This window comes from Xanthobacter agilis (genome assembly GCF_021730435.1).
GTDB lineage: Bacteria > Pseudomonadota > Alphaproteobacteria > Rhizobiales > Xanthobacteraceae > Xanthobacter > Xanthobacter agilis.
In genome coordinates, this window is record NZ_JABWGX010000006.1 from 1 (window position 1) to 56225 (window position 56225).

The 56225-nt window shown below is 69.7% G+C and carries 50 protein-coding genes and 1 pseudogene (1 of these 51 running past the window's edge); 31 read left to right on the top strand and 20 right to left on the bottom strand.

The genetic code is table 11. The features are described from left to right. Positions 1–490: 490 nt before the first annotated feature. The 3 genes from HUW53_RS05595 to HUW53_RS05605 all read left to right on the top strand — a co-directional run bounded on the left by HUW53_RS05595 (position 491) and on the right by HUW53_RS05605 (position 4478). Positions 491–643 (top strand): DUF3309 family protein, encoded by a 153-nt coding sequence (locus HUW53_RS05595; RefSeq protein WP_237344773.1) that lies wholly within the window; start codon positions 491–493, stop codon positions 641–643. Positions 644–943: 300 nt separating this feature from the next. After that, on the top strand, positions 944–2899 hold the full coding sequence (locus HUW53_RS05600) for a tetratricopeptide repeat protein (RefSeq protein WP_237344774.1): 1956 nt from the start codon (positions 944–946) through the stop codon (positions 2897–2899). 106 nt (positions 2900–3005) lie between these two features. Beyond that, positions 3006–4478 (top strand): sigma-54-dependent transcriptional regulator, encoded by a 1473-nt coding sequence (locus HUW53_RS05605; protein ID WP_237344775.1) that lies wholly within the window; start codon positions 3006–3008, stop codon positions 4476–4478. 24 nt (positions 4479–4502) lie between these two features. On the opposite strand, the gene HUW53_RS05610 is transcribed toward HUW53_RS05605, so the two are convergent. The 4 genes from HUW53_RS05610 to HUW53_RS05625 form a co-directional block, all read right to left on the bottom strand. Beyond that, positions 4503–4868 (bottom strand): helix-turn-helix domain-containing protein, encoded by a 366-nt coding sequence (locus HUW53_RS05610; RefSeq protein ID WP_237344776.1) that lies wholly within the window; start codon positions 4866–4868, stop codon positions 4503–4505. Positions 4869–5390: 522 nt separating this feature from the next. Then, the gene (locus HUW53_RS05615) at positions 5391–6242 is read right to left on the bottom strand and encodes a DUF2076 domain-containing protein (RefSeq protein ID WP_237344777.1); all 852 of its coding nucleotides are present in this window, start codon (positions 6240–6242) and stop codon (positions 5391–5393) included. 114 nt (positions 6243–6356) lie between these two features. After that, positions 6357–7703: a flavodoxin-dependent (E)-4-hydroxy-3-methylbut-2-enyl-diphosphate synthase gene (gene ispG / locus HUW53_RS05620; RefSeq protein WP_237344778.1), complete on the bottom strand. Its 1347-nt coding sequence runs from the start codon at positions 7701–7703 to the stop codon at positions 6357–6359. 98 nt (positions 7704–7801) lie between these two features. After that, positions 7802–8350 carry a Fur family transcriptional regulator gene (locus HUW53_RS05625; RefSeq protein WP_237344779.1) on the bottom strand — a complete coding sequence of 183 codons (549 nt, stop codon included), beginning with the start codon at positions 8348–8350 and terminating at the stop codon, positions 7802–7804. Positions 8351–8582: 232 nt separating this feature from the next. Here HUW53_RS05625 and HUW53_RS05630 point away from each other — a divergent pair, with 232 nt between their 5' ends. Further along, positions 8583–9365, top strand: a complete 783-nt coding sequence (locus tag HUW53_RS05630) for a 3-hydroxybutyrate dehydrogenase (protein WP_237344780.1) — start codon at positions 8583–8585, stop codon at positions 9363–9365. Positions 9366–9438: 73 nt separating this feature from the next. Further along, entirely contained in the window at positions 9439–10485 is a 1047-nt protein-coding gene (locus HUW53_RS05635; protein WP_237344781.1) for a patatin-like phospholipase family protein, read from the top strand. 210 nt (positions 10486–10695) lie between these two features. On the opposite strand, the gene HUW53_RS05640 is transcribed toward HUW53_RS05635, so the two are convergent. Beyond that, positions 10696–11226: a hypothetical protein gene (locus HUW53_RS05640; RefSeq protein WP_237344782.1), complete on the bottom strand. Its 531-nt coding sequence runs from the start codon at positions 11224–11226 to the stop codon at positions 10696–10698. Positions 11227–11322: 96 nt separating this feature from the next. Between HUW53_RS05640 and HUW53_RS05645 the strand changes: the two genes are divergently transcribed. The 3 genes and pseudogenes from HUW53_RS05645 (at position 11323) to HUW53_RS05655 (ending at position 15540) form a co-directional block, all read left to right on the top strand. Next, positions 11323–11898, top strand: coding sequence for an O-acetyl-ADP-ribose deacetylase (locus tag HUW53_RS05645; protein WP_237344783.1), 576 nt, complete (start codon positions 11323–11325; stop codon positions 11896–11898). Continuing rightward, positions 11861–12571: pseudogene (locus tag HUW53_RS05650) on the top strand (RluA family pseudouridine synthase); the annotation flags it as partial. The gene HUW53_RS05645 and the pseudogene HUW53_RS05650, both read left to right, overlap by 38 nt. A gap of 266 nt (positions 12572–12837) precedes the next feature. Then, positions 12838–15540 (top strand): TIGR02302 family protein, encoded by a 2703-nt coding sequence (locus HUW53_RS05655; protein WP_237344784.1) that lies wholly within the window; start codon positions 12838–12840, stop codon positions 15538–15540. 775 nt (positions 15541–16315) lie between these two features. Here HUW53_RS05655 and HUW53_RS05660 read toward each other — a convergent pair. Continuing rightward, positions 16316–19270: a ligase-associated DNA damage response DEXH box helicase gene (locus tag HUW53_RS05660; protein ID WP_237344785.1), complete on the bottom strand. Its 2955-nt coding sequence runs from the start codon at positions 19268–19270 to the stop codon at positions 16316–16318. A 250-nt stretch (positions 19271–19520) separates the two neighbouring features. Here HUW53_RS05660 and ftsW point away from each other — a divergent pair, with 250 nt between their 5' ends. The 8 genes from ftsW (at position 19521) to HUW53_RS05700 (ending at position 27146) form a co-directional block, all read left to right on the top strand. After that, entirely contained in the window at positions 19521–20741 is a 1221-nt protein-coding gene (ftsW, locus tag HUW53_RS05665; protein WP_237344786.1) for a putative lipid II flippase FtsW, read from the top strand. An 86-nt stretch (positions 20742–20827) separates the two neighbouring features. Beyond that, positions 20828–21955 carry an undecaprenyldiphospho-muramoylpentapeptide beta-N-acetylglucosaminyltransferase gene (gene murG, locus HUW53_RS05670; RefSeq protein ID WP_237344787.1) on the top strand — a complete coding sequence of 376 codons (1128 nt, stop codon included), beginning with the start codon at positions 20828–20830 and terminating at the stop codon, positions 21953–21955. Further along, positions 21952–23364 carry a UDP-N-acetylmuramate--L-alanine ligase gene (gene murC / locus HUW53_RS05675; RefSeq protein WP_237344788.1) on the top strand — a complete coding sequence of 471 codons (1413 nt, stop codon included), beginning with the start codon at positions 21952–21954 and terminating at the stop codon, positions 23362–23364. The genes murG and murC overlap by 4 nt, the downstream gene beginning before the upstream one ends. 315 nt (positions 23365–23679) lie before the next feature. After that, complete coding sequence (locus tag HUW53_RS21965; RefSeq protein WP_237344789.1) at positions 23680–24876, top strand: GGDEF domain-containing protein; 1197 nt, start codon at positions 23680–23682, stop codon at positions 24874–24876. 1 nt (position 24877) lies between these two features. Then, positions 24878–25318, top strand: coding sequence for an NUDIX domain-containing protein (locus HUW53_RS05685; protein WP_237344790.1), 441 nt, complete (start codon positions 24878–24880; stop codon positions 25316–25318). Between the two features lie 155 nt (positions 25319–25473). Continuing rightward, the gene (sppA, locus tag HUW53_RS05690) at positions 25474–26442 is read left to right on the top strand and encodes a signal peptide peptidase SppA (RefSeq protein WP_237344791.1); all 969 of its coding nucleotides are present in this window, start codon (positions 25474–25476) and stop codon (positions 26440–26442) included. A gap of 101 nt (positions 26443–26543) precedes the next feature. After that, positions 26544–26828 (top strand): integration host factor subunit beta, encoded by a 285-nt coding sequence (locus HUW53_RS05695; RefSeq protein WP_234053265.1) that lies wholly within the window; start codon positions 26544–26546, stop codon positions 26826–26828. A 6-nt stretch (positions 26829–26834) separates the two neighbouring features. Continuing rightward, on the top strand, positions 26835–27146 hold the full coding sequence (locus tag HUW53_RS05700; RefSeq protein WP_237344792.1) for a lipopolysaccharide assembly protein LapA domain-containing protein: 312 nt from the start codon (positions 26835–26837) through the stop codon (positions 27144–27146). Between the two features lie 456 nt (positions 27147–27602). Here HUW53_RS05700 and cysW read toward each other — a convergent pair whose 3' ends face one another. The 3 genes from cysW to HUW53_RS05715 form a co-directional block, all read right to left on the bottom strand. Further along, positions 27603–28469, bottom strand: a complete 867-nt coding sequence (gene cysW / locus HUW53_RS05705; protein ID WP_237344793.1) for a sulfate ABC transporter permease subunit CysW — start codon at positions 28467–28469, stop codon at positions 27603–27605. Position 28470: 1 nt separating this feature from the next. Next, positions 28471–29331, bottom strand: a complete 861-nt coding sequence (cysT, locus tag HUW53_RS05710; RefSeq protein WP_237344794.1) for a sulfate ABC transporter permease subunit CysT — start codon at positions 29329–29331, stop codon at positions 28471–28473. A gap of 219 nt (positions 29332–29550) precedes the next feature. Then, the gene (locus HUW53_RS05715; RefSeq protein ID WP_237344795.1) at positions 29551–29850 is read right to left on the bottom strand and encodes a hypothetical protein; all 300 of its coding nucleotides are present in this window, start codon (positions 29848–29850) and stop codon (positions 29551–29553) included. A gap of 338 nt (positions 29851–30188) precedes the next feature. Here HUW53_RS05715 and HUW53_RS05720 point away from each other — a divergent pair, with 338 nt between their 5' ends. Both HUW53_RS05720 and HUW53_RS05725 read left to right on the top strand, forming a co-directional pair. Then, entirely contained in the window at positions 30189–31223 is a 1035-nt protein-coding gene (locus tag HUW53_RS05720; RefSeq protein WP_237344796.1) for an aspartate-semialdehyde dehydrogenase, read from the top strand. A gap of 117 nt (positions 31224–31340) precedes the next feature. After that, the gene (locus tag HUW53_RS05725; RefSeq protein WP_237344797.1) at positions 31341–31553 is read left to right on the top strand and encodes a Trm112 family protein; all 213 of its coding nucleotides are present in this window, start codon (positions 31341–31343) and stop codon (positions 31551–31553) included. Between the two features lie 236 nt (positions 31554–31789). Here HUW53_RS05725 and HUW53_RS05730 read toward each other — a convergent pair whose 3' ends face one another. From HUW53_RS05730 to HUW53_RS05755, 6 genes are all read right to left on the bottom strand, one after another. After that, complete coding sequence (locus HUW53_RS05730; RefSeq protein WP_237344798.1) at positions 31790–32842, bottom strand: hypothetical protein; 1053 nt, start codon at positions 32840–32842, stop codon at positions 31790–31792. A gap of 39 nt (positions 32843–32881) precedes the next feature. Continuing rightward, on the bottom strand, positions 32882–33634 hold the full coding sequence (locus tag HUW53_RS05735; RefSeq protein WP_237344799.1) for an NUDIX hydrolase: 753 nt from the start codon (positions 33632–33634) through the stop codon (positions 32882–32884). Further along, a complete protein-coding gene (locus HUW53_RS05740) occupies positions 33631–34728 on the bottom strand; it encodes an alkene reductase (protein ID WP_237344800.1) in 1098 nt (365 codons plus the stop codon). The genes HUW53_RS05735 and HUW53_RS05740 overlap by 4 nt, the downstream gene beginning before the upstream one ends. A gap of 221 nt (positions 34729–34949) precedes the next feature. Further along, the gene (locus HUW53_RS05745; RefSeq protein ID WP_237344801.1) at positions 34950–35852 is read right to left on the bottom strand and encodes a PhzF family phenazine biosynthesis protein; all 903 of its coding nucleotides are present in this window, start codon (positions 35850–35852) and stop codon (positions 34950–34952) included. A 108-nt stretch (positions 35853–35960) separates the two neighbouring features. Further along, positions 35961–36809, bottom strand: coding sequence for a pyridoxal kinase PdxY (gene pdxY, locus HUW53_RS05750; protein ID WP_237344802.1), 849 nt, complete (start codon positions 36807–36809; stop codon positions 35961–35963). Positions 36810–36916: 107 nt separating this feature from the next. After that, positions 36917–37717 (bottom strand): SDR family NAD(P)-dependent oxidoreductase, encoded by an 801-nt coding sequence (locus HUW53_RS05755; RefSeq protein ID WP_237344803.1) that lies wholly within the window; start codon positions 37715–37717, stop codon positions 36917–36919. A gap of 321 nt (positions 37718–38038) precedes the next feature. Between HUW53_RS05755 and HUW53_RS05760 the strand changes: the two genes are divergently transcribed. From HUW53_RS05760 to phnE (HUW53_RS05780), 5 genes are all read left to right on the top strand, one after another. Continuing rightward, positions 38039–39019, top strand: coding sequence for a polysaccharide deacetylase family protein (locus HUW53_RS05760; protein WP_237344804.1), 981 nt, complete (start codon positions 38039–38041; stop codon positions 39017–39019). Positions 39020–39510: 491 nt separating this feature from the next. Further along, positions 39511–40323, top strand: coding sequence for a phosphonate ABC transporter ATP-binding protein (gene phnC, locus HUW53_RS05765; RefSeq protein WP_237344805.1), 813 nt, complete (start codon positions 39511–39513; stop codon positions 40321–40323). A 215-nt stretch (positions 40324–40538) separates the two neighbouring features. Further along, entirely contained in the window at positions 40539–41447 is a 909-nt protein-coding gene (phnD, locus tag HUW53_RS05770) for a phosphonate ABC transporter substrate-binding protein (protein ID WP_237344806.1), read from the top strand. Between the two features lie 164 nt (positions 41448–41611). Next, positions 41612–42496, top strand: coding sequence for a phosphonate ABC transporter, permease protein PhnE (phnE, locus tag HUW53_RS05775; protein WP_237344807.1), 885 nt, complete (start codon positions 41612–41614; stop codon positions 42494–42496). Beyond that, positions 42493–43356: a phosphonate ABC transporter, permease protein PhnE gene (gene phnE, locus HUW53_RS05780; RefSeq protein WP_237344808.1), complete on the top strand. Its 864-nt coding sequence runs from the start codon at positions 42493–42495 to the stop codon at positions 43354–43356. Before phnE (HUW53_RS05775) ends, phnE (HUW53_RS05780) begins: the two co-directional genes overlap by 4 nt. A 21-nt stretch (positions 43357–43377) precedes the next feature. Here phnE (HUW53_RS05780) and HUW53_RS05785 read toward each other — a convergent pair whose 3' ends face one another. Beyond that, complete coding sequence (locus HUW53_RS05785) at positions 43378–43986, bottom strand: pyridoxamine 5'-phosphate oxidase family protein (protein ID WP_237344809.1); 609 nt, start codon at positions 43984–43986, stop codon at positions 43378–43380. 32 nt (positions 43987–44018) lie between these two features. Continuing rightward, positions 44019–44792 carry a phosphonate metabolism transcriptional regulator PhnF gene (gene phnF / locus HUW53_RS05790; protein WP_237344810.1) on the bottom strand — a complete coding sequence of 258 codons (774 nt, stop codon included), beginning with the start codon at positions 44790–44792 and terminating at the stop codon, positions 44019–44021. A gap of 162 nt (positions 44793–44954) precedes the next feature. On the opposite strand from phnF, the gene phnG reads away from it, so the two are divergent. Genes phnG through phnN form a run of 8 tightly spaced genes read left to right on the top strand, consistent with a single transcriptional unit; the run spans position 44955 to position 51567 of the window. Beyond that, positions 44955–45470: a phosphonate C-P lyase system protein PhnG gene (phnG, locus tag HUW53_RS05795; protein WP_272903809.1), complete on the top strand. Its 516-nt coding sequence runs from the start codon at positions 44955–44957 to the stop codon at positions 45468–45470. After that, complete coding sequence (gene phnH, locus HUW53_RS05800) at positions 45470–46087, top strand: phosphonate C-P lyase system protein PhnH (RefSeq protein ID WP_237344811.1); 618 nt, start codon at positions 45470–45472, stop codon at positions 46085–46087. Before phnG ends, phnH begins: the two co-directional genes overlap by 1 nt. Positions 46088–46114: 27 nt before the next feature. Continuing rightward, a complete protein-coding gene (locus HUW53_RS05805; RefSeq protein ID WP_237344812.1) occupies positions 46115–47284 on the top strand; it encodes a carbon-phosphorus lyase complex subunit in 1170 nt (389 codons plus the stop codon). Continuing rightward, on the top strand, positions 47281–48261 hold the full coding sequence (locus HUW53_RS05810; RefSeq protein ID WP_237344813.1) for an alpha-D-ribose 1-methylphosphonate 5-phosphate C-P-lyase PhnJ: 981 nt from the start codon (positions 47281–47283) through the stop codon (positions 48259–48261). Before HUW53_RS05805 ends, HUW53_RS05810 begins: the two co-directional genes overlap by 4 nt. Beyond that, positions 48258–49082, top strand: a complete 825-nt coding sequence (gene phnK / locus HUW53_RS05815) for a phosphonate C-P lyase system protein PhnK (protein WP_237344814.1) — start codon at positions 48258–48260, stop codon at positions 49080–49082. The genes HUW53_RS05810 and phnK overlap by 4 nt, the downstream gene beginning before the upstream one ends. Beyond that, positions 49079–49804: a phosphonate C-P lyase system protein PhnL gene (gene phnL / locus HUW53_RS05820; RefSeq protein ID WP_237344815.1), complete on the top strand. Its 726-nt coding sequence runs from the start codon at positions 49079–49081 to the stop codon at positions 49802–49804. Before phnK ends, phnL begins: the two co-directional genes overlap by 4 nt. 54 nt (positions 49805–49858) lie before the next feature. Further along, positions 49859–50998 carry an alpha-D-ribose 1-methylphosphonate 5-triphosphate diphosphatase gene (locus HUW53_RS05825; RefSeq protein WP_237344816.1) on the top strand — a complete coding sequence of 380 codons (1140 nt, stop codon included), beginning with the start codon at positions 49859–49861 and terminating at the stop codon, positions 50996–50998. Continuing rightward, positions 50995–51567 carry a phosphonate metabolism protein/1,5-bisphosphokinase (PRPP-forming) PhnN gene (phnN, locus tag HUW53_RS05830; RefSeq protein ID WP_237344817.1) on the top strand — a complete coding sequence of 191 codons (573 nt, stop codon included), beginning with the start codon at positions 50995–50997 and terminating at the stop codon, positions 51565–51567. The genes HUW53_RS05825 and phnN overlap by 4 nt, the downstream gene beginning before the upstream one ends. Before the next feature lie 342 nt (positions 51568–51909). On the opposite strand, the gene sciP is transcribed toward phnN, so the two are convergent. The 3 genes from sciP to glyS form a co-directional block, all read right to left on the bottom strand. After that, positions 51910–52185 (bottom strand): CtrA inhibitor SciP, encoded by a 276-nt coding sequence (gene sciP, locus HUW53_RS05835; RefSeq protein ID WP_012113328.1) that lies wholly within the window; start codon positions 52183–52185, stop codon positions 51910–51912. A 310-nt stretch (positions 52186–52495) separates the two neighbouring features. After that, positions 52496–54496: a phosphatase PAP2 family protein gene (locus tag HUW53_RS05840; protein ID WP_237344818.1), complete on the bottom strand. Its 2001-nt coding sequence runs from the start codon at positions 54494–54496 to the stop codon at positions 52496–52498. A gap of 408 nt (positions 54497–54904) precedes the next feature. Continuing rightward, on the bottom strand, positions 54905–56225 hold the 3' portion of the coding sequence (glyS, locus tag HUW53_RS05845) for a glycine--tRNA ligase subunit beta (protein ID WP_237344819.1). It continues 797 nt past the right edge of the window; 1321 of the gene's 2118 nt are visible here — the last part of the coding sequence; its start codon lies off the right edge, out of view; its stop codon occupies positions 54905–54907.

Below are 56225 nucleotides of genomic sequence, written 5' to 3' on the forward strand. Positions count from 1 at the left end.
CGAGGCCACAAAGCTGTCCATCGCCCGCGCCGTCAAGGGTGAGCCTTCCGCCAAGGAAGCAACCGAAAAGCGCGATATCGTCAAGCACCCCTTCCAGGCCTGAGCCCATCGCTCTGGTCGGTAGGATGCGATGAGAAAGCCCGGCCGTCTGGCCGGGCTTTTTTTTTCGGCTGCTGAAGGGATGGGGCTCAGGACGGCGCGAGCAGCACGATCAGAACGAGGGCGGTGCTGGCGACGAGGGAGAGCAGCGGAACCAGGGCCTCCTCATTTCGACCCTTGAGCGGCTGTCCCATGGCCCTGCCCTTCGCTGTCAGTCGTCGTGCGCGGCGCACGTTAGGGCGGAGCCGTCGGGGGTAGAATTCCACTTTCGGCGCATGCCCGCCCGCGTTCCGGAGCGTTTTCGCTTTCGCCCCGCGCAGGCCCATGGGAACATGGGGCCGCGAGGGCGGCGGGTCATGGTGACGCCTTTGGTGCCTGGAAGGAGGCTCCGATGGCGGCGGTTCTCATCATCGTGTTGGTGGTGCTGACCGTGGCGGCGCTGCCCACCTGGGGGTACAGCGAGCGCTGGGGCTACGGACCGGGCGGTGTCGCCGCGGTGCTCCTCGTCATCGTTGCCGCGCTCACCCTTGCGGGCTACATTTAGGGCGTTCTTCGCGCGCGCAGGCTCCCATCATTCCCTGTAAGATTTGGATTTCATGCGCTTTTCATGCGCATTGGAGCCGCTTTGCATGAAAATCCCGGCGCGGCGTTTCCACGCGCGGTGGCGACCGCGTGCCGCGGCGGAGAACCATCGCAAGGCGCAGCCGGCGCCCCGCCTTGCGACCGCGTCGCCTTGTTTCGGCCGCCCCGATCGGCAAGCTACGGCCGGCGCTGCGCGCGGGAAACGCCGGGCCATGGGGCCTCCCCTCTTGCACGCGCATCGGTTCTGACGGACAAAGGCTCCATGACCGAGGGGAATGCCGGCAACAGCTTACCAATCAATGATCCGTCAACGGCGGAGGCACCCGCATGCGCGGCTTGCGAGGAGAGCGCCGCGACCGTTCCGCCGGAGCCCGAGAGCGGCGCCGCCGCATCCGAAGACACGTCGGACGGCGATCCGTCTTCCGAATGGGAGAGAGAGGTTCGGGCGGCGCTCGCCCGGGTGCTGGCCTCCGCGGATCTGTGCACCTCGCCGCGTCTCGCGGCGTTCCTGCGCTATGTGGTGGAGGCCACGCTGGCCGGCCGCGCGGAGCAGATCAAGGGCTATACCATCGCGGTGGAAGCCCTCGGCCGCGCGCCCACCTTCGATCCCCAAGCCGATCCCATCGTCCGCGTCGAGGCCACCCGCCTGCGCCGCGCCTTGCAGAATTATTACAACACCATCGGTCTGGCCGATCCGCTCCTGATCCATATTCCGAAAGGCGGCTATGTCCCGCAGTTCGAGGATCGGCGGGCCAGCGCGCCGGCCGCGCCGCCGCCCGAGCCGGTTCTCCCTCCGGAGCCGCAGGCAGGGGCCGAGCCGGGCGCGGTGGAGCTTGATCCCCCGCCGCCGGTGCGGCGGAAGCTGGGCGCGGTGCGCCTTGCGGCGGCAGCGGCGGTGGCGGGCGTGCTTCTGACCGGCACGGCGTTCCGCCTGATGGACAATCTGGACCTGCCGGCGCCGGTGCAGGCGTGGCTGGGGGCGCGGCCGTCGATGGCCGATCGGGTGCGGCTGCCCATCATCGAGGTGGGCAACCTCGAGGCCAGCGACGGGCGCGGTCCGTCCCGCGGCGACCTGCACGGCATCGAGGAACGGCTGCGGGACAGCTTCGCCCAGTTCGATTTCGTGGAGGTGCGCGCCGGCAGTCCGCACGGCGATGTCGCGGCGCGCGAATGCAGCGCGCGCCGGCCGCGATCGGTATTCTCCCTCGGCGGTTTGGCCGAGGCGCGGGAGGACGGCACCTATGCGCTGCTGGTCCATCTCACCGATCGGTGCGAGGGCATCATCGTCTGGTCGCATGCCATCGAAGGGCTGAGGAGCACGACGCCCGGCGACGCCGAACAGCGGGTGGTGGGGGAAGTCGCGGCCGCGCTTCTGGAAAGTTACGGCGTGGTCTCGGTGCGGGCGCGTTCGCAGGCGCTGGCCCATGCCCCGGCGTCGGGCTTCGGCTGCATCGCGGAGGCGTTCGCGGTGCTGCGCAACGACGGTTCGGCATCGAGCGCGGTGCCCCGCGCCTGCCTGACCCAGCTTGTCAACCGCGACGGCGAGTTCGCCCTCGGCCATGCGGTGCGGGCCGCCGCCATGCTCGACGAGGGCATGGGTGATCCGGTCGCGTCGCTCCCGCCGGAACGGGTTGCGGAGATGCTGCACGAAGCCGAACTGGCGGTGGATCTCGCGCCCGCCAGCGCCTATGCGGCGCGCACGCTCGCCCTGGTGCAACTGTTCGTGGGCGAGACCGAGGCCGCCAGCGCGACCGCGGAACAGGCGCTGCGCCTCAATCCGCTCGATCACGACATTGCCGCCTCGATGGGCATGGTCTTCATCGGTGCCGGCCGGGTGGCGGAGGGCGAGACGCTGCTGCTGTCGGCCCGCACCCACGGAGCCGCCCGCTCGCCGCTGCAAGAGACCTATCTCGCCATCGCCGCCTTTCTGCGGGATGATCCGTTTTCCGCCCAGGCCCTGGTGCCGCAGCTGCGGATGCACCCCAATCCCGGCAACCGGCTGGCGCTGGCCCTCGCCCTGCATGCCCTCGATCGCGACAGCGACGAACGCGAGGCGGTGCGCAGCCTGGCCCATCTGGAGGGCGGCGGGCCCGAGGCGGTGCGCCGGATGGTGCGTCATCTGCTGCCGGCGCCGGTGGCCTCGGAGCGGGCGCTGACCGCGCTGGAAAGCGCCGGCCTCTCGCAGGAGGCCGCGACCGGCAAGCGCCCACGCGGGTGACCGTCGTTCGTTGGGCTTGCGAAAGGCCGCCCCGGCGGGGCAAAGGTTTGTTTACGGGCCGCGAGGCAATTTGGCCGCCAGCTGCCCTTCGCTCCGACGTGCCGAAATGACTGCTGTCCGACCTGTCCAGAGCACACGCGTCCTCGTCTGCGATCCCGATCCGGCCCTGCGGCGCATGATGCGCGCCGCCCTGGCGCGGCGCGGTGTGCTGAACATGATCGAGGTTGAGGGGCTCGATGCGGCCTTCACCGCGAGCGCGAACTGCGACGCCGCCCTGATCTGCGTGCCCCAGGGGGAGGAGGCGATCGTGGCGCGGCTGCGCGCGGCGGGCCTCACCGGCACCCTGGTGGTGTCGCTGGCACAGGGTTCGGTGGCGGGCGCGGTCGCCGCCATGCGGGCCGGGGCCGACGATGTGGTGCTGAAGCCGGTCAAGGCGGAGGACGTGGTGGAGCGCCTGTTGACGGCGCCCGGCGGACGGCCCGAGCGCCGGCGCGCGCTGCGCGAGGATCGCCGCCCCTCGCCCACGGCGCAGAACGGCGATTTCTACGGCTTCCTCGGCCGGTCCGCGCCCATGCTCCAGCTTTATGAGCGGATCAACCGGGTGGCGCCCTCGCGGGCCCCGGTGTTCGTGACGGGGGAGAGCGGCACCGGCAAGGAACTGGCGGCCAGCGCGGTTCATGCCCGCTCGCCGCGGCATACGGCGCCGTTCCATGCCCTCAATTGCGGTGCCATCCCCCGCGAGCTGATGGAAAGCGAGATTTTCGGCCACGCCCGCGGCGCCTTCACCGGCGCCCATGCGGACCGGGCCGGCGCGGCGGAGCTGGCGGACGGCGGCACCTTGTTCCTCGACGAGATCGGCGAGATGGATCTCGCCCTGCAATCCAAGCTCCTGCGGTTCCTTCAAGACGGCAAGGTGCGGCGGATCGGCGAGGGACATGAGCGGCAGGTGGACGTGCGCATCGTGTGTGCCACCAATCGCGATCCGGTGGCCGAGGTGAAGGCCGGCCGGCTGCGCGAGGACCTGTTCTACCGCCTGCATGTGCTGAACCTGCACCTGCCCCCGCTGCGGGAGCGGGGCGACGACGTGATCCGGCTGGCCGAGGCGTTCCTGGCGCGCTTCGCGGGCGAGGAAGGCCGGCCGCTGCCGCGCCTCACGGCCGATGTCTGCGCAGTGCTGCTGCGCCGCCAGTGGCGGGGCAACGTGCGCGAATTGCAGAACCTCATGCGGCGGGCGGTGGTGCTGAGCGAAGGCGGGGTGCTGTCGCCGGCGCTGTTCGCCGAGGATCGCATGGCCGTGCCGGTCATCAACGCGCCCGAGCCGGCGGCGGACGCCGGCGTGTCCCTGGCGGAAGGATGCCCGTCGCCATCGGACGATGCGGCCGCGAAGGTGGAGCCCCTGGCCGTCACCGAGCGGCGGGCCATTGAGGGGGCCATCGCCGCGTTCCAGGGCAATATCGCGCTGGCCGCCGCCGCCCTTGATCTCAGCCCGTCCACCCTCTACCGCAAGAAGCAGTCCTGGGAGCAGGGGGCGCGGCGCGAAGGGAGCGCGCGCGCCGCCGGCACGCACCACATGGCGTGACCCATGTCCGCCGGCGCCGCCGGCTCAGGCGCGCTTGCGCAGGATCTTGAGGCGGCCGAGCAATTCGGCGACGGCTTCCGGCGGCAGGTGACGGATGTCCTGGGCCAATAGGTTTGCAAGCTCGGTGGCCTCCGGGCTCAGGCCGGAGGTGTCCACGGTGACCTTCGGCTGTGACAGCTCGGCCAGCCGCTGCAGCTCCTCGGCCTCGTCCCAGATCACGTTGAAATAGGCGATGATGCGTTGGACCATGGCCCAGGTGGGCCGGCCGCGCTTGCCGGTCTCAAGGGCCGAGAGATAGGTGGGGGTCACGCCCAAAGCGTGGGCCATGTCGGTCAGGGTGACGGTCCGCGCCGCCCGCAGCTCACGCATCCGCCGGCCGAAGGGGGTCATGGGCGGCGCCGCGGACGGGGGGGCGGGGAAAACGCGGCGCCGACCGCGCCATGCCCTGCGGGTGCGATCCCGCCACGGCCGGGCACGCCGGCGGCCACCGGGCGGCGCGCCATGGCGCAGGTGCGGGAGATGGGATCGCGGATCATCCCCAAGGGTATCATGCGCCGCCGGCTCAAGATCAAGGGTCGCCGGCCCGGTGATCCGGCCGCGAAACCGGGGCGCATCCCGCGCGCGGCATCTACATGCGCGCGGCCATCGGCTGACGCCATGTGCCCTTGGCAAAGCCTGCGCGGCGCTCGGGCGTGCCCACCTGGCGCCGGTCAAAGACCGGGCCGATGGCATGAAGCGTGACAAGCGCCGAAGCAGGGCGCGAAACGGCGACGGCCACCGGCAGGAGAGCGCCTGCCGGTGGCCGTGGTTCCTGGCGGAATGCGGGTCCTGAGCCTCTTCGAGCGAAGCGCAGACCGTTCGGGTCAGGACACGCTCGGGAAGACGGGCCGGCGCGCCGGCCGCGCCTTGAACTCAGGTCCAGTCGCTGTCGTCGCCGCCGCCGGCATCCCAGCCGCCGTCGTCATTGTTGGCCAGTTGCTGGTCGCCATTCCAGATGTCGGCGGGCGACTGGCCGCCAAGGGCCTGCTGGGCGGTACCGCCCAGGTCGCCGAAGCCGCTGGCGGCGTCGGTGGCCGGCTTGATGGCTTCCGCCGCCGACTGGGCGATGGCCCCTTCGCCGCCGGACATCATGTTCTTGATGCCGTCGAACAGCAGAGCGCCGCCCGCGACACCCGCCGCCGTCGCCAGCGCGCCCTGCAGGAAGCCGCCGCCGCCGAAGCCGCCGCGCTGCTGCATGGCCGGCTGCTGACCCCAGGGGCCACCCGGCTGCTGGCCGGGCTGGGCATAGCCTTGCTGGCCATAACCCTGTTGCGGATAGCCACCCTGCTGCGGATAGCCTTGCGGGGGGTAACCTTGGGGCTGGCCGTAGCCTTGCTGGCCATAGCCCTGCTGTCCATAGCCGGCGGGGGTGGCCGCCGGCTCATTGGGCACGCGCGAGCCCGCGGCGGGAACCGACGAACGCCCGCCGCCGAACAGGCCGCCGAGGAAGCCGCCGGACGCGGGCTGCGCCGCCTGCTGGCTCGCGGCCTGGGCGCGGGCTTCGGCGTCCTGAAGCTGGGCTTCCAGCTCCTGCACGCGGGCATAGGCCTGCTGCAGGGCATGTTCCTGGACCAGCACGCTCTGGGCGAGCGCGTAGGGCGCGTGAGGTGCCATGGCGATGCGGCGCGCGATAAGCGCCTCCGCCTCGGCGTCTCGCGGCGCGTTCTCGAATTCCCGCATGCGGTCGAAAAGGCCGTCGATCAGGGCACGTTCCTCGGGGGTCATCTCCGCCTCCGGTGGTTGAACCGGATCGCATATGAGCAGCCGAGCACGGCGGGGGTAGGGCGCCGCCGCATGAAATTTTGGTAACGTCGGGGAGCTAGGTACCGTTGATGCCGCTTATTCCGCGGCATCCGCCGGCGCCTTGCCGCCGGGAGCACCGAAACGCTGTGCCACATAGACCTCCACCATTTGGCGGAACTCCTCCTGGATATGGGCGCCGCGCAGGGTCGCCACCTTCTTGCCGTCGATGAAGACGGGGGCGGAGGGGGTTTCGCCGGTGCCGGGCAGGGAGATGCCGATATCGGCGTGCTTGGATTCGCCGGGACCGTTCACGATGCAGCCCATGACCGCCACGCTGAGGGTCTCGACGCCGGGATAGCGCGCCTTCCAGGCCGGCATCGCGTCGCGGATCATGGTCTGGACGCTCTGCGCCAGCTCCTGGAACACGGTGGAGGTGGTGCGGCCGCAGCCGGGGCAGGCCGCCACCAGCGGCACGAAGGTGCGCAGCCCCATGGTCTGGAGGATTTCCTGCGCCACCTGCACCTCGCGGGTGCGGTCGCCGTTGGGCTCGGGGGTGAGCGACACGCGGATGGTGTCGCCGATGCCCTGCTGGAGCACCACGCCCATGGCCGCGGTGGAGGCGACGATGCCCTTGGAGCCCATGCCCGCCTCGGTGAGGCCGAGATGCAGGGCGTAATCGGAGCGGCGGGCCAGCTCCGAATAGACGGCGACGAGGTCCTGCACCGCCGAAACCTTGGCGGACAGGATGATGCGGCTGCGCTGAAGGCCGATCTCTTCCGCGAGGCCCGCCGACAGCAATGCCGAGCGCACCAGTGCTTCGCGGGTGACGGCGCGCGCTTCCGCCGGACGGGGCAGGCGGGAGTTTTCGTCCATGAGGGCGGTCAGCAGCTCCTGGTCGAGGGACCCCCAGTTGGCGCCGATGCGCACCGGCTTGTCGTGGCGGATCGCGGTCTCGACGATGGCGGCGAACTGCCGGTCCTTCTTGTCGCCGAAGCCCACATTGCCGGGATTGATGCGGTATTTGTCGAGCGCCTCGGCGCAGGCCGGATGATCGGCCAACAGTCTGTGGCCGATGTAATGGAAATCCCCCACCAGCGGTACGTCGATGCCGCGCGCCAACAGCTTTTCCTTGATGTGGGGAATGGCGGCTGCGGCCTCGTCCCGGTCCACGGTGAGGCGCACCAGCTCCGACCCGGCGCGGGCGAGCGCCGCCACCTGCGCCACCGATGCCGCGATGTCGGCGGTGTCGGTATTGGTCATGGACTGCACCACCACCGGCGCGCCGCCGCCCACCCTCACCTTGCCCACGGCGACGCTTACCGTGGCGCGGCGCGGCGCGGGCCCGGCCTCCAGCAGCTCGGCGGGGACCACGGGCGCGGTGTTGGCGGGCGCGGGGGTGAGGGGCGCGGAGGTGAGGGGCGCGGGGGTGAGGGGCGCGGTCATGGGGCGGGGATCCTCGATCGGCACGGCGGCCATCGCTGCCTTCGAGGTAGGCCGCCGGCCGTTCAGCGTCAACCGTCCGGTGGGGCCGGCGCCGGCGGTCAGGCGCCGGAGGCGGGGGGCTCGACCGGCTTCGCGGTGGTTTCCGCCGCGCGGCAGTGGGCGCACAGGCCGGCCACTTCCAGCACCCGCTGGCGCGGCGTGAAGCCGGCGGCACGGGCGGCCCAGGCGAGGTCGCGCCCTACCGCGTGGGCGGCGACTTCCCGCGTCAGCCCGCAGCGCTCGCAGATGAGGAACACCACCACCTCGTCCGCATCATGGGGATGGGCGCAGGCGAGGAAGGCGTTGCGGCTCTCGATGCGGTGGGCAAGCCCCTCCGCCACCAGGAAGTCGAGGGCCCGGTAGACCGACATGGGCGGGGAGCTTTCCCCCGCCGCCGCCAGTTGCTCCACGATCTCGTAGGCCCCGAGCGGGGTGTGGCTCGCGGCCAGCAACCGCGTCACGTTCCGGCGCAGCGCGGTGAGCCGCAGCCCCTTGTGGGCGCAGCAGGCCTCCATGCGCGCCACCGCCGTCGCGACGCACTGGGCGTGGTCGTGGTCGGCGGCGATGTCCGCGGGGGGGTGCTCTTTAGGGGCGGGTTCGGTGCTCACCGGTCAAATCTAGTCCATCATTCGAGGTTTCGCCATCGCCCGGCCTTAACCATGGAACACGCGGTGGGTGCCGCCAAGGCGGAGCAGCGCATTGCGCTGCCGCAGCGGGCGGGGCAATCTGCGCCGCGCGGCGGCCTCCGGGGTGCCGCGCCGTGACAGCATCGTCACACCGGCCCGCTAGAGGGTGGACGGCACAGGTGCCGGATCACCCGCGCCTGATTGGGGAAAAGCCATGATCAAAGGGAAGGTCGCCGTCGTCACCGGTTCCACCAGCGGCATCGGGCTCGCATATGCGCGCGCCTTCGCCAAGGAAGGCGCCAACATCGTGATCAACGGCCTGGGTGATGCGGCCGCCATCGAGACCGAACGCGCGAAGATCGAGAGCGAGTTCGGCGTGAAGTGCCTGTATTCCCCGGCCAACATGCTGAAGCATGAAGAAATCGAGGGCATGATCAAGCTCGCGGAGACCGAGCTCGGGTCCTGCGACATCCTGGTGAACAATGCCGGCATCCAGCATGTGGCGCCGATCGAGGAGTTCCCGATCGACAAGTGGAACATGATCATCGCCATCAACCTGTCGGCGGCCTTCTTCGCCATGCGCGCGGCCATCCCCGGCATGAAGGCGCGCAAGTGGGGCCGCATCATCAACACCGCCTCGGCGCATGCGCTGGTGGCCTCGCCCTTCAAGTCGGCCTACGTTTCGGCCAAGCACGGCATCGCCGGCCTCACCAAGACCGCCGCCCTGGAAACGGCGCAGTTCGGCATCACCGTGAACGCCATCTGCCCCGGCTACGTCTGGACCCCCCTGGTCGAGAAGCAGATTCCCGATACCGCCAAGGCGCGCGGCATGACGGAGGAGCAGGTGAAGAAGGACGTGCTGCTCGCCGCCCAGCCCACCAAGGAGTTCGTGACGGTGGAGGAAGTGGCGGCGCTGGCGGTGTTCCTGGCTTCCGACAACGCCCGCTCCATCACCGGCTCCATGCAGCAGATCGACGGCGGCTGGGTCGCGGAGTGACCGCGGCGCGGCGGGTCGAGATGCGGTCCTGGGCCAGCCCTTCGAGGGCCCCATGCTGAGGAGGCGATCGCGGATGACCCGTCGTGACGGCGAGAAAAAACATATCTCGCTCGCGCTCCAGGGTGGAGGCGCCCATGGCGCCTTCACCTGGGGCGTGATCGACCGTCTGTTGCAGGATGAGCGCATCGGCATTTCCGGCATTTCCGGCACCTCGGCCGGGGCCATGAATGCGGTGGTGCTGGCCAACGGCCTCGCCAAGAACGATCCGGAGGAGGCCCGGCACGGCCTGACCCAGTTCTGGCGCGACGTGTCGCGGGACGGGCGCATGTCGCCGCTCCAGCGCAGCGCCTTCGACCGGCTCATGGGCAATTGGTCGCTGGCGAACAACCCTGCCTATCTGGCGCTGGAAGTCGCCTCGCGCTTCTTCTCGCCCTATGACTTCAACCCGCTGAACATCAATCCGCTGCGCGAGATCATCGAGGCGCATGTGGATTTTGAGGCGCTCCGGCGCTCGCAGGTGAAGGTGTTCATCTCCGCCACCAATGTGCACACCGGCCGCGCCCGCATCTTCGGCCACAGCGAGATGACCGCCGACGCGGTGATGGCCTCGGCCTGCCTGCCCTTCATGTTCCAGGCGGTGGAGATCGAGGGCGTGCCCTATTGGGACGGCGGCTACATGGGTAATCCGCCGCTGTTTCCGCTCTATGAGAAAGCGGATGCCGACGACATCCTGCTGGTGCAGATCAACCCGGTGGTGCGCATGACCACGCCGCACACCGCCGCTGAAATTCATAATCGAATCAACGAGATCACCTTCAACGCCTCGTTGCTGGCGCAACTGCGCGCGATTGACCACGCGGCCAAGCTGATCGAGCAGGGGCTCATCAGCCGCTGGACCCTGGGCGGCTCCAGCTACCGGCGGGTGCGCTTGCACCGCATCGGCGGCGAGGACCAGCTCGCGGCCCTCGACTCCACCTCCAAGCTCAATGCGGAATGGACTTTCCTGCAGCACCTGCGGGATCTGGGCCGGGCCTCCGCCGAGATCTTCCTCGACACCCATTTCGACGATCTGGGCCGGCGCTCCACCTTGGATCTCAGGCTGGAGCTGGCGGACGACTAAAGGCACGGAGCGGGTCGTCTTTCGCCGGCATGCCGGAGCGTGCCCCGGTGCCGGTCATGCCCGGATCTGGGGCATCGCAGATTCGGGAGATGCCGAATCCCTGGGCGGCGCGCACACGGCCGCAGCCTGCGGCATTGCCGGAACAGATCCCATTGTCGACCGAAGCCGGACCGGAAGCGGCGCGCCGCCGCCTCCGGAGCTCCGGGCGACTCAGGCGCCGCGCGAATCCTTCTTGGCCTGGGCGACGGCGACAAACTTGGTGACGCGACCGGCCTCGCCGGAGCTCGAGCCGAAGCGGTCGATGCGGCGCTTTGCCTTGTTGGCCACGCCTTCGTGGGGGCGCGGCAGGGTGGCGGGGCGGGTGGCGCGCTTGGCGTCGCGCTTCAGTTCCATGGCGCGGTGGGCGTTGGCCATCAGGGCTTCGCGCGCGGCCTCGGCCTGCCGGCGGGTGGCCTCGCGGCGGGCGCGGGTGAGCGCGTCGGTCAGCACGGAGGCCTTCTGGCGATTGCCCGAATCGGCCTTCTCGAACGTGACCTCGCCGCGTCCGCCTTTGCCGCGCAGGGCCCGGCGCTGGTTGTTGGCGATGGTGAGCGCCCGCTCGCGCCGGTCCCGCAGATGGGTGATGAGTGTGTGGAGGTCGGAATCCGACAGCTCCATGAGCGCCGGATGGCGGGCCTTGGCCACGAACTCCATCTCCGCGTCGGTGAGCAGCTGCCGTTCGATTTTCCGCGTGTGAGCCATGGTGAGGTGCCTTGAGGTCTGAAAAGAGCCTGAATGGCTATTACATGGAATGTGAAGCCCGTAAGACACTTCGCGTTGTTTTGAGCCTGATCCGCCATGCCGCAGACGTCTTCGACCACCTCCGCCTTCGCCTGGGGCGGCGCGCGCCTTGAGGTGCGCGTGGGCGACATCACGCGCCTCGCCCTCGACGCCGTGGTGAACGCTGCCAATTCCTCGCTGCTGGGCGGCGGCGGGGTGGATGGCGCCATCCACCGGGCGGCGGGGCCGGAACTGCTCGCCTGCTGCCGCGCCCTCGGCGGCTGTCCGCCCGGCGAGGCGCGGATCACCCCCGGCTTCGCCTTGCCGGCGCGGTGGATTATCCACACCGTGGGGCCGGTCTGGCGCGGCGGTGGGGCGGGGGAGGACGAGCTGCTGGCTTCCTGCTATCGCCGCAGCCTGGCGCTGGCGGCGGCCGGGGGCTTGTCCTCGGTCGCCTTTCCGGCCATTTCCACCGGGGTCTATGGTTTCCCGCCGGAGCGGGCGGCGCCGCTGGCGGTGGCGGCGGTGCTCGATCATCTGGAGGCCGCCGCGGGTCCCGGCGGGGTGGCCCGCGTCGTATTCTGTTGTTTTTCCCCCTCCGCCGCCGAGCTGCACCATGACGCCCTCGCCCGAAGCCGTGCCGAACCCCTCTGAGCCCACCGGCCTGCGCATCCTCCACCGCGACGGCATGATGCTGGTCATCGACAAGCCGTTCGGCCTGCCGGTGCACGCCGGGCCCAAGGGCGGGGAGACCTTGTCCGATCAGCTCGACGGACTGCGCTTCGGCCTGCCGAAACGTCCGGAGCTGGCCCACCGGCTGGACAAGGACACCTCCGGCTGCCTGGTGCTGGGCCGCCATGCCAAGGCGCTGGCCCTGCTCGGCAAGCTGTTCGCCGAGGGCGGGGTGGACAAGACCTATGTGGCGGTCACGCGCGGCGCGCCGGCGGGCGACAGCGGCCGCATCGACCAGCCCCTGGCCAAGCGTTCGCCCCATCGCGGCTGGTGGATGCAGGCGGTGCCGAAGGGGACGCCGGGGGCGCAGGAGGCGGTCACCGACTATCGCGTGCTCCACCGGGGGGAGGGCATCGCCGTGCTGGCCCTGTCGCCGCTGACCGGGCGGACCCACCAATTGCGCGCCCATCTTGCGCACATCGGCGCGCCGATCCTGGGGGACGCCATCTATGGCGGGGCCTCGCGCCTGCCCGGCGGACCGAAGCTGCACCTGCATTCACGCCGCATCGTGGTGCCGCTGGCCAGGAAGGGGCCGCCGGTGGCGGTGAGCGCCCCGCTGCCGCCGCATATGTGCGAGACGCTGCGCGCGCTCGGCCTCTCCCCGGACGAGATCGGGCAAGCGGCGGATGCCGCATTCGGAAGCAAAGCGGCGGATGCCGCATTCGGAAGCAAGGCGGCGGACGCCGCATTTGCGAAGACCACGGCGGACGCCGCAAGGACGCCGGTGCCGGCGGGCGTTCCGCCGGAATCGGTGTGAACCGCAAGGTGAATGGCGCGGGTCGCCGGCGTGCTGGTGCGTGCGGCGGGGCGTGATAAGCTGGCGCGGAGCCATGGCCTGCGGGTCCAAGCTGAGGAGATGGCGTGAGCCCGGCAAATCGGCCTTCGGCCCGTGCAGACGAAGAGCGCAAGGTTCCGGTGGAGGCCGCGCGCGAGGCGGTCGCCCGGCAGACGCTGGCGCGCGCCGTGCGCCGTGCCCGGCTGGCCCTGTTGTGGGAGCGGGCGTGGCCCGGGCTTGCGGCGATGCTCGCCGTGGGTGCGCTGTTCCTGGCTCTTTCGTTCGCCGGAATCTGGCTGGACCTGCCGACGCTTGGGCGCATGATCGGGGTCGGTCTGTTCGTGGTGCTGTTCGCCGCCGCCGCCCTGCCGCTGGTGCGCCTTGAGGTGCCCGACGACGCGGACGGCGTGGCGCGTCTCGACGCCCGAAGCGCGGTGGCGCACCGTCCGGCAACCGCTTTGTGCGACAGCCTTGCCACCCGGCCGGATGATCCGGTCGGCGCCGCCCTGTGGCGGGCGCACCTGTCTCGCGCCGTGGCCGCCGCCGGCCGCCTGCGGGCCGGTCTGCCGGCGCCCGGCCTTGCCCGGCGCGATCCCTATGCGTTGCGCGCGCTGGCGCTGCTGGCGCTGGTCGCGACCGTGTTCATGGCGCCGGGCGAGCATCTTTCGCGCATCCGCGCCGCCTTCGACTGGCACGCGCTGACGCCCCCGGTGCCGTTCCGCCTCGATGCCTGGGTGGATCCGCCCGGCTACACCGGCCGGCCGCCGGTGGTGCTGCCGGGCTTGAGGTGGGACGAGCCCTCGACCCTCAATGCCGCCGCGCTCCAGGTGCCGGCCGGCAGCGTGCTGGTGGTGCGCGGCGCCGGGGTGGACGTGTCCGCCCTGAAGCTCGACGGCGGCATCAGCCCCGAGGCCGAACACGACGCGCCGGCCAAGGCGGATGCCGCCGAAGCGGCGCATCCGTCGGCCGAGCGCCGCTTCGTCATCCGCGACACGGCGGACGCGAGCTTCACGGGACCAGACCAGCAGCGGGTGAGCTGGCATTTCAAGGTGGTGCAGGACTTGGCTCCCACCATCGCCTTCGCCAAGGAGCCGCAGCCGGGCCCGCGCAACGCGCTCCAGCTCGCCTATCGCGTGGACGACGACTACGGGGTGAAGGAGGCCGATGCCCTGTTGGCGCCGGTGCCGCCGGAACCGCCCCTGTTCCCGCGTCCGGGCACGCCCGCGCCGCGGGCTCCGGACAAGCCATTGGTGCCGCCGCCGGAGGTGAAGCTGTCGCTGCCGCCGGGCGGCCGGTCGGGCGCGGCCCAGACCACCAAGGATCTTCTGGCTCATCCCTGGGCCGGCGCCAGCGTGACGCTCACCCTGCGCGCCCGTGACGAGGCCGGCAACGAGGGCTTCAGCGACACCCGCACCCTGCGGCTGCCTCAGCGCCCCTTCACCAAGCCCCTGGCGCGCGCCCTCATCGATGAGCGGCGGCTGCTCGCCTTCGACGCGCGCCACCGGCGCCGGCTGGTCCATGTCCTGACCGCGCTCACCGATTTTCCCGAGCAGTTCGCGCCGCCGGCGGGCGAGTATCTGGGCCTGCGCACGGCGCTGGCGCGGGCGAGGACCGCCCGCAACGACGACGACCTGCGGGCCCTCGTGGATTATCTGTGGGACATCGCCGTGGAGATCGAGGACGGCACCCTCACCGCCGCCGAACGGGCCCTGAAAGCGGCCCAGGAGGCATTGCGGGAGGCCCTGGAGCGCGGCGCCAGCGACGAGGAGATCCAGCGTCTTACCCAGGATCTGCGCGCCGCCATGGACAAGATGATGCGCCAGCTCGCCGAGCAGTCGCGGCGTGACGGCGGCACCGATGCCCGCCCGCTCGATCCCAACACCCGCATCGTGCGCCCGCAGGACATCCAGCGCATGATGGACCAGATCGAGAATCTCGCCCGTTCTGGCAATCGCGAGGCGGCGCAGCGGCTCCTCAACGAGCTTCAGGCCATGATGGAGAACATGCGCCCGGGCAATCGGCAGGCGGGCCGGCAGGACGGGCAGCAGCAGAACGAGCTCGGTGGCATGATCCAGCAGCAGCAGCGCCTGCGCGACCGCACCTATCGCCAGGGTCGGGAATTGGGTCGGGAGCCGGGCCAGCAGCAGGGGCGCGGCGAGCCCGGCCAGAAGGACGGCCAGCAGAATGGCGACGGCTTCGACGATCTGAAGCAGGGCCAGCAGGAGCTGCGCCAGCGCCTCGGCAAGATGCTCGATGCCCTGCGCCAATACCAGCAGGGCCGGCAAGGACAGCAAGGACAGCAAGGACAGAACAGCCCGCAGGGGCAGAACGGCCAGCAGGGGCAGGACGGCGAAGCGGGTGAAGACGGCGACGCCGCGCAGGCCGAGGCCCTCGACCGCGCCGGCGCGGCGCTGGGCCGGGCCGAGCAGGCCATGCGCGAGGCGGAAGAGGCGTTGGGCCGCGGCGCCGGTCAACCCTCGCTCGATGCCCAGGGCCGGGCCCTCCAATCCTTGCGGCAGGGCGCCCAGGCCCTGGCCGAAGGTCAGCGCGGCAGCCAGGGGCAGGCCGGTTCCGGTGGCCCCGGCGAGGAGAGCGCCCAGCGCACGGACCCGCTTGGCCGCCCCCTGCGCAGCCAGGATTATGGCGACGATTTCACGGTGAAGGTGCCCGACGAAGTGGACGCCCAGCGCGCCCGCCGGGTGCTGGAGGAATTGCGCCGCCGCCTGGAGCAGCCGGAGCGTCCGCAGGTGGAGCTTGATTATCTGGAGCGCCTGCTGAACGGCCTGTGAGGCGGCCGGCGCGGGGTGGTGCCGGCTGGGATGCCGATGGCGTTCGGAACCGTGTGGCAACAGGCCGCCAATCGGTTCCGCCGCTGCCGTGGCACGGCTGGCGGTGTCCGGCCTACTCGTCCGGGGCCGGGGCCGGGGCCGCCCGCCGACGTGGCCTAGGCCCGCAGGTTGGCATCGTGCGGGCGGTTCGCGCCCACGCGGCGCACAGGCCAGACACGCGCCCGCCGGCGGCGCGAACGGCTCGGGAAAATCGCTGAGCGCGGTCAGGATGTGGTCCGGTCGGCTCCGGTGGCCGGCGTCGAAGGCGCGCCGTCACCACTCGCCGATGAGAGCGGGCGCCAGCGGCGTGGTGAAGGGGGGAGCCGGCGGGCGCGCTGCGCGGGGGGACGATAGGACCCTTGCGCGTGTCCGGATCCCGATGGCGACGCGGTCCGGAGGGCCGTGTTTGCGGGCAGGCGCCAGGAGGCCGCCCAACGTCTTTCCGGGAATGCGCCGTTCAGCGAACTGGCTCCGCGCAGCGAGCGGGTTCCGTTCAGCGACTTGACTCCGTTCAGCGATTTGGGTCGTCGGCCCCCGACGCTCCGGCGGCATGGCTTCCGGCGGCGAGCGGATGCGCGCCCTCCTTCACGCCGTCAGCCCAGGTGCTGGCCCCTGCGGCTTGGCCAGGCCCGGCGCGGATTCGCCCGGTGCAGCTTGGCCCAAGTCTCCGACCCTGTCCGCGCGGGGACTTGGGCGGGGAATTGGGCGGGGGCGTGACGTTCCCAGGCGTCTGGCGTCAGTTCGTGGCGGCGCGCACCAGCTCGTCTTCGGCTTCCGCCAGCAGGGCCTCCTCGGCATCGCCGCCGACGCCCTCGCGGCCGATCTCCAGCAGCACCGGTACCGACAGCGGCGACACCCGCGCCAGCGGCTGATGCACGATGCGGCCCTTGATGCGCGCCAACATCTCGGCGAGGCGCTTGACGTCCAGAAGGCCGGTGGCGGCATCCGCCCGCGCCGCCCGCAGCAGCATGTGGTCGCTCTGGTGGCGGCGCAGCACGTCATAGACGAGATCGGTGGAGATGGTGACTTGCCGGGCGCTCTTCTCCTTGCCGGGAAAGCGCCGCTCGATGAGGCCGGCGATCACCGCGCAATAGCGGAAGGTGCGCTTCATGAGGCTGCTTTCGTCAAGCCAGGATTCCAGGTCGTCGCCGAGCATGTCCGCGTCGAACAGGTCGGCCAGGGACAGCCGGCCCTGGGTGATGGCGTGGCCCAGGTCGCCCACCCCATAGATGCCCAGCGCATAATCGTTGGCGGTGAACCCCAGCGGCTTCAGTCCCGCTCGTTCCAGCCGGCGGGTCAGCAGCATGCCGAGCGTCTGATGGGCGAGCCGCCCCTCGAACGGATAGGTGACGAGATAGTGGCGCGCGGCCCGCTCGAAGGTTTCCACCAGCAGGTCGTTGCGACCCGGCAGGCGGGACCGGGCGCGTTGCAGCTCCAGCCATTCGGCCACCTGTGGCGGCAGGCTGGCCCAGCGCTCGGGGGCGGCCAGCAGCGCCCGCACCCCGGCGGCGAGGAAGGTGGAGAGGGGAAACTTGCCGCCCGCATAGGCCGGCACCTTGGGTTCCTTGGCGCTGGCACGGGAGACGTAGATCTCGTCTTCCACCATGGCCTCGAAGCGCAGGATCTCGCCGGCGAACACGAAGGTGTCGCCCGCCACCAGGCTCTCGACGAAATATTCCTCCACCTCGCCCAGCACCCGGCCGCCCCAGCGCACCCGCCCGGCCACCCCGCTTCTGGCCGCGCCGCGGGCGGAGACGAGGCGCACCTTGATCATGGGGCTTTCGACGATGGTGCCGATGTTGAGCCGGTAGGCCTGGGCCACCATGGGGTTCGCCACCCGCCACAGGCCGTCGCGGGTCCGGCGGATCTTGGCGAAGCGCTCATAGGCCCGGAGCGCATAGCCGCCGGTGGCGACGAAATCGAGCGCCGCATCGAAATCGGCGCGGGAAAGCGCGCGGTAGGGGGCGGCGGTGGTGACCTCGGCGAACAGGGCGTCGGCGTCGAAGGGGGCGGCGCAGGCCATGCCAAGCACATGCTGGGCCAGCACGTCGAGGGCGCCGGTCCGCTCCGGCGGGGTGTCCTGGGCGCCGGCGCGTACCGCCTCCAAGGCGGCGTGGCACTCCAATACCTCAAACCGGTTGGCCGGCACCAGCACCGCGCGGGAGGGCTCGTCAAGCCGGTGGTTGGCGCGGCCGATGCGCTGCATGAGGCGTGAGGAGCCCTTTGGCGCCCCCACGTTGATGACGAGGTCCACATTCCCCCAGTCGATACCGAGATCGAGGGATGAGGTGGCGACCACCGCCTTCAGCCGCCCGGCCGCCATGGCCGCCTCCACCTTGCGGCGCTGGTCCACGGCGAGCGAGCCGTGGTGCAAGGCGATGGGCAGATTGTCGTCATTGATGCGCCAGAGTTCCTGGAACAGAAATTCCGCCTGCCGCCGGGTGTTGACGAACACCAGGCTGAGCCCGCTGGCGCGAACGGCGGCATAGATGTCCGGCACGGCGTGCAGCGCCATATGGCTCGCCCAGGGCATGGGGGCGGCGGTGTCGAGCATGGCGATGTCGGGCGCGGCGCCGCCGTGAGCCACCACAAGGTCGGCGCGCGGTGTGCCGCCGGTTTTGCCGGGGTCCGATTGGGGCACGAGGTAGCGGCGCAGATCGTCGGGCTCGGCCACGGTCGCCGACAGGCCGACGCATTGCAGGCCGGGCGCGAGGGCGCGCAGCCGCGCCAGCGCCAGCGCCAGCAGGTCGCCGCGCTTGGAGGTGACAAGGGCGTGCAACTCGTCCAGCACCACCCGCTTCAGGCCCGAAAACAGCGTTTCGGCATCCTTGGAGGCCAGCAGCAGCGAGATCTGTTCGGGCGTGGTGAGCAGGATGTCCGGCGGATCGCGCCGCTGGCGCTGGCGGCGGCTGGCCGGGGTGTCGCCGGTGCGGGTCTCGACCCGGATCGGCAGCTCCATCTCGGCGATGGGCGCCTCAAGATTGCGGGCGATATCCACCGCCAGCGCCTTGAGCGGAGAGATGTAGAGCGTGTGCAGCGGTGACACGCGCGCCTGTTCCGTCCAGCGGGCGAAGGGGGCGGCGCTGGGTGCGAGGGCGTCAGGCCTCGCCGCATCCGCGTCCGCGCCGTGCGGTGGGAGCGCGGCGGCAGGTTCGGTGATCCGCTCCGCGCGGCCATTGGCCTTCGAGCGCGCCGGGTCGGGGGACGCGATCCCCGGACGGGACTTGATCCCTGTCGCGGACTTGGTGCCGGGCGGTGATGTGGTACCGTCCTGGGACCGGGACGCAGTCGGCGACGTTGCGGGCCCCGGTCTCTCTCCCCCTTCGGCTGCCGCGTCCTCGCCCGGCCCCCTTGCGCGGGCGTGCGCTGTCGTTGCCATGCGGCTGGGGCGCCCTTCGGCCAGCTCCACCAGGGTCGGCAGGAAGCCGGCCAGGGTCTTGCCGGCGCCGGTGGGGGCGATGAGCAGCACCGAGCGCCCGGCGCGCGCCGCCGCCAGCAGGTCGAGCTGGTGGGCGCGCGGCGCCCAGCCCCGCGCCGCGAACCAGCGCCGGAAGGTCTCGGGCAGCGCCTCCGCCTGCGGCGCCGCGCCCTTCCGGGCCTTGCGGCGCGGCGCCTTGGCGCGCGCGCTCTCGGCGCCGGGCGCTTCCGGTGTCGGCGCTTCGGTGTTGGAGGGGCTGGCGTTTCGGATCATGGGGGCCACGCTGGCAAATATAAGCGGTGGCGGCCGGTTTCGCGACCGGCGACGACGGCGTTTGCCGCCGGCGGCGGATGGCGACGGATCGCGGTGGGTCGAACGGACGGCGCCAGCGCGGCGTTCACGCCTGCGGCATCGCTTCCGCCCGGCATCGCTCCCATTGGCCGGAGACCGCGCGGCTTTAATCGCCCGTCAACCGTCCGCGACGCATGGTGCGCGAAATGTTCCGTGCTGGAGTTGCCGTCCCATGATGTCGCGCGCCGATCGCACTGTCCTGAGCGAGTGGTGGTGGACGGTGGACCGGGGCCTGCTCGCCGGCCTGTTCGCCTTGATGGTGGTGGGCATCGTGCTGTGCCTCGCCGCGAGCCCGGCGGTCGCCGCCCGCCTCAACATCGCCGATCCGTTCCATTTCGTGAACCGGCAGGTGCTGTTCCTGGTCCCGGCGGCGGTGGTGATGATCGCCACCTCCTTCCTGTCGCCGCGCGCCATCCGGCGGGTGTGCATGGTGGTGTTCGCGCTGTTTTTCGTGCTGCTGCTCGCCACCCTGGTGGTGGGCCCCGAGGTGAAGGGCGCCCGGCGCTGGCTCACCATCGCCGGCATCACGGTGCAGCCGTCGGAGTTCATCAAGCCGGCGTTCGTCATCATCGCCGCCTGGCTGTTTTCGGAAAGCGCGAAACGGCCGGAAATGCCGGCTCAGCTGCTCGCCATCGGCCTGTTGGCGAGCGTGCTCGGGCCGCTGGTGAAGCAGCCGGATTTTGGCCAGAGCCTGCTGATCTCGCTGGTGTGGGCGGCCCTGTTCTTCCTCGCCGGCCTGCGCTGGATCTGGATGATCGGCCTCATTGGCGTGGGTGCCGGCGGCGGCGCCATCGCCTATATGACCGTGTCCCACGTTCAAAAGCGCATCAACCGCTTCCTGAACCCCGAATCCGGCGACACCTACCAGATCGACGCGGCGCTCAACTCGTTCCGCAACGGCGGCTGGTTCGGCCAGGGGCCGGGGGAGGGCACCATGAAGCGCCTTCTGCCGGACGGCCATACCGACTTCGTGTTCGCAGTGGCGGCCGAGGAGTTCGGCATTATCTTATGCCTCATCATCCTGGCGCTGTTCGCCTTCATCATCCTGCGCGCGCTCGCCCGCGCCATGAACGAGAACGACCCGTTCTCCCGCTTCGCCATCACCGGGCTCGCCCTGCTGTTCGGCCTGCAGGCGGCCATCAACATGGCGGTGAACGTGCACATCGCGCCCGCCAAGGGCATGACGCTGCCCTTCATCTCCTATGGCGGCTCCTCGCTGATCTCGCTGGCGTTCGGAATGGGCATGTTGATCGCCCTGTCGCGCAAGCGGCCGGGGGCGGCGGCGCTGGCCGCTTTGTCCGAACCCAAGGTCGTGAGCGGGCCGCAGATGGCCATGCCGAAATCCTTCGTCGCCGCGCCCGGCCCCGCCGATGGCGCCGCCCATCCGGCCTGAGGCCGCCGCCCCTGCCGACCGCGCGGCAGGGGACGAGACCCCACCGTCGCCTTATTGGCGTCGCACATGCGGAACATGAGGGCGTCGTGACACCGCTTGTTCTTCTCGCCGCCGGGGGCACCGGCGGCCATCTGTTTCCCGCCGAGGCCCTCGCCGCCGTGCTCGATGCCCGTGGCCTGATGGTGGACCTCGCCACCGATGAGCGCGCCGCGCACTTTGCGGGCGCGTTCCCCGCGCGCGAAGTGCATGTGCTGCCGGCCGACACGGTGCGTGGCCGCTCGCCGGTCGCGCTTGCCCGCACCGGCCTGGCGCTCGCCTCCGGCTTGGTGCGGGGGCTCGCCTTGATGCGCGAGCTGAAGCCGGCGGCGGTGGTGGGTTTCGGCGGCTATCCCACGCTGCCGCCGCTGCTTGCGGCGTCGCTCATGGGCGTGCCCACGGTCATTCATGAGTCGAACGGCGTGATGGGCCGGGCCAACCGGCTGCTCGCCGGCCGCGTCAGCGCCATCGCCACCGGGTTTCCTGACCTTCTGAAGGCCAATCCCGCGCTCGCCGCGAAGGCGGTGTGCACCGGCAACCCGCTGCGCCCGGCCGCGCTCGCCGCCGCGCGGGTGCCCTATGACGCGCCGGTGGCGGGCGGGCCGCTGCGTCTGCTGGTGTTCGGCGGCAGTCAGGGCGCCCGCGTCATGTCGGACGTGGTGCCCGAGGCCATCGCCCAGCTTCCGCCCGAGATCCGCGCCCGCCTCACGGTCACCCAGCAGGCGCGGGAGGAAGACCTGCCCCGCGTGCGCACCACCTATGACGTGCTCGGGCTGAAGTCGGAGCTGGCACCCTTCTTCGAAGATTTGCCGGCGCGCATGGCGCGGGCTCATCTCGTCATTTCCCGGTCTGGCGCCGGCACGGTGGCGGAGCTTGCCGCCATCGGCCGTCCGTCCATCCTGGTGCCGCTGCCCCATGCTTTGGACCAGGATCAGGCCGCCAACGCCCGCGCCCTCGCCGACATCGGCGGCGCCCTGGCGCTCCGGCAGGTGGAGTTCGACGCCGGCCGCCTTGCCGGGGAGCTCATGCGCTTCGCCGACGCGCCGGACACGTTGACGCAGATGGCGGAACGCGCCAGAAGCGCCGGCGTGCTCGACGCGGCGGAACGGCTCGCCGATCTCGTGCAACATTTGGCCGGCGGGGGCACGGCCGCAACCTTCCAAGGACCACGTTCATGAAGCTGCCGGAGCGCCTCGGCCCCATCCATTTCGTCGGCATCGGCGGCATCGGCATGAGCGGCATCGCCGAGGTTCTGAACAATCTCGGCTATACGGTGCAGGGGTCCGACGCCTCCGAGAATGCCAATGTGAAGCGGCTGCGCGCATTGGGCGTGACGGTCGCCGTGGGCCACGACGCGGCCAATATCGACGGCGCGGCGGTGGTGGTGGTGTCTTCCGCCATCAAACGCGACAATCCCGAGCTGGCCGCGGCCCGGGCCCAGCGCCTGCCGGTGGTGCGGCGCGCCGAGATGCTGGCCGAGCTGATGCGCCTCAAGAGCTGCGTCGCCATCGCCGGCACCCATGGCAAGACCACCACGACCTCGCTGGTCGCCACCCTGCTCGATGCCGGCGGCTTCGATCCCACCGTCATCAACGGCGGCATCATCAACGCCTATGGCACCAACGCGCGCCTGGGCGACGGCCATTGGATGGTGGTGGAGGCGGACGAGAGCGACGGCACCTTCCTGAAGCTGCCCACCGAGGTCGCCATCGTCACCAATGTGGACCCCGAGCATCTCGACCATTTCAAGACCTTCGACAAGGTGCAGGACGCCTTCGAGAGCTTCGTGGAGAACCTGCCCTTCTACGGTTTCGCGGTGATGTGCATCGACCATCCGGTGGTGCAGGCCCTGGTCGGCCGCATCGAGGACCGTCGCGTCATCACCTATGGCGAGAACCCGCAGGCGGACGTGCGCCTGGTGGACGTGGACCTCAAGGGCGGCATCACCAAGTTCGGCGTCATCTTCCGCGATCGCTCCGGCGCGGTGACCCACGAGATTTCCGGCCTCAAGCTGCCCATGCCCGGCAAGCACAACGCCCTGAACGCCACCGCCGCCATTGCGGTGGCCTATGAACTCGGGGTGCCGGACGCCAAGATCATCGAGGCGCTCGGCGGCTTCGGCGGCGTGAAGCGGCGCTTCACCCGGACCGGGGATTGGAACGGCGCCACCATCTTCGACGATTACGGTCATCACCCGGTGGAGATCGCCGCGGTGCTGCGCGCCGCGCGCGGGGCGAGCGAGGGGCAGGTGATCGCGGTGGTGCAGCCGCACCGCTATACCCGCCTCCAATCCCTGTTCGACGAGTTCTGCACCTGCTTCAACGATGCGGACCATGTGATCGTCGCCCCGGTCTACGCCGCCGGCGAGGCGCCCATCGCGGGCGTGGATCGCGACCATCTGGTGGAAGGGCTCATCGCCCACGGCCATCGCAGCGTCACCGCCTTGCCGGGACCGGAGGCCTTGGCGGAGATCGTTGCTGGCCTCGCCAAGCCCGGCGACTATGTGGTGTGCCTCGGCGCCGGCTCCATCAGCGGCTGGGCCTATGCGCTGCCCGGCGAGCTTCAGGCCCTGAAGCCGGCGGCCTGAGGCCGGCCGGTTGCGTTGCCCCCCGCGCATGCGGCTATGTTCGCGCGGGGCTGTGCTCGCGCAAGAAGTCCTTGTCGTGATCGCTACAAATGTCTGTCCATCAGTGGCGGACGGCTTCGACTGCGCGGATAAGTTGTGTATGACCACGGGAGAGGGGGAGACGCTTCCGCGGGCTCCCTCACTCTGGGAAGGTGCGCGCTCTTTTCGTTGGTACGATGTTCGGGACCGTCTCGACCGAGCCTGGGTCCGGTCGAGGTGTTTTCGCCCCCCTGTATTGGCGAGAATTGCGCTGCGCCACACTTGGGTTCAGCAGGCGTGTTTGGATTCGACTATTTCGTTCCCTTCGACTTGCGGACCTTGTTCCGGCTCATCTTCATCACGGATCTCGTGGTGTGCGCCATGCTGCTCGCCTACCGCGAGCAGGGCGGCGAACGGCGTCTTGTTCATCATTTCGTTCTCGCCCGTGTCCTTCATGCCGCGGGTTGCCTGCTGATTGGCCTGCGCGGCGACATTCCCGCGTGGGCGTCGGTCGATGTCGCCAACACCTTTATGTATTTCGGCTTTGCCCTTGAGCTGTCGACGATGGTGGGCATGCGCGCGAAGCACCGCGTGCTCTCGTGGCTGTTTTTCCTTGTGGCCGCCATCGGCAGTCTCGCCATCATCGTCGTCGGGACCTCGGCGGGACGGCTGGTGGGCGTCGCCAGTCTGAGTGTGGCGGCACTGTTCGCCCCGGCCGCGGTCGTGGTCGCCATCGCGCCCGGCGCATCGCGGCTGCAGCGTGCCATCGCCGCCGTCTATGCGGCCATGGCGCTCTCCTTCCTGGCGCGGGCATATTCCGGGTTCGTGGAAGGGCATTCCACGTTCGACCGGAATCTGGAGCAGTTTCTCGGCCTCATCGTCATGTATGCCTATGCGGTGGCGGGCGGCATCGGCTTCCTGCTGCTGATGAAAGAGGATGACGACCGCCGGCTGCGTCATGCCGCCACCATCGATTCGCTGACGGGCATCCTGAATCGCGGTGCCTTCTTCGCGGCCGCCCGCACTGCGATGGAGACGGGCGCGCGCGCTGGGCGTCCGCTCGCCTTGCTCATGGTCGATGTGGACCATTTCAAGCGCATCAACGATACCTATGGCCATCCGGCGGGCGACAGGGTGCTCCAGGCCTTGGTGCGGGTTATCGCCGGCGGCATTCGTCCGGCCGATGTCTTCGGGCGCCTGGGCGGCGAAGAGTTCGCGGTGCTGCTGCCCGATGCCGCGCGCGGTGACGCGGTGGTGGTGGCCGAGCGCATTCGCCTCTCGGTGCGGGGTCTCGTCGTGTCCGACCTGCCTCAGATCTCATGCTCCATCAGCATCGGCTGCGCCGTGCTGCGGCCGCAGGGGGGCGAGGATCTGGATCTGTTGATGTCGCGCGGCGACGAAGCGCTCTATGACGCCAAGCACAATGGGCGCGATTGCGTGATCGTGGCGGGAGATGCCGCGGCCGCCGCGCCCAGCGATGCGGTAAAGGTATGAGATGTTCCAGCTTCTGCCCGTCATCCGTCGCCTGCGCCACGGCCTTACACTCGGCGTGCGGGTGCTCGCCCATGATGGCGAGGGCCGGCTGCTGTTGGTGAAACACAGTTATACCCCCGGCTGGCACCTGCCCGGCGGCGGCGTGGATGCGGGCGAGAGCGCGGCCGCGGCGGCGCATCGCGAGCTGAAGGAAGAGGCAAATGCACAGGTGGAGGGGCCGCTGGAGCTGCATGGCCTGTTCTTCCACCCCGCCTATGGCGGGCGCGACCATGTGGTCTGCTTTCGCGGCCGGGTGCGCGGTGGTCCGGCGCCGCGGCCGAATCTGGAAATCCTGGCCGCGTCCTTTTTCCCGTTCGACGCGCTGCCGCCGGACACCACCCCCGCCACCCTGCGCCGCATCGCCGAGTGGCGCGCCGGAATGCCGCTGAGCGAGGCGTGGTGATCGCGGCCCCGTCGCTCGCCTTGCCAAGGGGAGCGCACCTGCTTAAGTGCAAACGGAACAGGGCGCCGATCGGCGACGCATCGGTGTGCGTTCTCACACCGCAAGGGTCATGCGGCCCGGTCGCGGTGGCCCAAATGTGAAGGCAGGAGGCAGGGATGTCCCTCGACGCCGACCAGATCGTCGATCGACGCAGGCTGCGCCGCAAGGTCACCTTCTGGCGCACCCTGGGGGTGCTTGCCGTGGTGGCGGCGCTGGCGGTGGGCGTGGGTGTCTTTGCCGCCGAGCGGGTGCCGGCCGGCAGCCCTCACGTGGCCCGCGTGGTCATCGGCGGCATCATCCGCAACGATCGCGAGCGAGTGGAGATGCTGGAGGAGATCGGCCGCTCGGGGGCACAGGCGGTCATCCTCTCCATCGACAGCCCTGGCGGCACCGTCACCGGGTCCGAGCAGCTCTATGACGCCCTGCGGCGCCTTGCCGCGAAGAAGCCGGTGGTGGCGGTGGTGGAGGGGGTGGCGGCGTCCGGCGCCTATATCGCCGCCATCGGCGCCGACCACATCGTCTCGCGCCGCAACGCGCTGGTGGGCTCGGTGGGCGTGATCTACCAGTTTCCCAACGTCACCGAGCTGTTGAAGACGGTGGGCGTGACCATGGAGGACATCAAATCGTCCCCCCTGAAGGCCTCCCCCAATCCCTATACGCCGGTGACGCGGGAGGCGCGGGCGGCGGTGGAATCCCTCGTGGCCGACAGCTACGGCTGGTTCAAGGGCCTCGTGGGCGAGCGCCGCCAGCTCTCCGGTAGCGGCCTCGCCACCGTCTCCGACGGGCGGGTGTTTACCGGGCACCAGGGGCTGGACCTGCAACTGGTGGACCAGATCGGCGACGAGCGCACCGCGCGCGCCTGGCTGGCCAAGGAGAAGGGGGTCTCCGAGCACCTGAAGGTGCGGACCTGGACCACCGGGCGGGTCACCAGCGAGTTCGGCTGGCTGCTCGGCCTTGGCCACGCCGCCCTCGAATCCGCGGGTTTTCCACAACTTGCGAGTGTCTTTTCGCGGAGCGCGCGGGCGGCCGCGAGCCGGGTGCAGCTTGACGGCTTATTGGCGGTCTGGCACCCTCCCGTCGAGTGATGATCGGGGCGCGGCCTTCAATCTCAGGCCACGATTTTCCTTAAAATCAAAACGTGCCCACCGCTCCCTGCGGATCGGTCGTGAGGGGAAGTGAAGCCATCATGATCAAGTCCGAACTCGTCCAGAAGATCGCGGAAACCAATCCCCATCTCTATCAGCGGGATGTGGAGAACATCGTCAACGCCATCCTGGAGCAGATCGTCTCCGCCCTGGAGCGTGGCGACCGGGTGGAGCTGCGCGGCTTCGGCGCCTTCTCGGTGAAGAAGCGCGAGGCGCGCGTCGGCCGCAATCCGCGCACCGGCAAGCAGGTGGACGTGAGCGAAAAGACCGTGCCCTATTTCAAGACGGGCAAGGAAATGCGCGAGCGTCTCAACGACGGGAAGTGATCCTCCGTGGCGCGTGTTCTGTCCATTCTCATCGGCCTGCCCCTGGCGGTTCTCGTCATCGCGCTCGCGGTGGCCAACCGGCGGGACGTCCTGGTGTCCCTTGATCCGTTCTCTCCCAACGCGCCGGTGCTGGCCGCCAGCATGCCGCTGTACGTGGTCATCTTCGGGGCGCTGATCGTCGGGGTCATCCTCGGCGGGGCGGTGACATGGGTGCGGCAGGGGCGGTTCCGCCGCGAAGCCCGTTACGCCCGGCGCGCGCAGAAGGCGGCCGCAAACGCGGCGTCCAGCAGCCTGGGCCTGCCGGCTCCGCGCGCCTGACCCTCCGCGTTGCCGCCGATCGTGCGGAAGGTGGTCCTGGTTCTTGGGGTGCCGGCAAGGCCGATGGCGCGCGGTCTTCGATGGGGCCGGTGGGGTTTCGGCTTGGATCGACTCGCGATATTCCCCGCCGTGCATTGAAGCCAGGCCCTTTCCTGTCGTGCGCCGCCTCCTCGCCCATGGAAGATGCGGTCAATGACATCGCCGTGGGCTTGCCACTGGCTTTCCGGGTGCAGCCGGTTCCGATTCTGACCCCCTTTCCAATCCTCCCCTTCCGCAGGAGCGTGGCGTAACGCGCGGGTGAGCTTGGCGGGTAAGCTTGGAGGTGACCTTGGCAGGTGACCTTGGAACGAATCGCGATGGGGTCACGCAACGGCCCCGTCTCGGGCGTCCGACCCCGGCGAGGGGTCTTCCGGGGCGGCCTTCGGCCCGTGGGGCGCCGCGTCTCAAGGTCGCGGGTCAGCCGGCGGCGTCGCGGCTTTCGGTGGGGCTGTGGGCCTCGGCGCGTTCGATCAGAAACTTCGCCACCAGGGTGAACAGGGCCACCGCCGCAAGCACGGTCGCGGCGGCGAAGGCGGCCAGCACCTGGCTGTCCTGGTAGAGCAGTTCGATCTGAAGCGGCATGGTGGAGGTCTGGCCGCGGATGTTGCCGGAGACCACCGAGACCGCGCCGAACTCGCCCATCACCCGCGCGTTGCACAGGGCCGCGCCATAGAGCAGCGCCAGCTTCACATTGGGCAGGGTGACGAGGCGCAGGGTCTGGAACCCGGACGCGCCGAGGGTCACCGCCGCCTCTTCCTCGTCGCGGCCCTGGGCCATCATCAGCGGCACCAGCTCGCGCACCACGAACGGGGCGGTGACGAACAGGCTGGCCAGGATGATGGCGGGCACCGCGAACATGATCTTGATGTCATGCTCCGCGAGCCATGGCCCCAGCAGCCCCTGTCCGCCATAGACGAACAGATAGGCGACGCCGGCGATGATGGGGGAGATGGAGAACGGCAGCTCCACCAGCGCCAGCAGCAGGCTGCGGCCGGGAAAGGTGAATTTGGTGACGGTCCAGGCGGCCGCGATGCCGAAGCCGATGTTCACCGGGACGCACACCAGCGCCACCAACAGGGTGAGCCCGAGGGCGTGCAGCGTATCGGGCCGCGCCAGCGCGTCCAGATAGGCGGGAAGGCCGCGCCGGAAGGCCTCCACGAAGATGATGGACAAGGGGGCGATCAGCACCAGCGCGGTCACCGCCAGCACCAGTCCGGTGAGGCCGACGCGGAACAGGGGCGCATCGCCCACCCGCACGCGATAGCGGTTGATCCGTTGCGCCATGTCAGTCCTCCCCCACCGTGTGGCGCTGGTGCCAGGCCTGGATGATGTTGACGACCAGCAGCATCACGAAGGCGACGGCGAGCAGGGTGACGGCGATGGCGGCAGCCGCCGCGTAATCATATTCCTCAAGCCGGATATAGGCGAGCAGCGCCACGATCTCGGTGCGGAACGGCTGGTTTCCGGCGATGAACACCACCGCGCCAAATTCCCCGAGCGAGCGGGCGAAGGCGAGCGAGGCCCCCGCCAGGAAGGCCGGGAACAGGGCCGGGAAGATCACGGAGCGGAAGATGCGCGCGTCGGTGGCGCCCAAGGTGGCGGCGGCTTCCTCCAGCTCCGGTTCCAGATCCTCCAGCACCGGCTGCACCGTGCGCACCACGAACGGGATGGAGGTGAAGGCCATGGCGCAGGCGATGCCGGCCGGAGCATAGGCCACCTGGATGCCCCATTGCGCCAGGGGCGCGCCGAACCAGCCGTTCTTGGCGAACAGCGTGGTGAGGGCCAGGCCGGCCACGGCGGTGGGCAGGGCGAAGGGCACATCCACCAGCGCATCGAGCAGGCGCTTGCCGGGAAAATCATAGCGCACCAGCACCCAGGCGAGGGCGAGGCCGTACACCGCATTGAACAGGGTGGCGGCGGCGGCGGTGGCGAACGTGACCTGGAACGAGGCCAGGGTGCGCGGCGAGGTGATGATGGCGATGTAGCGCGCAAAGCCCACATCCGCAGACTTCAGAAGCAGCGCGCAGATGGGCAGCAGCACGATGAGCGCGAGATAGGTGAGGGTCAGCCCCAGGGACAGGCGAAAGCCGGGAATGACACTGCGGCGGGTCCGCCCCAGCGGGAAGAATCCAAAGGATGAGAGCATCGGCGGCAAAAGATCGAGGGGGTAGCGGTGCGGACGGTGGTCTGCGGCGCGGCCCGTTTCAGGTCACTCGGCCTCACCTGCGGACCGCATTTATGCATCGTCGCCGTGGATTTGTCATCGCATTTTCGGAGAATACTTAAATTACGATTGTTGAATGTTGTTTTGGCCCACAAAAAAGGGCCGCGCCTGCGGGCCGGCCCCTTTTTCCGCGCGCGGCGTTCAGTAGCCGGGCAGGTCGAACGGACCCGGTAGCGGCCAGCGCAGGCCGGTGATGGGGCCGGGGCCCACGCCCGAGCCCTGATAATTCGGGTAGTTGTAGTCCATGGGCAAGGCGTAATCGAGATACGACTTGGAGCCGGGCTTCACCATGGTTCCCGCGTCCAGGTAGGAGCGCTTTTGAATGGTGAGCTTGGTGCGCTTCTGGGTCTGCTGCGCGTCGGCGGAACCGGCGACCGCAACCGAGCCCGCGAGCGCAATGACGAGCGCGGCGGCAAGGGTATGAAGCGGCGCGAAACGCATGGGACCCTCCTCGAAACGGCACATCACAGAACATCTGCCGTCTAGCTTGAATTAGGGCACTTGCACGCCTTGCGCAAGGAAACCTCGCCGGCCGGACGCGGTTCCCCGCCGGAGAAATTTCTCCCGTGGCGAGGTGGCAACACCTTCGCGCATCCTTCCCGAGCGTTCCGGCGGGGGCGGTGCCCGGCCGCCGGCCCATCCGGTCCGTTCACGTTCGCGGGGCTTCCCCTTGTTCCGGCGGCGCCGTCGCCTAATTGATTCGGTACAATTGAATCACGCGCGCGTTCGTCATACAACGCGCGTTCACCGGCAAGGGCCGGCAATCCCGAGGATGTTTTATGGGTTACAAGGTCGCCGTCGTCGGCGCCACGGGCAACGTGGGCCGGGAGATTCTCTCGATCCTCGCCGAGCGGGGCTTTCCCGCGGACGAGGTGGTTGCACTCGCATCGCGCCGCTCGCAGGGCACCGAGGTCTCGTTTGGCGACAAAACCCTGAAGGTGAAGGCCCTCGACACCTACGACTTCTCCGACACCGACATCTGTCTGATGTCGGCGGGCGGCACCGTGTCGAAGGAGTGGGCACCGAAGATCGGCGCGCAGGGCTGCGTCGTCATCGACAACTCGTCCCAGTGGCGTACCGATCCGGACGTGCCGTTGATCGTGCCCGAGGTGAATGCCGACGCCATCATCGGCTTCAAGGCGAAGAACATCATCGCCAATCCCAATTGCTCCACCGCCCAATTGGTGGTGGCGCTGAAGCCCCTGCACGACGCGGCGACCATCAAGCGCGTGGTGGTCTCCACCTACCAGTCCGTCTCCGGTGCCGGCAAGGACGGGATGGACGAGCTGTTCACCCAGACCCGCGCCATCTTCGTCTCCGACCCGGTTGAGACCAAGAAGTTCCCGAAGCGGATCGCCTTCAACCTCATCCCGCAGATCGATGTCTTCCTGGACGACGGCTCGACCAAGGAAGAATGGAAGATGGTGGTCGAGACCAAGAAGATCCTCGACCCCAAGATCAAGCTCACCGCCACCTGCGTGCGGGTACCGGTGTTCATCTCCCACTCCGAAGCGGTGAATGTGGAGTTCGAGAAGGAGCTTTCCGCCGAGGACGCGCGCAAGATCCTGCGCGAGGCCCCCGGCGTGCTGGTCATCGACACCCGCGAGCCGGGCGGCTATGCCACCCCGCACGACGCGGCCGGCGAGGACGCGACCTACATCTCGCGTCTGCGCGATGATCCGACGGTGGACAATGCCATCAATTTCTGGTGCGTGTCCGACAATCTGCGCAAGGGCGCGGCACTGAACGCGGTGCAGATCGCCGAGGTGCTGGTGAACCGCAAGCTCATCACGCCCCGGCGTCAGGCGGCGTGATCCAATCCCGACGGCCCTCCACGGAGGGCCGCTTTCGTCTGGTCGGTCCGGGCGTGACGTCGGCGCGCCGCTTCGCGCGGTGTGAAGAGGCTTCAGGTCCTTGCACAGGTGATATCCATGCCCCAGTCCCAGCGTTCCGGTCACGACGTGGACCCCAAGCTTCTGGAAATCCTGGTGTGCCCCCTCACCAAGGGGCCGCTGGAATATAATCGCGAGCGCCAGGAACTGATCTCGCGCGGGGCGCGCCTCGCTTATCCCATCCGCGATGGCATTCCAATCATGCTGGCCGACGACGCCCGCCCCCTCGACGAGGCCGAACTGAGCAAGTGAGCGCCCGCGCTGACGGCGCGGGGTGGCGGATGCCGCCCTCCCGCGCCCGGCGTCGCACGGATGATCGTGCCTTAGAGCGCTTTCCGTTCGCACTGGCTCACGTCATCCGCTCCAGGTTTTGCATTCACGCATTTTCGTCACGCGAACGGGAATCCACGTCGCATGAAAATGCTCTAGCTCCTTGTTTTAGAGCAATTTCAGACGCAAAACCGCTGTCCACTTTTGCTGAAATTGCTCTAGTGGTAGGTGCCGTCCTTGTAATACATGCGCTCGGACCCGCCGGGGGTCTTCAGCGACAGGTCGCGCCAGCCGTCGTTGCTGTCCTTGCCCGGAGCAAGGCCGAGGCCGATGAACTGGCCCATCACCCGCGGCTTGCCGCTGAGGTCCACCACGAACCAGGTGCAGCCGGTGTCGCCGCACCAGGTCGGATCGGTGAGGGTGATGATGGCTTCCGGAGCCCCGTCGCCATTGAGGTCCACCGGGGTGATCTTCAGCTTGTCGGCGACCCTTAGCCCTTCGGCCTGATCGACGAAGATGGCAGCGGCGATCTCGCGTGCCGGCGGCACGCCGCCGCTGCGGGCGGGCTTGCCGGGCTCCGCCGCGACGGTCGCCGGGGCGGCCTGCGCGGCGGTCGGCGCCGCTTCCGGCGGCTTGGCGGCGGCGGCTTCGGCGGGCTTGGGGGCCGCGGGTGTCGTCACCGGCGCCGGGGCGCCGCAGATGGTGGCGGCCTTGGCGAGCAGCGCCGTGCCCTCGCTCAGGGGAATGACGAGGCCGCCATTGGCCTTCCCCTCACCCATCTTCACCTGCTTGCCCGTACCGAGCGCCTTCACCAGCGGATCGGTGAGGCGTACCGGGGCCACCACCGCGCCGCGCGGTCCGCCCTCGGCGTTTTCGTCCACGGCGATTCGGCCGCGCACGGAAAAGCGTTTGCCGTCCACATCGAGGGCGAGGGTGGTCGCCCGTCCGGGGCGCGGCCGCACGCCTTCGGGCAGGGGGGCCTGGATGAATGGCCCGGAGCCGGCGCCGCAGCCCAGCACGAACAGGGCGATGCCGCCGGCTTCCCCATAGGACGCCCCACGCAACGGACCCTGCAGTTCGCTCCAGGCGGGCGCCGCCTGGGCCGGCGACAGCTGGGCCGCGCCCGCGACCAGGGCGAGGGCCGCGATCCAGCGACCAAATCCTGAGTCCATGCGCCGCCGGTGCGCGCCGGAGCGTTGCCGCGTTGCACGGGTCTGCGGCCGGAGCCGCAGCTCCTGTGCCGACTGCGTGTCCGCGTCCCTGTCCGTCATGAGTAAACCCTGCCTCTTTCGTTGCTGCCCGCCGGGCCGTCACGGCGCCATCGGCGCCAGGTTCCACAGGTGGCGCATATACGCCACCGCGAACGGCGCCATCTGCGGCGAGATGTCCTTGACGTTGCGGACGATGGCCATGGCGCTCAGCTCCGGCAACGTCTCGCGGCCGAGAAAGGCGTGGATGCGCCGGGCGGCGTCGGCGGCGGGCTCCGGCAGTAGCAGCCGTCGCAGCAGGGCGAGGCGCGGACCGTCGAACACGGCGGTGAAGCCGGCGTCGCGGGTGACATCGGCCACGGCAAGGCCGGTCTCCTCCGCCAGCTCGCGCCAGACCGAGCCGGCAAGGTCCAGGTGTCCGTCCGTGGTGAGGTCGGAAAGGTCGGGGGTGCCGCCGGGAAAATAGATGCGGCCCGCGGATGCGGTATGGGCGCCCATCACGCCCATCAGGAAAGCGCCGTCGGCGCCTTCCAGGGCTGCGAGGGCGAACACGTTGACCATGCCGAGATCCGGCCAGCCCTGGTCGCGCCACCACAGGAAAGAGGCGAACGTGGTGCGGCGCACCCGGCCGTCGAGGTGCCCGTCCGCGAAACGGTGGTCGCGCAGCAGCAGGATGTCACCATTCCACAGATGGGGATTGGCCCGCTGCCGTAGGGCGAAATGGGAGTCGATCTCCGCCTGTCGGGCCTCGGCCTCCGGCCAGCCGCCATCTTCAAGGGTGAGGCAAACGGAGCGGACCGGCGCGACGCGCCGGTCCTTGGTGTCATCCTGACCCCAGAGGGGGTCGGCGCTCACGCCGCGCTGTCCAGGGTCGGATAGTCCAGATAGCCCTTGATGCCGCCGCCATAGAGGGTGTCGCGGTCGAGTTCGTTCCAGGGGGCGTTGCGGCGCAGGCGCTCCACCAGATCGGGATTGGCGATGAAGGGCCGCCCGAACGCCACCAGGTCGGCCTTGCCGTCCGCCACCGCCTGGCTGGCGAGGTCGAGGTCATAGCCGTTGTTGACCATCCAGGTGCCGGTGTAGCGCTGGCGCAGCTCCGCGAAGGAGAAGTCCGGAGCAATGTCGCGCGGGCCGCCGGTGGCCCCTTCCACCACATGGATATAGACAAGGTGCCGCTTCTCCAGCTCCTCCACCACATGGTTGAAGAGCGGCTGCGGATGGCTGTCGGAGATGCCATTGGCGGGGGAGACCGGCGACAGGCGGATGCCGGTGCGCGCGGCGCCGATCTCGCCGACGATCGCGTCGGTGACCTCCAGCAGGAAGCGGGTGCGGTTCTCGATGGAGCCGCCATAGGCGTCGGTGCGGGTGTTGGCGCCGTCCTTCAGGAACTGGTCAATGAGATAGCCGTTGGCGGCGTGGATCTCGACCCCGTCGAAGCCGGCCTTGATGGCATTGGCCGCCGCGCGGCGATAGTCGGCGATGATGCCGGGGATCTCGGAGAGCTCCAGGGCGCGCGGGGTGGAGGTGTCGGTGAAGGCGTTGTTGACGAAGGTCTTGCTGCCCGAGGCAATGGCGGACGGCGCCACCGGCGCGGCGCCGTCTGGCTGCAACGCGGTGTGGGAGACGCGGCCCACATGCCAGAGCTGGATCACGATATGCCCGCCCTTGGCGTGAACCGCATCGGTGATCTTGCGCCAGGCGGCGACCTGCGCCTCAGTATAGATGCCGGGGGTGTCCTGGTAGCCCTGGCCCTGCTGGCTGATCTGGGAGGCTTCGGTGATGATGAGGCCGGCGCTGGCGCGCTGGGCATAATAGTCCACCGCCAGCGGGCTCGGCACGAAGCCGGCTTCGGCGCGGTTGCGCGTCAGCGGCGCCATGACGATGCGGTTGGAGAGCGTCAGGTCGCCCAGGCGGTAGCTGTCGAACAGGGTCGGGGTGCTCGCACTCATGGGGGTTCCCTTCGGAAATGCCCGGACGCGACACGGCCGGGCTGATGCGATGCGCCGAACATAGGCGCGCCCGCGCCCGCGCCAAGGGGGGACGCCGGCCCGCGACCCCCGATTTCACCCATTTCAGAGACGCTTTATTTCAATAATATTCCATGAGTTTTCTTCATGGATGCGTCGCTCGGCTCCCGGATATAGCGGAACGGCGCTCCTGGCGCTCACATCTAGATATGCAGCACGCCCTCGGCCACCAGAACGGCCGCGCCGCCGATGGTGGTGGTGCCGTCTACCAGACGGCCCTCCTTCACCGAGAAGCCGAGATCGATGCGGCTTGGGCGACCCATTTCGAAGCCCTGGTCGATGCGCACCTTGTGGTGGCCGTCCACGCGGGTCTCCGCGTCCATCAACACCGCGGGAAAGGCGGCGGCGGCGGCGCCCGTGGCCGGGTCCTCCAGGGTGCCGAGGCCGGGGGAAAACATGCGCGCGCGGTAGTCTCCGTCGCCGTCCTCATCGACCGTATAGACGAAGACGGCATCGCCGAACGCGCCGATGCGGGCCAGAGACGCCGCCTCGTCCGGCCGCGCCCGCGCCAGGGCGGTGAGATTGGCCAGCGGAATGAACAGGAACGGCACGCCGGCGGAGGCCACCACCGGCCGGTGGGCATCGAAGCCGATGTCGGACGGATCGAGATTGAGCGCCTCGGCGCAGGCCTCCCGCGTGATGTCGGCGGGCTCGAGCGCCGCCCGGCGCGGCACGGTGAACACGGCGGTGCCCTTGCGCGCGCCGGCGCCCTGGGTGGTGAGCGTGCAGCTCACGGTGCCGATGGGCTGCTCGATCTGCATGGTGCCGGTCTCGATCCGGTCCTCCAGCGCGAGAAGCACCGCCGTGCCCACGGTGGGATGCCCGGCGAAGGGCATCTCGTGCGCCACCGTGAAGATGCGGATGCGGGCGCGATGGGTCTTGTCGCGCGGGGGCAGCACGAACACGGTCTCGGACAGGTTGAACTCGCGGGCGATCTGCTGCATGGCCGCGTCGTCGAGGCCGGTGGCGTCCAGCACCACGGCGAGCGGGTTGCCGCCGAACGGGCGGGTCGTGAAGACGTCCAGCGTCACATAGCGGCGCGGCATGGCAGGGTCCGGGGAGAGGTTCGAGGGCGGGCGCCGGCCTGTAGCGGGGTGGGGCGGGCCGAGCCGGCGCCCCAGGTCCTCCGCCACGTCCGGCGCCACAAATTTGCCTCAAACCGCCACGGGCGTGAAGACCTTGGAGGGCTTTACGAACTCGTCCTGGGCCTCGACAAGCAGCAATTCCCGCGAGTGTGCTTTTTCGGTCCTCTCGAGGAGGCCGAAGATGGAGGAGGCGGCGGCCTCCAGCGCGGCGGCGGTGCTGCCGGTACGCTTCACATGGAAGAAGAAAAGGGCGGCGATGGCATCGCCCGCCCCATTCAGCGCCACGTCGAGGCGCGGCGTGCGCACCAGGAAGCGGCCGTCCGGTCCGGAGGCGAGGAGGTCGATGGCGTCCTTGGGCGTCTCGCGGGTGTGGAGGCTGGTGACCAGGATCACCCGCGGCCCCGCCGCGTGCAGCGCGGCGCAGGCGGCGACCGCATCGGCCTGATCGGTCACGGTGTGGCCCGATAAAAGCTCCAGCTCGAACTGGTTGGGGGTGATGACCTCGGCCGCCGGCACCGCCTGTTCACGCATGAATTCGGGAATGCCGGGCCGCACGAAGATGCCCCGGCCCACGTCGCCGATCACCGGATCGCAGCAATAATCCGCCTTGGGATTGGCCGCGCGCACCCGCGCCACCGCATCGAGGATGGCGGCGCCGATATCGGCCGAGCCCATGTAGCCGGAAAGCACGCCATCGCAGCGCGGCAGCGCGCCGCGCTCGGCGATCCCTTCCAACACGTCTGAGATCACGCCCGCCTCGAACACCTGCCCGCGCCAGGCGCCATAGCCCGTGTGGTTGGAGAACTGCACGGTATGGATGGGCCACACCTCCACCCCGAGCCGCTGCAGGGGGAAGACAGCGGACGCGTTGCCCACATGCCCGTAGGCGACATGGGACTGGATCGACAGCAGATTCATGACGGTGGCCGGTGCTGGAGGACACGCTGTCCGCCGTTACTCCCACCCATCGCGTCCGACAAATGGAATTTCATCATGGCTGGCAGCAGCCCCGCTGATGGATGCGCTCAACGCGAGCGGGAGGCGAGCATGAAGCGGGTGGCCTCGCCCACCAGCCGCCGGGGCGCGAGGCGGATGGCGAAGATCATCACTTTGTTGAGAAGGCCCACCACGGCCACCCGCCGGCCGGCGGCCATGGCCTTTACGCCACAGTCCGCCACCGTCTCCGCCGTGACCATGGGACCCTTGAACAGGCGCGTGCCGTCCCAGCCGGCGCGGTCGAAGAAGCGGGTGGCGGTGGGGCCGGGGCACAAGGCGGTGACGGTGACGGGGCTGCCCTTCAGTTCCTCCGCCACCGCTTCCGAGAAGCTGAGCACGAACGCCTTGGTGGCGCCGTAGACGGCGGAGAAGGGCAGCGGGGCGAAGGCGCCGGTGGAGGCCACGTTCAGGATCCGCCCCTCGCCCCGTGCCAGCATGCCGGGCAGCACCGCGGCGGTGAGGCGGGCGAGGGCGGTCACATTGGTATCGATCATGTTCAAGGTGAGGCCGGGGTCGATCCCGGCGAAGTGGCCATAGGCGCCGAAGCCGGCGTTGTTGACCAGCACGTCGGGCACCTGGACGGTGAGCGTGGCGGCGAAGTCCTCAAGCTCATAAGGGTCGGACAGGTCCACCTGGCGGACCGCCACCCGCCGGCCCAGGGCGACGATCTCGTCGGCGGCATCCGCGAGGCGGTCGGCGTCGCGGCCCGCCAGCACCAGGTCGTAGCCCTCCTGCGCCAGCCGCTTGGCGAGGGCGAGGCCAATGCCGCTCGATGCGCCGGTGACCACGGCGAAGCGCATATCGTTCGGGGCAGGGGTGTCCTTCGGCAACGCAACCTCCTGAAGACGCGGTCGGACCGGCGGTACCGGCGGCGCCCAGTGTAGCGGACAGGATCGCGCTGCCGCAGACCCCGTTTCTACGACGAAAGGCGCCTGTGCCGAAACGGTCGCGGCGGCGTGTCCCCAGGCCGAGAGGGTGTCCTTGCGGCGCGGGGGCCGGCGGATCTATGGAGGAGATGGAACCGCCGTGGAGCGGTTGGCATCGCGCGGCGGACGGTTGCCGCGCCTGGGTGGCGTCTTTTCGCCACGCGCCTGCGATTTGATGCCGAATGCGGCTTCCCTTCCCCGCCCCCACCATGCAGAGTTGTGCCCGTGTCCCACTTGCTCGTTCGCCGCACCGCCGCCTTTGCATCCCTTCTCGCTGCCCTTGTGGTGGCGGGCGGCGCCCGTGCGGCCGGGCCTGCGTGCTATCCCCCGGCGGCGCTGTCGGCCCGGCCCGGCGAGGAGCAGGTGGAACCCCATCCGCGCGGCGAGCCGGTGACCTTGCCGGCCACGACGCTGGCGCCTGCGGCGCCGGTGCCGACGACCCTGCGCGGCTCCATCCGGCGGGTGGACCTGCCGGCGGGTGTCAAGATGGTGGCCCTCACCTTCGACCTGTGCGAAGCCTCGGCGGAACGCTCCGGCTATGACGGCGCCATCGTCGATCTGCTGCGGGACGAGCAGGTGCCGGCCACCTTCTTCGGCGGCGGCAAGTGGCTCATGAGCCATCCCGAGCGCGGCGCCCAGCTCATCGCCGATCCCGGCTTCGAGATGGGCAACCACACCTGGTCCCACGCGAACCTCACCGTGCGCAGCGGTGAGGCCATGCAGCGCCAGGTGGACGACGCTGATATCGCCTTCGCCTTGCGCCGCTCCGATGCACAGGCCCAGGGCTGCGCACTGTCCGCGGTGCCGGCGCGTCCGTCCCTGTTCCGCTTTCCCTATGGGTCGTGCAGCGCCGAATCCCTCGCCTATGTGAACGACACCGGCCATCTCGCCATTCAATGGGATGTGGATTCCGGGGATCCGGCCCTCTTGGGGGCCAAGCTGATGGCCGACGATATGCTGCGGCAGATCCGCCCCGGTTCCATCGTGCTGATGCATGCCAATGGCCGCGGCAAGCACACGGCCGAAGCGCTCCGGCGGCTGGTGCCCGCCCTGCGCGCCAAGGGCTACCGCCTCGTCACGGTGTCCGAGCTGCTCGCCGCCGGCCGGCCGGTGATCGCCGACACCTGCTATTCCCTGAAGCCCGGCGACACCCGCGTCTATGACGAGGCCGCGCGCACCGGCAAGCGCATCCTGCCGGTGCGCTGAGGCGTCTTGATGCGCTGAGGCGTTCGGGCATCGGGTAAACGCGCGAGCGCCGGGGAGGAGGCTCACCCGGCGCCGCGATCATCGATCCAACCCTGTTTGTTGATGGTTCGGGGGGCCGCGCGTGGCCGTCGGGCTGCGTCAGACCATGCCCAAGATGATCGCCCCGATGAAGCCGAAGGCAGCGCACATCTCAAGCATGGTGAGCAGCTCCGAGAGCATTGGAGTCTCCCGCCGGATCGATGTCGAGATTAAACTTAGCAAAATATGAAGTCGTGAGGAAATGAATTCGCTGCTGCAGTGCGGGTGTGTCGTTCTGCATTGCAATACTGCGGCTCGAGCGGGGATTCTCATACCGTTCTGCCGAGATGACGGGTGCGCCGCACGCGCCGCTAGAGCTGACGGGCACCGCCGCGCGGGCCGTCGGTTTCGCGATCGTCACACGAGTGTTGTGCAATGCGGCTATGGCCTGCCGATCGCAACGGAGTGACCCGATGCTTGTGATCGAGGGCCTCAGTCGCCGGTTCGGCGACAAGGCGGCCGTATCGGATGTGAACCTTCAGATCGCCCATGGGGCGTTCGTGGGGGTGATCGGTCGTTCCGGTGCGGGCAAGTCAACGCTCCTACGCATGGTGAACCGCCTGCAGGACCCCTCGTCCGGCCGCATCCTGTTCGACGGGTGCGACGTGACCGCCCTGAAGGGCCCGGCCCTGCGCCAATGGCGCGCCCAGGCGGCCATGATCTTCCAGCAATTCAATCTGGTGGGCCGGCTCGACGTGCTCACCAATGTGCTCATGGGCCGGCTCGCCACCGTGCCCACCTGGCGGGCGCTGACCAAGATGTGGAGCCGGGAGGACCGGGCGGTGGCCCTTTCCGCTCTCGAGCAGTTCGACATCGCCGCGCTCGCCGCCCAGCGGGCGGACAGCCTCTCCGGCGGCCAGCAGCAGCGCGTGGCCATCGCCCGCGCCCTCGCTCAAGAGCCGGGGCTGATCCTCGCCGACGAGCCCATCGCCTCGCTCGACCCGCGCAACACCAAGATCGTGATGGATGCGCTTTTGCGCATCAACAGGCACTTCGGCATCACGGTGCTGTGCAATCTGCATTCCCTCGATCTCGCCCGCACTTATTGCGATCGCCTGGTGGGCATGGCCCAGGGCCGCGTGGTGTTCGACGGCGCGCCCGAGGCCCTCACCGATGGGGTGGCGCGCGATCTCTACGGCCTGGAGGCCGGCGAGGTGATGGATGTGGCGCCGGCCACGGTTCCCGTGGCGGCATCGATCCCGATGCCCGATGCCGCGCTCGCCTGAGCGTCGGGCTTTCTCCCTTTGCGGGCTCTTCCGCGTCGGCGGGAGGCGCTGCGCCTGAAGACGGGCCTTGTCCGGCCGTGACGCCCGTCTCGCCATGCGGCCGGACATCCGCACTCCGCCGGGCCAAGGCCCTGGGGAGCGTGGCGGATCGTGCGTTTTCAAGCTCTGAACCCGAGCCCGAACCTTTTATGTCCTCGTCCGACTGGAGCCGAGCCATGTTGAACCGTCGTACCCTGATCGCGGCCGCCGCCGCCCTTGCCTTTTCCGCCGGCGCCGCCGCCGCGCAGGACTACAAGGCCAAGTATCCCGAGCTCACCTTCGCCTTCATCCCGGCGGAGAATGCCACCGGCGTCACCGAGCGCTATGCGCCGCTGATGGCCTACCTCACCAAGGAACTCGGCGTTCCGGTGACCCTGCGCATCGCCAACGACTATGCGGCGGTGATCGAGGGCCAGCGCGCCGGCAACATCCAACTGGCCTATTATGGCCCGGCGGCCTTCGCCCGCGCCCTGAAGACCGGTGCGCCGGTGGAAGCCTTCGCCATCGAGGTGAATGCGGACGGCACCAAGGGCTACCACTCGGTGCTCTATGTGAAGAAGGACAGCCCCTACAAGACCGTCGAGGATCTGAAGGGCAAGAACATCTGCCTCGTGGACCCCAATTCCACCTCCGGCAACAATGTGCCGCGCTATGCCCTGAGCAAGATGGGCATTAAGCCCGACGAATATTTCGGCAAGGTGGTCTATGCCGGTTCCCATGAGAACGCCGTGCTCGGCGTGCAGCAGGGCACCTGCGACGCCGCCTTCAACTGGTGGAACGACGACCAGGAATCGGCTTTGCGCCGCATGGAGCGCAAGGGCATGGCCAAATATGACGACTACCGGATCATCTATAAGTCCGACCTGATCGTGAACTCGCCCTATGCGTACCTCGCCACGCTGCCGGCGGACCTGAAGGCGAAGATCCGCGATGCCTTCTTCTCCATCGAGAAGAACGACAAGGCCGCGTTCGACAAGATCTATGAAGGCAAGTCGCAGATGTGGCAGCCGGTGGACAACGAGGCCTATACGCCGGTGGTGGAGCTCATCACCTTCGTGGACAATCTGCGCAAGCAGAAGAACTGAGCGCCGCGCCCCCTTGTGGGGGTGAGGATTGAAACGGCGGCCCCTGTCCATGGGCATGGGGCCGCCGCCTTTTTCGCGTTGCCCGCGTCGCCATTGCCCCGCCCGCGGACGGCGCGTCGCGGCCGTCGCGGTTTGAAGACATCGCCGGTTCAAGAGAGGCGCCCTTGCCCCACGCCATCCCGATCCTGCCCGACGACCAGCTCGCCCCCATGTTCGCGCGCTATGACAGCGCGGTGCGGGCGCGGCGGCGCCACACGCTCATCATGGCCGCGGTGGTGGGCGTGTGCATCGTCCTGTCGTGCTGGATGGGGGAGGTGCGGCCGCTGGTGTTCCTGGCGCATGCCGACCGGCTGCCGAACTATTTCTGGAGCATCCTGCCGACGCTCCATTGGAACACCTTCTTCGCCGACTTGTCCGAATGGTATTGGAACCTCGACCACTGGCTGAAATTACTGGTGGACACCATTTTCATCGCCTATCTGGGCACCCTGCTTGGTGGTGTCGGCGCCTTTTTCCTGTGCTTTCTCGCCTGCGCCAATCTGGTGGCGAACCCCTTCATCCGCGTGACCGCCCGCCGCTTCCTGGAGTTCTGCCGCACGGTGCCGGAGCTGGTGTTCGCGCTCCTGTTCGTGGTGGCGTTCGGCCTCGGCCCGCTGCCGGGGGTGCTGGCGCTCGCCATCCACACCCTGGGGTCGCTGGGCAAGCTGTTCGCGGAGGTGGTGGAGAATATCGACATGAAGCCGGTGGAGGGCGCCACCGCCTCCGGCGCCTCCTGGGCGCAGAGCGTGCGTTTCGCCGTGGTGCCCCAGGTGGCTTCCAATTTCGCGTCCTATGGCCTCCTGCGGTTCGAGATCAATGTGCGCGAGGCGTCCATCATGGGCTTCGTGGGCGCCGGCGGCATCGGCCAGGATCTCATCGAGGCCATCCGCAAGTTTTATTATTCCGATGTTTCGGCCATCCTGCTGCTCATCATCGCGACCGTAATGGTGATCGATCTTCTGACCGAGCAGGTGCGCCATCGCCTCATCGGAATGGAGGATCGCCGATGACCCGCGCCCGCTTCGATCTCGGCTCCGCCGACCACGCGCGCCTCGCCGCCGCCTTTCCGCGGGGCATGCGGCCTTCCCCCGCCGGGCGGGTGCGCATGGGGCTTGCGGTGGCGGCGGCGGTGGCGCTGGCGGCCTATGCCTTCTGGCGGCTGGGCTTCAGCCTGGAGCGGCTGGGCTCGGGTCTGGCGCAGCTCGGGCATTTCGTGCTCATGATGTTCCCGCCCGATCCGGGCACGCAGCTTCCGCTCTATATCCACGCCTTGGGCGAGACGCTGGCCATCGCCTTCCTCGGCACGCTCGGGGGCGCGCTGCTGGCGGCTCCATTCGGCTTCCTGGCGGCGAAGAATGTCATTCCGAACATCTTCGCCCATTTCGCGGTGCGTCGCTTCCTCGACACGGTGCGCGGGGTGGATCGCCTGATCTGGGCGCTGATCTATGTGACGGTGGTGGGGCTTGGTCCGTTCGCGGGCATCCTGGCGATCGCCACCGCCAGCTTCGGCGAGCTCGGCAAGCTGTTCTCCGAGGCGGTGGAGGCGCTGGACCGCAAACCGGTGGAGGGGGTGGTTTCCACCGGGGGGTCCCCCCTCGAAGGGGTGCGGTTCGGCATGTTGCCCCAGGTGCTGCCGGTGCTGGCGAGCCAGCTTCTTTATTATTTCGAGTCCAACTCCCGCCAGTCCACCATTGTCGGCATCGTCGGCGCCGGCGGCCTCGGCCTGCACCTGGCCGAACAGATCCGGGTGCTGGAATGGCAGAAGGTGTCGTTCCTGGTGCTGATGATGCTGGTGATGGTGGGGGTGATCGACTTCATCTCCTCGCGCCTGCGCTTCGCCATCATCGGCAAGGCGCGCATCACCACCTGAGCGGGTGCCGGCCCGCGGCGCTCAATAGAGCGCGGCCGCGTAGCGGCGCTCCATCTCCGCCTGGGTCTCCACCGGACCGCCTTTGCCGATCTGGTCGTGCAGCATCTCGCCCATGGTGGGCAGGGCGGAGTGGGGCACCCGTGCGTCCGGGCTCCAGAGGTTGGAGCGCATGAAGGCCTTGGCGCAATGCAGGAAGGCCTCTTCCACTTCGACCGCGATCACCGTGCGCGGCTGGCGGCCGGAGATGGCGAACCGGGCCTTGAGATCGGCGTCGTCGCTGATGGCGGCGCGACCGTTCACGCGCAGGGTCTCGTTCACGCCTGGAATGAGGAACAGCAGGCCGATACGCCCGTTGGCCAGGATGTTGGACAGGCTGTCGAGCCGGTTGTTGCCGGGCCGGTCGGGGATGAAAAGTCGGGTCTCCTCCGCCGCCACGAAGCCGGGCGCGTCGCCGCGTGGGGAAACGTCGGCGGCGCCCGCCGCATCGGCGGTGGCGATCAGCACGAACGGGCTCAGGCCGATGAAGCGCCGGCAATGGGCATCGAGCCGGGCGAGCACCTTGTCGCGGGCGCGGCCGGAGGGCTCGCCATACAGGCGGCGCAGGTCGGCCAGGGTCTCGATGGGGGCCATGCGGTCTCCGTGGGCAGGGGGCGCGCTTCAGATCAGGGCTTGAACACGAGCTGTACCCGGTCGGCGGCGAAGGAGGAGCGGCCCCATTGCAGCGGCCGTCCGTTCGGCTCGACGTCCACCCGTTCCAGTACGATCACCGAGCGGCCGGCGGCGATGGAGAGCTGTTCCATCTCCCGCGCATTGGCGGGGCGGGCGGTGATGCGGGTTTCCCGGCGGCGGAAATCCTCGATGCCAAGGGTGGCCAGAGCCCGCGTCAGGGATCCGGTGGCGGCGTAGATCAGGTCGAGGTCGGGGCAGCGGGCGGCGGCGAACCAGGCGATGCCGCAGGAAATGGGCACCCCGTCCGCCTCGTGGATGCTCTCGATGCGCAGCACGTCGGTACCCTGCGGGATGTCGAGCTCGCGCGCCACCTCGGCATCGGCCGGCTCCACGCGTGCCTCGAGGAAGCGGCCGAACGGCCAGCGCCCGCCGGCGGTGACGATCTCCGAGAAGCGCGTGCGCGGGCCGATGGGATAGCGCAGGGGCGGGGCCTTCACGAAGGTGCCGCGCCCGGCGGTGGCCTCGATGAGGCCCGCCTCGGCCAGGGCGGCGAGGGCGCGGCGCAGGGTGTGGCGGTTGACGCCGAAGGCGCTCGCCAGCTCGGCTTCCACCGGCAGGCGCTCGCCGGGCTGCCAGCGGCCGGCGGCGATGTCGGCCTCCAGGCGCTCGGCGATCTGCCGCCACAAGGTGACGCCCGTGCCGCGCGGCACGGCGTCCGTCATCTGGCTGTGACCGTCTGCCCGCACATTCTCCGGTGATCCCGCCACGCGCTGCTCCCGTTCCGTCCCGACGTCTTGCACATTTGTATAGACGAACAGACAAATTGAGTCTAGTGAAGCGCCCGTGATGCCGCCGCGCGGTTCGCGGCCGGGCGGCCAGACCAAGCCCGATCGGACCCTGTCCGATCCGACCGAAGCATCGAGAGCGCCATGATCTGCGACACCCCCAGCGCGGCCTCGGCCGCCGCCGGCCCGGCCAGTCTTTCCACGACGCCTCCGGAGGGGCCAGAAGTCGAAGCGCGCAAGGCGCTCATGGGCCTGCTCGCCCGCGCCACCCTGCGCGAGCTGCACGCGGCCATCGAGCGTTTCCAGCCGTTGCCGAAGCTCAAGGACCTGCGCCCGCCCGAGGTGGGGCTGGTGATGGTGCAGGGCCGCGCCGGGGGTGATGGCGGCCCCTTCAACCTGGGTGAGGCCACCGTCACCCGCGCCGCGGTGCATGTGGAGGGGGGCGCCACCGGCGTCTCCTACCTGCTTGGCCGGGCTCCGGAGCGGGCGCGGGCGGCGGCGGTGCTCGACGCCCTGTGGCAGGACCCGGCGCTGCGGATCGCGGTGGATGATGCGGTGCGTCCGGTGCGCCGGCGCCTCGCCGCCGAAGCGACGGCGCAGTCGGCCGAGACCGAGGCCACCAAGGTGAACTTCTTCACCATGACGCGGGGAGAAGACTGATGACGGCCTTCGCCACCGGGCCCGCGGCGGGCTTCATCGATCCCGTGCACGCGGCTCAGCGCGTGTTTTCCGCTCTCATGCGGGCGATGGCGGAGCCGGGGCGGGTGCAGCCGCTGGCGAGCGATCTGGTCCCGCCCGCGCCGCTGTCGCCGGAACTGGCGGCGGTGGCGCTGGCCCTGCTCGATTATGAAACGCCGGTCTGGCTTGACGCCGCTTTGGCCGCGTCGCCGCAGGTGGCGGCGTTCCTGCGCTTCCACACCGGGGCGCCGGTGGTGGCGGATCCGGGCAAGGCCCGCTTCGCCTTTTTCGCCGACGGGCAGAGCCTGCCCCCGTTCCAGGCCTTCGCCCAGGGCGAGCCGGATAATCCGGACCGCTCCACCACCCTGGTGGTGGCGGTGGCGCGGTTCGAGGCGGAGCCGCTCACCCTGGCGGGGCCGGGCATCGACGGCACGCGCGGCTTTGGCGCGGTGCCGCTGCCGGTGGATTTTGCCGCGCGGCTCGAGGCCAATGGGTCGGCCTTTCCGCTTGGCGTGGATCTCATCTTGTGCGCCCCCGGCGCGGTCGCGGCCCTGCCGCGCACCGTGCGGCCGGTGGCGCATCCGTCAGTGCGCGCCTGAACGGCGCCGGAAAGCGGAGACCGAACCATGTATGTGGCGGTGAAAGGCGGAGAGGATGCCATCCGTAACGCCCATGCGCTTCTCGCGCGGCGGCGGCGGGGGGATCGCGGGGTGCCCGAGATCGGCCTCGACCAGATCGACGGGCAATTGGGCCTTGCCGTGGACCGGGTGATGGCCGAGGGCTCGCTCTATGATCGCGAATTGGCGGCGCTGGCCATCAAGCAGGCGCGGGGCGACCTGATCGAGGCCATCTTCCTGGCCCGCGCCTTCCGCACCACGCTGCCGCGCTTCGGCAGCAGCGTGCCGGTGGACACAGGCGCCATGCGCATCGCCCGCCGCATCTCGGCCACCTTCAAGGACTTGCCCGGCGGGCAGGTGCTGGGGCCCACCTTCGATTACACCCATCGCCTGTTGGACCAGGAGCTTGCGACCTGGGCCGCCCCCGGAGCCGCGCCGGCCGGTGATGACGGCACCGGGCCGGTGCCGCCGGCCGTGGCCGACGAGAGCGCGGACGACGTCTTGATCCCGGCGCCGGCGTTCATGCCCCGCGTGACCGACCTGCTCGGCGGGGAAGGGCTCGTCGAGCCGTCGCCCCCGGACGACGGCACGGCGCCGCCCGATCTCACCCGCGCCCCGCTCGCCTTTCCGGCGGAACGGCCGCTGCGGCTCCAGGCGCTGGCGCGGGGCGACGAGGGCTTCCTGCTGGCGCTCGGCTATTCCAGCCAGCGCGGCTATGCGCGCACCCATCCGTTCGTGGGCGAGATCCGCTTCGGCACGGTGGAGGTGAGCCTTTATGCCGAGGAATTGGGGTTCGCGGTGCCGCTCGGCGACATCGCCCTCACCGAATGCCAGAGCGTGAACCAGTTCAAGGGCTCGGCCAGCGTGCCGCCGCAGTTCACCCGTGGCTATGGCCTGGTGTTCGGCCAGTCGGAACGCAAGGCCATGTCCATGGCCCTGGTGGATCGCACCCTGCGTTTCGCGGAGCTGGGCGAGGAAAAGAGCGCCCCGGCCCAGGACGAGGAATTCGTCCTGTCCCATTGCGACAATGTGCAGGCCACGGGCTTCGTGGAGCATCTGAAGCTGCCCCATTACGTGGATTTTCAGGCCGAGCTGGAGCTGGTGCGCCGCATGCGCGCGGCGCAGGCGGCCGGGCGCATGGCCGGGGGCGCGCACCCCCGCAAGGAGGCCGCCGAATGACCGCCGAAACCGTGACGACGCCAGCGCCGAACGGCGCGGAACCGCCGGCCATCCGCTACAATTTCGCCTATCTCGACGAGCAGACCAAGCGGATGATCCGGCGGGCGATCCTCAAGGCCATCGCCATCCCCGGCTATCAGGTGCCGTTCGCCGGCCGCGAGATGCCCATGCCCTACGGCTGGGGCACCGGCGGCGTGCAGGTCACCGCCGCCATCCTCGGCGCATGCGACGTGCTGAAGGTGATCGACCAGGGCTCGGACGACACCACCAACGCGGTCGCCATCCGCTCCTTCTTCGAGACCACGGCCGGGGTGGCGACCACCACCCGCACCGCCGATGCCACCGTCATCCAGACCCGCCATCGCATTCCCGAGACGCCCCTGAAGGCGGGGCAGGTGCTGGTGTTCCAGGTGCCGATCCCGGAGCCGCTGCGCTTCCTGGAGCCGCGCGAGACCGAGACCCGGCGCCTGCACGGCCTCGGCGACTACGGGCTGATCCATGTGAAGCTCTATGAGGACATCGCCCGCCACGGGCACATCGCCACCACCTATGCCTATCCGGTGACGGTGAACGGCCGCTATGTGATGGACCCCTCGCCCATCCCGAAATTCGACAATCCCAAGATGCACATGAGCCCCGCCCTGCAATTGTTCGGCGCCGGGCGCGAGAAGCGCATCTATGCGGTGCCGCCGTTCACCCCGGTGGTGCCGCTCGATTTCGAGGATCACCCGTTCGCCGTGCAGCACTTCGCCGAGCCCTGCGCCCTGTGCGGGGGGCAGGGGGTCTATCTCGACGAAGTGATCCTGGATGATGCCGGCGGGCGCATGTTCGTGTGCTCGGACACCGACTATTGCGCCACCCGCCAGGGGGAGGGCCACACCGGCCGCATGAGCGCGCCCTATGCCGCGCCCCCCGCGACCGCCGCGACCGGGGCGGAGCCGCCCATCGCCGCATCCGGGTCGGGAGATCGCCCATGAACGCCCCCCTGTTGAACGCCCCCCTGTTCCCGGCCGCCGTCGGCGCGGCCGACACCCCGCTCCTGATCGCCGAGGGCCTTACCCGTTATTATGGGGCGCGACTTGGCTGCGGCGACGTGAACCTCACCCTTCATCCGGGCGAGGTGCTCGCCATCGTCGGGGAATCGGGCTCCGGCAAGTCCACGCTGCTCGGCCTGCTCTCCACCGAGCTTGCGCCCAGCGCCGGGCGGGTGCTCTACCGCATGCGCGACGGGGCGACGCGGGACCTTGAGGCCCTCACCGAGGGCGAGCGGCGCCTGCTGCTGCGCACCGACTGGGGCTTCGTGCGCCAGCATGCGGAGCAGGGGCTGCGGATGGCGGTTTCGGCCGGAGGCAATGTGGGCGAGCGCCTGATGGCGGTGGGGGAGCGCCACTATGGGCGGATCCGCGCCGAGGCCATCGACTGGCTCGGCCGGGTGGAGATCGCGGCCGAGCGCATCGACGACGATCCGCGCACCTTCTCCGGCGGCATGCGCCAGCGCCTGCAGATCGCCCGCAATTTGGTGACGCGGCCGCGCCTCGTGTTCATGGACGAGCCCACCGGCGGGCTCGACGTGTCGGTGCAGGCGCGCCTGCTCGACCTCATCCGCCAGCTGGTGGCCGAGTTCGGGCTGGCGGTGGTGATCGTGACCCACGATCTCGCGGTGGCGCGGCTTTTGTCCCATCGCATCATGGTGATGAAGTCCGGCCATGTGATCGAGGAAGGGCTCACCGATCAGGTGCTGGACGACCCGCGCGAGCCCTACACCCAGCTCCTCGTTTCCTCGGTGCTCATGCCATGATCGCGACCGCGCTTTCCGCTGCCGGAACGGCAGAACCGCTGCTGGCCGTCGAGGCCATCGCCAAGCGCTTCACCCTGCATCTTCAGGGCGGGGTGACGCTGCCGGTGGTGGCCGGCGTCTCGTTCTCGGTGTTTCCCGGCGAATGCGTGGCCCTCGGCGGTCCCTCGGGCGCCGGCAAGAGTTCCATCCTCAAGATGGTCTATGGCAATTACCGCACCGATACCGGCCGCATCCTGGTGGCCGATGCGCCGGCGCCAGTGGATGTGGCGACCGCCGAACCGCGCCGCCTCATCCGCCTCCGGCGCGAGCGCATCGGCTATGTGAGCCAGTTCCTGCGGGTGATTCCGCGGGTCTGCGCCCTCGACGTGGTGGCCGAGCCGCTCGTTGCCGAGGGCGTGGACAAGGGGGCGGCGCTGGCGCGGGCCGGCGCCCTGCTCGCCCGCCTCAATTTGCCGGAACGCCTGTGGCGGCTGCCGCCGGCGACCTTTTCCGGCGGCGAGCAGCAGCGGGTGAACGTGGCGCGCGGCTTCATCGGCGCCCAGCCGCTGTTGCTGCTGGACGAACCCACCGCCTCCCTCGACGCCGCCAACCGCGCCGTCGTGATCGATCTCATCGCCGAGAAGAAGGCCGCCGGCTGCGCGCTGGTCGGCATCTTCCATGATGCCGACACCCGCGATGCCGTGGCCGACCGGGTGGTGGACGTCACCCGCTTTTCCGCCTGAGGCCCGCCACGATCGCCCGATGGGGATCGCGCCGGAGGCAAGAAGGAACAGGACATGACCGAACTCGTGCTCGCCAACGCCCGCCTCGTTCTGGCCGGGGAGATCCTTGAAGGCCACCTGCGCATCGTCGACGGGCGCATTGCCGAGATCGGCACCGGCGCGGTGCCCGCGGGCGCCGAGGATTGCGGCGGCGACTATCTCCTGCCGGGCCTGATCGAGCTGCACACCGATCATGTGGAGGGTCATCTCGCGCCCCGCCCCAAGGTGAGATGGAACCCGCTCGCGGCGGTGCTCGCCCATGATGCGCAGATCGCCGCCTCGGGCATCACCACCGTGTTCGATTCCCTGCGGGTGTGGCCGGACAAGCGGGCGGTGGGCATGGACGGCGACGCCCCCGCGTTGATCGCCGCCTTGAAGGCCGCCCGCGCCGCCGGCGCGCTCCGGGCCGACCATCGCATCCACCTGCGCTGCGAGGTCGCCACCGACACCGTGGTCGAGGATGCCGCCGCCATCATGGAGATGGCGCCCATCCACCTCATCTCCCTGATGGACCACACGCCGGGGCAGCGGCAGTTCGCGAGCGTGGAGCAGTTCCGCAGCTATTACATGAAGAAGAGCGGCGCCACCGCGGAAGAGATGGATGTCATCGTCTCCACCCGGCTCGAATATCACGCCCGCTACGCCCGCAAGAACCGCACCGGGCTGGTGGCCCTTGCCCATGCGCACGGCTGCGTGGTGGCAAGCCATGACGACGCCACCCCCGAGCATGTGGCCGAGGCCATCGGCGACGGGATCGCCATCGCCGAGTTTCCCACCACGGAGGAGGCGGCGCAGCTGTCCCATGATGCCGGCATCCGGGTGCTGATGGGGGCGCCGAACCTGGTGCGTGGCGGCTCCCATACCGGCAACGCTTCGGCCGAGACGCTGGCGCGGGCCGGGCTGCTCGACATCCTCTCCTCCGATTATGTGCCGTCGAGCCTGTTGTGGTCCGCGTTCGATCTAGCCCGGCGGGTGCCGACCATCTCCTTGGCCGCGGCGGTGCAGCGCGTCACCAAGATCCCGGCGGAGGTGGCGGGGCTCTGCGACCGTGGCGAGATCGCGCCCGGTCGGCGGGCGGATCTGGTGCGTGTGGCCCTGCTCGGGGAGATTCCGGTGGTCCGCGGCGTCCACCGGGAGGGGCGGCGGGTGGCATGAGCCCGGACGCCATCTCCCCTCGGCTGGGGCCGGGCGCCCTCATCCTGGTGGTGGGGCCCTCGGGCGCCGGCAAGGACACGCTGATTGACCTTGCCCGCGCGCGCTTCACCGGCGCGGGGCGGGTGTTGTTCGCGCGGCGTCTCGTTACCCGCCCGCCGGGGGCGGGGGAGGCCCATGGCACGCTGAGCGCGGCGGAGTTCGAGGCGGGCTGCGCCGCCGGGCGCTTTCCCCTGTGGTGGCGGGCGCACGGGCTCGCTTATGCCCTCGGCCCCGAGGTGGCGGACCAGATCCGCTCCGGCGGGGTGGTGGTGGCCAACGGCTCCCGCGCCACGCTGGACGAGGCCCGCCGGCGTTTCGCGCGGCTCGCGGTGGTGCTGGTGACGGCGCCGCCGGAGGTGCGCGCCGCCCGTCTGGCCGCGCGCGGCCGCGAGGACGAAGCCGACATCCGCGCGCGCCTGATGCGCCAGCCGGAACTGGCGCTCGCGCCCGATCTGGTGATCGAGAATGTGGGCCTGCCGGAAGAAGCCGGGGCGCGCCTGTCGGCCTTCATCGCCGCCGCGCTGGCCTGAGGCGATCGGCCCCGGTCCTTGACCGGCGCCGCGCGTACCCCATGGGCAGGCTCAAGCGCCGCGCGGGCTGAACCAAAGCCGCGCGCAGGATTTTGCGTGGCGGGGCGGAGGGGGACACCGCAACGAAAAAGCCCGCCCGCCGGCGGAACCGGTCGGGCGGGTGGAGGCGGCTTGAGCTTCTCCGCGGCGGCGCGCGGTCTGCGTGCGGAGCCGTCGGGGAGTTCGGAAACGGGTCATCGGCCTCTTGTCCCGGTGGAACCGGGCGCCGGGCCGAGCTGAGGGCTTCACCCCTCGACACCGGCCCAGCCTGGGCGGTCCGGCGTTTTGGCCGGAGGCGCCGGCCTATTGCCGATAGTGCTGGATGCGCGTGGTGCGCAGGCCGGGCAGGCCATGCCGGTCGATGGAGGCCTGCCAGGATAGAAATTCGTCCACCGTGAGCGTGTACCGCTTGCAGGCTTCCTCAAGGGACAGGAGGCCGCCCCGCACCGCCGCCACCACCTCCGCCTTGCGCCGGATGACCCAGCGCCGGGTGTCGGGGGGCGGGAGGTCCGCAATGGTGAGCGGGCCACCATCCGGGCCGATCACGTACTTCACTCTCGGCCGATACGCATCGGTCATCGTTACGCCACCTGTACTCTGGCTTACACTGGTACGAAGATGACGCCTGCTCCTGAATATTTCGCTAAAGTATTGGAATTAAATATCATTTACTTCTCTTAAGAGAGCCTGAAGGGAAAGTGTCCGGAAAGTAAACACGGCAGGTCGTCCAGCGGGCTCCCCAGGCCCGGTTCGCGAGGATCGCCGGAGCCCGCGCCGGGGGGGCCGGAGCGGCTCCCACAGCTTGGCGTGTGTCTTCCGGGCGATGGCCCGAGGGGGGCCGTGCGGGCTGGGCCAAAGGCCCGTCCGCCACGTTCTCAAGCCCTTGGCATCATTGCGCATCGGCATGGGTGGCGGGAGCAGGCGCGATGGTCCGCGGGGTCAGCGTCACGCGCGCGGCGGTGCCGGCGACCGTCACCACGGCGTCGAGGTCCGGATCGGGGGACGCCACGGCATCGAACTCGCCGGTGACGCCGCCGGCGGCGGTCAGCAGGATCCAGGACCGGCCGGCGGCCGACGGGAGGCCGGGGCTCAGCTCCAGCCGGCCACCGAGCCGCGCGGCGCCCTGGGCTTCCAGCACCTGCGCGCCGATGGGTGCCTTCACGACCGATTCGGGTTCCAGCACCGTGTCGGAGGCGACGCGGATGGGTCCCTGGTCCGGCTGCAGTAGGCCGGCGTTGCGCAGGGTGCCGGCGAGGGTGCCGGCGCCGGACAGGCGGCCGAAATTGAAAAGGTCGCCGGTGATGCGGCCGGTGTTGGTCGCGGCGCCGAAATTGTAGAGGGCCGCGCCCACCGAGCTGAATTGCCCGGCATTGGTGAAGGTCGCGTCGGGCGCCACGACATAGCCGCCGGTGCTGTAGACGGCGGCCTCGGGGGCGATGGCGAGGCTGCCCGCGAGGGCGCCCGAGAGGGCGAGGGCGCCGGCCTGGACCTGGGTGCCGCCGGTGAAGGTGCCGTCGCCGGCCAGCAGCAGCGTGCCGCTGCCGGTCTTGGTGAGGCCGCCGGGGCCGGAAATGTCGTTGGTCCACATGTCGAAGGCGTGGAGCCCGCCGTTGGCGGCGTCGAGCGTCACCGTCACATGGCCGGGGAAGGCGCCGTAGCCCCCGCCGGCGGCGTAGAGGTCGAGCCGCGCCCAGCCCAGGCCGCCGTCGAGGGGGCTGTTGGCGGGCAGGCTGGTGGTGGCCAGGATCGCATTGCGCTGGGCGGTGTCGAGATAGGGGAAACGGGTGGCGATGAGGCGCTCGGCGATGTCCGGAATCACCGGTTCGGGCGGGTTCTCGCCCATGGGCGGCAGGCCGTAGGTGAGGCGCCAGAAGGCCTTTTGCCGCGCGGCGCGCCAGGTCTTCGCGCCGGGCACGAAGCCGCTGGACAGGCAGTTCGCCACCGACGCGCGGCAGGCGGCGTGCAGCGGCGACACCAGCTCAGGGCCGAGCGCCACCGCCAGGGCGGCGGCATTGGCCTCGGCCCGCGCGGGGAAGCCGGCCGAATAGGCGGGGTTGCCCGCCAGCAGCTCGGCCAGGGTGCGCTGGGCGACGATGCGTCCGCCGATCACGTCCAGCGCGTAATGCACGCCGATGATGTTGCGATCGATCCCATAGGCCTGCCCGGCGCCGATCAATTGCTGGTAATAGGTGGGGGTGAGGGTCGCGTAATAGAGCGCGGTGGTGGTGCCGAAGAAGGTATGGCCGCTCGGGAACGAGGGCATGGTGGCGAGGGTGCGCCACTCCTTCTGCTGGGCGGCGACGATGCCGGGCGGCGTGGCGGGCGCGCGCCACGGGGCGTCGCCGATGGCCGGCAGCGCCAGATAGGGCCGCGGATCGTTCACCAGCCCCGGCGGCGCATGATAGGCGTCGCCATAGATGTTGGCCTGCGGGAAGGTGTTCTTCAAATAGCCCACCTGCTCCACGGAAAAGGCGCCGGAGAGGTCGGCGGCGATGGTGCCCGGCAGGCGGTTGGCCGAGGCCAGGGTCATCATCACCGTGCTGGCGGGGCCCGTCACCAGGTTCCAGATGTTGAAGCTGGTGATGGCTGGATTATCCGGGTCGCGGGCGTTCTGCGCCGCCTGGATGCGCTGCGCCAGCGTCGCGCTGTCATAAATGTGGGTGGTGACGGCGGCATTCGCCTCCAGCAGGCGCTGTCCGGCCGCGGTGTGGCCGAGCGCGTGCAGCACGGTGAGGGCGGCACCCTGGCCCTGCTGCTGGTCGCCGGCACAGGCCGGCGTGGTGCAGAAGGCGCCCGGCCCGTCCGCCGGCGCCATGCCCTCGGCGCGCCCCGGCGCCGGCAGCAGCGCCAGCACCAGCGCCGAGCCGGCGCCCGTCACCGCGCGCCGCATGAAGCCTTGTCCGAGGCCTGTCCCGCGTGATCGCGCCCCTGAAGACTGAGGCATTCCCGTCCCCTGCCGTGAATCCGCCCCATCCTGCTGCGGAACAGGTCTTTTCGCCAGCGGCCGGAAGGTCTTGCCGGAATGTATTGCCCGAATCTCTGGCCGGGACCATCGGCGCGGGTGCGCGCGTGAACCGGCGCGGCATTGGCGAAGACCGCGCCGCACGCCTTCGGCGCACCGGCGCCCGGTCCGCGACGCGGTTTTCTGACCCTGAAGAGAACAGGCGGCCGCGCCTCGCGCGCAGGGGCGATGATGCCCGCCCGGTGGTCCGGGCAGGGGGCGCGGCGCTAGTCTCGCTGGAGGGAGGGCCTTGCGGGCGGGCGGCTCACGCGGGCGTGTCGCCCGCGCGGGGGGAGGTCAGCCCTCGATGCGGTCGAAATCGGCGATGGCGCGGGTGGCGGTGCGGATCTCGTCCAGGAGCTTCAGCCGGTTCTCGCGCAAGGCGGCATCCTCGGCATTCACCGTCACCGCCTCGAAGAAGGCATCCACCGGCGCGCGCAGGTCGGAAAGCGCGGTCATGGCGCCCTCGAAATCCTCCGCCGCGATGGTCTTGGCCAGATGTTCCTTCACATCGTCGATGGCGGCGGCGAGCTTTTCTTCCGCTTCTTCCTTGAGCAGGGCGGCGCTGGTCGGCCCCTTGAAGGCCTTGCCGTCCTTCTTCTCCTCGATGCGCAGGATGCTCGCGGCGCGGCGATAGCCGGCGAGCAGCGTCTTGCCGTCCTCGCTTTCCAGGAAGCGCGCCAGCGCCTTCATGCGCAGCACCAGCTCGAAGAGATCGTCCTGGCCGGGCAGCGCGAACACCGCATCCACCAGATCGAACCGCGCTCCGTTCTCCCGCAGATACACCTTCAGGCGATCGGCGAAGAAGGAGAGAAGGTCGGCGGCTTCTTCGGTGGCCGCGCCGGGTGTCCGATAGCGGAACTCGCCCTTGACTTCCGGCAATTCCAGGCGCTCCGCCAGATCGGCGAACAGGCTGGATAGCTTCAGCCTCAGCCCGTTCTCCAGAATGATCCGGATCACCCCCAGCGCCGCCCGGCGCAAAGCATAGGGGTCCTTGGAGCCGGTGGGCTTCTCGTCGATGGCCCAGAAGCCCACCAAAGTGTCGATCTTGTCCGCCAGCGCCACGGCGATGGAGACCGGGGCGGTGGGGGTGCGGTCGCCCGGGCCTTGCGGCTTGTAATGTTCCTCGCAGGCGGCGGCGACCTCGGCGGCCATGCCCTCGCCTTGCGCATAATAGCGGCCCATGAGGCCCTGCAGCTCGGGGAACTCGCCCACCACCTCGGTGAGCAGGTCCGCCTTGGCGATCAGCGCCGCCTCTTCCGCCAGCACCGGATCGGCGCCCACCTGGGGGGCGATGATCGTGGCGAGGTTGGCGATGCGCGCGATGCGCGCGGCCTGGGTGCCGAGCTTTTCGTGGAAGGTGATGTGGTCGAACTTGGGCATGCGGCTTTCCAGGCCGTTGGCCCGGTCCGTGTCCCAGAAGAACTTGGCATCCGACAGGCGGGCGCGGATGACCCGCTCGTTGCCGGCGACGATGGCCGCGCCGCCGTCGGTGGCGACAAGGTTCGAGATCAGAATGAAGCGGTTGGCGAGTCGGCCAGTCTTGGGGTCCTTCAGCACAAAGCACTTCTGGTTGGCGCGGATGGTGGCGCGGATGACCTCATCGGGAATGTCGAGG

What these genes read in the sequence shown, in the direction of transcription:
- HUW53_RS05595 (WP_237344773.1), top strand. Translation starts at nt 491, where the DNA reads ATGGCGGCGGTTCTCATCATCGTGTTGGTGGTGCTGACCGTGGCGGCG.
- HUW53_RS05600 (WP_237344774.1), top strand. Translation starts at nt 944, where the DNA reads ATGACCGAGGGGAATGCCGGCAACAGCTTACCAATCAATGATCCGTCA.
- HUW53_RS05605 (WP_237344775.1), top strand. Translation starts at nt 3,006, where the DNA reads ATGACTGCTGTCCGACCTGTCCAGAGCACACGCGTCCTCGTCTGCGAT.
- HUW53_RS05610 (WP_237344776.1), bottom strand. Translation starts at nt 4,868, where the DNA reads ATGACCCCCTTCGGCCGGCGGATGCGTGAGCTGCGGGCGGCGCGGACC.
- HUW53_RS05615 (WP_237344777.1), bottom strand. Translation starts at nt 6,242, where the DNA reads ATGACCCCCGAGGAACGTGCCCTGATCGACGGCCTTTTCGACCGCATG.
- ispG (WP_237344778.1), bottom strand. Translation starts at nt 7,703, where the DNA reads ATGACCGCGCCCCTCACCCCCGCGCCCCTCACCTCCGCGCCCCTCACC.
- HUW53_RS05630 (WP_237344780.1), top strand. Translation starts at nt 8,583, where the DNA reads ATGATCAAAGGGAAGGTCGCCGTCGTCACCGGTTCCACCAGCGGCATC.
- HUW53_RS05635 (WP_237344781.1), top strand. Translation starts at nt 9,439, where the DNA reads ATGACCCGTCGTGACGGCGAGAAAAAACATATCTCGCTCGCGCTCCAG.
- HUW53_RS05640 (WP_237344782.1), bottom strand. Translation starts at nt 11,226, where the DNA reads ATGGCTCACACGCGGAAAATCGAACGGCAGCTGCTCACCGACGCGGAG.
- HUW53_RS05645 (WP_237344783.1), top strand. Translation starts at nt 11,323, where the DNA reads ATGCCGCAGACGTCTTCGACCACCTCCGCCTTCGCCTGGGGCGGCGCG.
- HUW53_RS05660 (WP_237344785.1), bottom strand. Translation starts at nt 19,270, where the DNA reads ATGATCCGAAACGCCAGCCCCTCCAACACCGAAGCGCCGACACCGGAA.
- ftsW (WP_237344786.1), top strand. Translation starts at nt 19,521, where the DNA reads ATGATGTCGCGCGCCGATCGCACTGTCCTGAGCGAGTGGTGGTGGACG.
- murC (WP_237344788.1), top strand. Translation starts at nt 21,952, where the DNA reads ATGAAGCTGCCGGAGCGCCTCGGCCCCATCCATTTCGTCGGCATCGGC.
- HUW53_RS05685 (WP_237344790.1), top strand. Translation starts at nt 24,878, where the DNA reads ATGTTCCAGCTTCTGCCCGTCATCCGTCGCCTGCGCCACGGCCTTACA.
- sppA (WP_237344791.1), top strand. Translation starts at nt 25,474, where the DNA reads ATGTCCCTCGACGCCGACCAGATCGTCGATCGACGCAGGCTGCGCCGC.
- HUW53_RS05695 (WP_234053265.1), top strand. Translation starts at nt 26,544, where the DNA reads ATGATCAAGTCCGAACTCGTCCAGAAGATCGCGGAAACCAATCCCCAT.
- cysW (WP_237344793.1), bottom strand. Translation starts at nt 28,469, where the DNA reads ATGGCGCAACGGATCAACCGCTATCGCGTGCGGGTGGGCGATGCGCCC.
- cysT (WP_237344794.1), bottom strand. Translation starts at nt 29,331, where the DNA reads ATGCTCTCATCCTTTGGATTCTTCCCGCTGGGGCGGACCCGCCGCAGT.
- HUW53_RS05715 (WP_237344795.1), bottom strand. Translation starts at nt 29,850, where the DNA reads ATGCGTTTCGCGCCGCTTCATACCCTTGCCGCCGCGCTCGTCATTGCG.
- HUW53_RS05720 (WP_237344796.1), top strand. Translation starts at nt 30,189, where the DNA reads ATGGGTTACAAGGTCGCCGTCGTCGGCGCCACGGGCAACGTGGGCCGG.
- HUW53_RS05725 (WP_237344797.1), top strand. Translation starts at nt 31,341, where the DNA reads ATGCCCCAGTCCCAGCGTTCCGGTCACGACGTGGACCCCAAGCTTCTG.
- HUW53_RS05730 (WP_237344798.1), bottom strand. Translation starts at nt 32,842, where the DNA reads ATGACGGACAGGGACGCGGACACGCAGTCGGCACAGGAGCTGCGGCTC.
- HUW53_RS05740 (WP_237344800.1), bottom strand. Translation starts at nt 34,728, where the DNA reads ATGAGTGCGAGCACCCCGACCCTGTTCGACAGCTACCGCCTGGGCGAC.
- HUW53_RS05745 (WP_237344801.1), bottom strand. Translation starts at nt 35,852, where the DNA reads ATGCCGCGCCGCTATGTGACGCTGGACGTCTTCACGACCCGCCCGTTC.
- pdxY (WP_237344802.1), bottom strand. Translation starts at nt 36,809, where the DNA reads ATGAATCTGCTGTCGATCCAGTCCCATGTCGCCTACGGGCATGTGGGC.
- phnC (WP_237344805.1), top strand. Translation starts at nt 39,511, where the DNA reads ATGCTTGTGATCGAGGGCCTCAGTCGCCGGTTCGGCGACAAGGCGGCC.
- phnD (WP_237344806.1), top strand. Translation starts at nt 40,539, where the DNA reads ATGTTGAACCGTCGTACCCTGATCGCGGCCGCCGCCGCCCTTGCCTTT.
- phnE (WP_237344808.1), top strand. Translation starts at nt 42,493, where the DNA reads ATGACCCGCGCCCGCTTCGATCTCGGCTCCGCCGACCACGCGCGCCTC.
- HUW53_RS05785 (WP_237344809.1), bottom strand. Translation starts at nt 43,986, where the DNA reads ATGGCCCCCATCGAGACCCTGGCCGACCTGCGCCGCCTGTATGGCGAG.
- phnG (WP_272903809.1), top strand. Translation starts at nt 44,955, where the DNA reads ATGATCTGCGACACCCCCAGCGCGGCCTCGGCCGCCGCCGGCCCGGCC.
- phnH (WP_237344811.1), top strand. Translation starts at nt 45,470, where the DNA reads ATGACGGCCTTCGCCACCGGGCCCGCGGCGGGCTTCATCGATCCCGTG.
- HUW53_RS05805 (WP_237344812.1), top strand. Translation starts at nt 46,115, where the DNA reads ATGTATGTGGCGGTGAAAGGCGGAGAGGATGCCATCCGTAACGCCCAT.
- HUW53_RS05810 (WP_237344813.1), top strand. Translation starts at nt 47,281, where the DNA reads ATGACCGCCGAAACCGTGACGACGCCAGCGCCGAACGGCGCGGAACCG.
- phnK (WP_237344814.1), top strand. Translation starts at nt 48,258, where the DNA reads ATGAACGCCCCCCTGTTGAACGCCCCCCTGTTCCCGGCCGCCGTCGGC.
- phnL (WP_237344815.1), top strand. Translation starts at nt 49,079, where the DNA reads ATGATCGCGACCGCGCTTTCCGCTGCCGGAACGGCAGAACCGCTGCTG.
- HUW53_RS05825 (WP_237344816.1), top strand. Translation starts at nt 49,859, where the DNA reads ATGACCGAACTCGTGCTCGCCAACGCCCGCCTCGTTCTGGCCGGGGAG.
- phnN (WP_237344817.1), top strand. Translation starts at nt 50,995, where the DNA reads ATGAGCCCGGACGCCATCTCCCCTCGGCTGGGGCCGGGCGCCCTCATC.
- sciP (WP_012113328.1), bottom strand. Translation starts at nt 52,185, where the DNA reads ATGACCGATGCGTATCGGCCGAGAGTGAAGTACGTGATCGGCCCGGAT.
- HUW53_RS05840 (WP_237344818.1), bottom strand. Translation starts at nt 54,496, where the DNA reads ATGCGGCGCGCGGTGACGGGCGCCGGCTCGGCGCTGGTGCTGGCGCTG.